This is a genomic window from Streptomyces sp. NPDC019890, assembly GCF_044903445.1.
In the GTDB taxonomy this organism is placed as follows: Bacteria; Actinomycetota; Actinomycetes; order Streptomycetales; family Streptomycetaceae; genus Streptomyces.
The window spans coordinates 188,032-245,702 of the sequence record NZ_JBJDQK010000002.1 but is presented as its reverse complement, the minus strand read 5'-3'; the positions used below and the strand labels follow the sequence as shown (position 1 = coordinate 245,702).

General features: G+C 69.1%; 44 protein-coding genes and 2 pseudogenes. 27 read left to right on the top strand and 19 right to left on the bottom strand.

The genetic code is table 11. From position 1 onward, the window contains the following. Positions 1-690: 690 nt before the first annotated feature. From ACI2LP_RS05545 to ACI2LP_RS05500, 10 genes and pseudogenes are all read left to right on the top strand, one after another. Positions 691-1,332 (top strand): IMP cyclohydrolase, encoded by a 642-nt coding sequence (locus ACI2LP_RS05545; protein ID WP_404723260.1) that lies wholly within the window; start codon positions 691-693, stop codon positions 1,330-1,332. Positions 1,333-1,566: 234 nt separating this feature from the next. After that, positions 1,567-2,022 (top strand): hypothetical protein, encoded by a 456-nt coding sequence (locus tag ACI2LP_RS05540; protein ID WP_404723259.1) that lies wholly within the window; start codon positions 1,567-1,569, stop codon positions 2,020-2,022. Between the two features lie 143 nt (positions 2,023-2,165). Then, positions 2,166-4,727, top strand: coding sequence for a tetratricopeptide repeat protein (locus ACI2LP_RS05535; protein ID WP_404723258.1), 2,562 nt, complete (start codon positions 2,166-2,168; stop codon positions 4,725-4,727). 1,161 nt (positions 4,728-5,888) lie between these two features. Then, positions 5,889-6,233, top strand: coding sequence for a hypothetical protein (locus ACI2LP_RS05530; RefSeq protein WP_404723257.1), 345 nt, complete (start codon positions 5,889-5,891; stop codon positions 6,231-6,233). Between the two features lie 920 nt (positions 6,234-7,153). Beyond that, positions 7,154-7,492, top strand: a complete 339-nt coding sequence (locus tag ACI2LP_RS05525) for a MerR family transcriptional regulator (protein WP_327323454.1) — start codon at positions 7,154-7,156, stop codon at positions 7,490-7,492. A gap of 257 nt (positions 7,493-7,749) precedes the next feature. Continuing rightward, positions 7,750-7,921 (top strand): annotated as a pseudogene (locus tag ACI2LP_RS05520) (cold shock domain-containing protein). 574 nt (positions 7,922-8,495) lie between these two features. Then, the gene (locus ACI2LP_RS05515) at positions 8,496-8,699 is read left to right on the top strand and encodes a cold-shock protein (protein WP_266516097.1); all 204 of its coding nucleotides are present in this window, start codon (positions 8,496-8,498) and stop codon (positions 8,697-8,699) included. A gap of 312 nt (positions 8,700-9,011) precedes the next feature. After that, positions 9,012-10,523 carry a DEAD/DEAH box helicase gene (locus ACI2LP_RS05510; protein ID WP_404723256.1) on the top strand — a complete coding sequence of 504 codons (1,512 nt, stop codon included), beginning with the start codon at positions 9,012-9,014 and terminating at the stop codon, positions 10,521-10,523. A 46-nt stretch (positions 10,524-10,569) separates the two neighbouring features. Further along, the gene (locus ACI2LP_RS05505; RefSeq protein WP_404723255.1) at positions 10,570-10,974 is read left to right on the top strand and encodes a CBS domain-containing protein; all 405 of its coding nucleotides are present in this window, start codon (positions 10,570-10,572) and stop codon (positions 10,972-10,974) included. Positions 10,975-11,028: 54 nt separating this feature from the next. After that, positions 11,029-11,340 carry an SCO5918 family protein gene (locus ACI2LP_RS05500; RefSeq protein ID WP_404723254.1) on the top strand — a complete coding sequence of 104 codons (312 nt, stop codon included), beginning with the start codon at positions 11,029-11,031 and terminating at the stop codon, positions 11,338-11,340. A 1,269-nt stretch (positions 11,341-12,609) separates the two neighbouring features. Here the strand turns inward: ACI2LP_RS05500 and ACI2LP_RS05495 are convergent. Beyond that, positions 12,610-13,425, bottom strand: a complete 816-nt coding sequence (locus tag ACI2LP_RS05495) for a DUF4394 domain-containing protein (protein ID WP_404723253.1) — start codon at positions 13,423-13,425, stop codon at positions 12,610-12,612. Here ACI2LP_RS05495 and ACI2LP_RS05490 point away from each other — a divergent pair. Further along, positions 13,424-13,891, top strand: coding sequence for a hypothetical protein (locus ACI2LP_RS05490; RefSeq protein WP_404723252.1), 468 nt, complete (start codon positions 13,424-13,426; stop codon positions 13,889-13,891). The genes ACI2LP_RS05495 and ACI2LP_RS05490 overlap by 2 nt on opposite strands. A 264-nt stretch (positions 13,892-14,155) precedes the next feature. Here ACI2LP_RS05490 and ACI2LP_RS05485 read toward each other — a convergent pair whose 3' ends face one another. Both ACI2LP_RS05485 and ACI2LP_RS05480 read right to left on the bottom strand, forming a co-directional pair. Continuing rightward, positions 14,156-15,694: a BTAD domain-containing putative transcriptional regulator gene (locus ACI2LP_RS05485; protein WP_404723251.1), complete on the bottom strand. Its 1,539-nt coding sequence runs from the start codon at positions 15,692-15,694 to the stop codon at positions 14,156-14,158. A gap of 1,158 nt (positions 15,695-16,852) precedes the next feature. After that, the gene (locus ACI2LP_RS05480) at positions 16,853-17,293 is read right to left on the bottom strand and encodes a hypothetical protein (protein WP_404723250.1); all 441 of its coding nucleotides are present in this window, start codon (positions 17,291-17,293) and stop codon (positions 16,853-16,855) included. A 569-nt stretch (positions 17,294-17,862) separates the two neighbouring features. On the opposite strand from ACI2LP_RS05480, the gene ACI2LP_RS05475 reads away from it, so the two are divergent. The 3 genes from ACI2LP_RS05475 (at position 17,863) to ACI2LP_RS05465 (ending at position 22,538) form a co-directional block, all read left to right on the top strand. Beyond that, positions 17,863-19,506 (top strand): restriction endonuclease fold toxin-2 domain-containing protein, encoded by a 1,644-nt coding sequence (locus ACI2LP_RS05475; RefSeq protein ID WP_404723249.1) that lies wholly within the window; start codon positions 17,863-17,865, stop codon positions 19,504-19,506. A gap of 15 nt (positions 19,507-19,521) precedes the next feature. Continuing rightward, positions 19,522-19,977 (top strand): hypothetical protein, encoded by a 456-nt coding sequence (locus ACI2LP_RS05470; RefSeq protein ID WP_404723248.1) that lies wholly within the window; start codon positions 19,522-19,524, stop codon positions 19,975-19,977. Positions 19,978-21,578: 1,601 nt separating this feature from the next. Continuing rightward, positions 21,579-22,538: a TAXI family TRAP transporter solute-binding subunit gene (locus ACI2LP_RS05465; RefSeq protein WP_404723247.1), complete on the top strand. Its 960-nt coding sequence runs from the start codon at positions 21,579-21,581 to the stop codon at positions 22,536-22,538. Positions 22,539-22,556: 18 nt separating this feature from the next. Here the strand turns inward: ACI2LP_RS05465 and ACI2LP_RS05460 are convergent, their stop codons facing one another. Further along, positions 22,557-23,987 carry an ATP-binding protein gene (locus ACI2LP_RS05460; protein ID WP_404723246.1) on the bottom strand — a complete coding sequence of 477 codons (1,431 nt, stop codon included), beginning with the start codon at positions 23,985-23,987 and terminating at the stop codon, positions 22,557-22,559. Between the two features lie 138 nt (positions 23,988-24,125). Further along, positions 24,126-24,776 (bottom strand): annotated as a pseudogene (locus ACI2LP_RS05455) (response regulator transcription factor); the annotation flags it as partial. A gap of 217 nt (positions 24,777-24,993) precedes the next feature. On the opposite strand from ACI2LP_RS05455, the gene ACI2LP_RS05450 reads away from it, so the two are divergent. The 6 genes from ACI2LP_RS05450 (at position 24,994) to ACI2LP_RS05425 (ending at position 32,419) form a co-directional block, all read left to right on the top strand. Next, on the top strand, positions 24,994-27,096 hold the full coding sequence (locus tag ACI2LP_RS05450) for a TRAP transporter permease (RefSeq protein ID WP_404723245.1): 2,103 nt from the start codon (positions 24,994-24,996) through the stop codon (positions 27,094-27,096). An 8-nt stretch (positions 27,097-27,104) separates the two neighbouring features. After that, complete coding sequence (locus ACI2LP_RS05445; protein ID WP_404723244.1) at positions 27,105-28,091, top strand: TAXI family TRAP transporter solute-binding subunit; 987 nt, start codon at positions 27,105-27,107, stop codon at positions 28,089-28,091. Between the two features lie 195 nt (positions 28,092-28,286). After that, the gene (locus ACI2LP_RS05440) at positions 28,287-28,724 is read left to right on the top strand and encodes an ATP-binding protein (protein WP_404723243.1); all 438 of its coding nucleotides are present in this window, start codon (positions 28,287-28,289) and stop codon (positions 28,722-28,724) included. A 61-nt stretch (positions 28,725-28,785) separates the two neighbouring features. Beyond that, the gene (locus ACI2LP_RS05435; protein WP_404723242.1) at positions 28,786-29,958 is read left to right on the top strand and encodes a DUF475 domain-containing protein; all 1,173 of its coding nucleotides are present in this window, start codon (positions 28,786-28,788) and stop codon (positions 29,956-29,958) included. Between the two features lie 260 nt (positions 29,959-30,218). Beyond that, on the top strand, positions 30,219-30,845 hold the full coding sequence (locus tag ACI2LP_RS05430; protein WP_404723241.1) for a DUF485 domain-containing protein: 627 nt from the start codon (positions 30,219-30,221) through the stop codon (positions 30,843-30,845). Then, positions 30,842-32,419, top strand: coding sequence for a cation acetate symporter (locus tag ACI2LP_RS05425; RefSeq protein ID WP_404723240.1), 1,578 nt, complete (start codon positions 30,842-30,844; stop codon positions 32,417-32,419). The genes ACI2LP_RS05430 and ACI2LP_RS05425 overlap by 4 nt, the downstream gene beginning before the upstream one ends. 231 nt (positions 32,420-32,650) lie before the next feature. On the opposite strand, the gene ACI2LP_RS05420 is transcribed toward ACI2LP_RS05425, so the two are convergent. Continuing rightward, on the bottom strand, positions 32,651-33,691 hold the full coding sequence (locus tag ACI2LP_RS05420; protein WP_404723239.1) for a DMT family transporter: 1,041 nt from the start codon (positions 33,689-33,691) through the stop codon (positions 32,651-32,653). Between the two features lie 118 nt (positions 33,692-33,809). Here ACI2LP_RS05420 and ACI2LP_RS05415 point away from each other — a divergent pair, with 118 nt between their 5' ends. Both ACI2LP_RS05415 and ACI2LP_RS05410 read left to right on the top strand, forming a co-directional pair. After that, positions 33,810-34,730: a LysR family transcriptional regulator gene (locus ACI2LP_RS05415; RefSeq protein ID WP_404723238.1), complete on the top strand. Its 921-nt coding sequence runs from the start codon at positions 33,810-33,812 to the stop codon at positions 34,728-34,730. Between the two features lie 522 nt (positions 34,731-35,252). After that, positions 35,253-36,239 (top strand): NAD-dependent epimerase/dehydratase family protein, encoded by a 987-nt coding sequence (locus ACI2LP_RS05410; protein WP_404723237.1) that lies wholly within the window; start codon positions 35,253-35,255, stop codon positions 36,237-36,239. Here the strand turns inward: ACI2LP_RS05410 and ACI2LP_RS05405 are convergent. Continuing rightward, on the bottom strand, positions 36,203-36,571 hold the full coding sequence (locus tag ACI2LP_RS05405; RefSeq protein ID WP_404723236.1) for a transposase: 369 nt from the start codon (positions 36,569-36,571) through the stop codon (positions 36,203-36,205). The genes ACI2LP_RS05410 and ACI2LP_RS05405 overlap by 37 nt on opposite strands. A 154-nt stretch (positions 36,572-36,725) precedes the next feature. Here ACI2LP_RS05405 and ACI2LP_RS05400 point away from each other — a divergent pair, with 154 nt between their 5' ends. Further along, entirely contained in the window at positions 36,726-40,268 is a 3,543-nt protein-coding gene (locus ACI2LP_RS05400; protein ID WP_404723235.1) for a SpoIIE family protein phosphatase, read from the top strand. Between the two features lie 412 nt (positions 40,269-40,680). On the opposite strand, the gene ACI2LP_RS05395 is transcribed toward ACI2LP_RS05400, so the two are convergent. The 6 genes from ACI2LP_RS05395 to ACI2LP_RS05370 are packed head-to-tail and all read right to left on the bottom strand — an operon-like array spanning position 40,681 to position 47,424. After that, positions 40,681-41,829, bottom strand: coding sequence for a VWA domain-containing protein (locus tag ACI2LP_RS05395; protein WP_404723234.1), 1,149 nt, complete (start codon positions 41,827-41,829; stop codon positions 40,681-40,683). Beyond that, entirely contained in the window at positions 41,822-42,730 is a 909-nt protein-coding gene (locus tag ACI2LP_RS05390; RefSeq protein ID WP_404723233.1) for an AAA family ATPase, read from the bottom strand. Before ACI2LP_RS05390 ends, ACI2LP_RS05395 begins: the two co-directional genes overlap by 8 nt. Next, a complete protein-coding gene (locus ACI2LP_RS05385; RefSeq protein ID WP_404723232.1) occupies positions 42,723-43,649 on the bottom strand; it encodes an XdhC family protein in 927 nt (308 codons plus the stop codon). The genes ACI2LP_RS05390 and ACI2LP_RS05385 overlap by 8 nt, the downstream gene beginning before the upstream one ends. Positions 43,650-43,659: 10 nt before the next feature. Then, a complete protein-coding gene (locus ACI2LP_RS05380; RefSeq protein WP_404723231.1) occupies positions 43,660-46,032 on the bottom strand; it encodes an aerobic carbon-monoxide dehydrogenase large subunit in 2,373 nt (790 codons plus the stop codon). After that, the gene (locus ACI2LP_RS05375; RefSeq protein ID WP_404723230.1) at positions 46,029-46,550 is read right to left on the bottom strand and encodes a (2Fe-2S)-binding protein; all 522 of its coding nucleotides are present in this window, start codon (positions 46,548-46,550) and stop codon (positions 46,029-46,031) included. The genes ACI2LP_RS05380 and ACI2LP_RS05375 overlap by 4 nt, the downstream gene beginning before the upstream one ends. A gap of 1 nt (position 46,551) precedes the next feature. Beyond that, complete coding sequence (locus ACI2LP_RS05370; protein ID WP_404723229.1) at positions 46,552-47,424, bottom strand: FAD binding domain-containing protein; 873 nt, start codon at positions 47,422-47,424, stop codon at positions 46,552-46,554. 115 nt (positions 47,425-47,539) lie between these two features. On the opposite strand from ACI2LP_RS05370, the gene ACI2LP_RS05365 reads away from it, so the two are divergent. Beyond that, positions 47,540-48,496 carry a LysR family transcriptional regulator gene (locus ACI2LP_RS05365; RefSeq protein WP_404723228.1) on the top strand — a complete coding sequence of 319 codons (957 nt, stop codon included), beginning with the start codon at positions 47,540-47,542 and terminating at the stop codon, positions 48,494-48,496. Positions 48,497-49,069: 573 nt separating this feature from the next. Here ACI2LP_RS05365 and ACI2LP_RS05360 read toward each other — a convergent pair. After that, positions 49,070-51,856, bottom strand: a complete 2,787-nt coding sequence (locus ACI2LP_RS05360; protein ID WP_404723227.1) for an AAA family ATPase — start codon at positions 51,854-51,856, stop codon at positions 49,070-49,072. A 170-nt stretch (positions 51,857-52,026) separates the two neighbouring features. Here ACI2LP_RS05360 and ACI2LP_RS05355 point away from each other — a divergent pair, with 170 nt between their 5' ends. From ACI2LP_RS05355 to ACI2LP_RS05345, 3 genes are all read left to right on the top strand, one after another. Further along, the gene (locus tag ACI2LP_RS05355; protein ID WP_404723226.1) at positions 52,027-52,695 is read left to right on the top strand and encodes a TetR family transcriptional regulator; all 669 of its coding nucleotides are present in this window, start codon (positions 52,027-52,029) and stop codon (positions 52,693-52,695) included. A 391-nt stretch (positions 52,696-53,086) separates the two neighbouring features. Continuing rightward, positions 53,087-54,037 carry a hypothetical protein gene (locus ACI2LP_RS05350; protein WP_404723225.1) on the top strand — a complete coding sequence of 317 codons (951 nt, stop codon included), beginning with the start codon at positions 53,087-53,089 and terminating at the stop codon, positions 54,035-54,037. Between the two features lie 90 nt (positions 54,038-54,127). After that, a complete protein-coding gene (locus ACI2LP_RS05345; RefSeq protein WP_404723224.1) occupies positions 54,128-54,667 on the top strand; it encodes a hypothetical protein in 540 nt (179 codons plus the stop codon). Positions 54,668-54,701: 34 nt separating this feature from the next. Here ACI2LP_RS05345 and ACI2LP_RS05340 read toward each other — a convergent pair whose 3' ends face one another. The 5 genes from ACI2LP_RS05340 to ACI2LP_RS05320 all read right to left on the bottom strand — a co-directional run bounded on the left by ACI2LP_RS05340 (position 54,702) and on the right by ACI2LP_RS05320 (position 57,663). Beyond that, on the bottom strand, positions 54,702-54,893 hold the full coding sequence (locus ACI2LP_RS05340; RefSeq protein WP_404723223.1) for a hypothetical protein: 192 nt from the start codon (positions 54,891-54,893) through the stop codon (positions 54,702-54,704). Between the two features lie 1,097 nt (positions 54,894-55,990). Next, a complete protein-coding gene (locus ACI2LP_RS05335; protein WP_404723222.1) occupies positions 55,991-56,563 on the bottom strand; it encodes a hypothetical protein in 573 nt (190 codons plus the stop codon). Next, entirely contained in the window at positions 56,560-57,087 is a 528-nt protein-coding gene (locus ACI2LP_RS05330) for a DUF6286 domain-containing protein (protein ID WP_404723221.1), read from the bottom strand. Before ACI2LP_RS05330 ends, ACI2LP_RS05335 begins: the two co-directional genes overlap by 4 nt. Then, positions 57,084-57,482, bottom strand: a complete 399-nt coding sequence (locus ACI2LP_RS05325; protein WP_404723220.1) for an Asp23/Gls24 family envelope stress response protein — start codon at positions 57,480-57,482, stop codon at positions 57,084-57,086. Before ACI2LP_RS05325 ends, ACI2LP_RS05330 begins: the two co-directional genes overlap by 4 nt. Next, positions 57,454-57,663: a hypothetical protein gene (locus tag ACI2LP_RS05320; protein WP_404723219.1), complete on the bottom strand. Its 210-nt coding sequence runs from the start codon at positions 57,661-57,663 to the stop codon at positions 57,454-57,456. Before ACI2LP_RS05320 ends, ACI2LP_RS05325 begins: the two co-directional genes overlap by 29 nt. Positions 57,664-57,671 lie beyond the last annotated feature (8 nt).

Below are 57,671 nucleotides of genomic sequence, written 5' to 3'. Positions count from 1 at the left end.
TTGCATGACGGCCGACTCTTCGACAAGGCATCGAAGTCTGGGGTGGGAGTGCGGGCCGCCCTTCCCGCCGAGCTGCTCGACGAGGTAACGCGTCACCGCCCGCGTGGAGCTGATCCACCACCACACACCAGTGATCGTGACCGCGGCTTCGCCTGCCTACAGGAGCGGCCGCAGAGGCTCCGCCCTCTGAGTGCCGGTGCGCCTCTGCGCGTTGGAAGGGGAATCCGCTGCGGTTGTGTTCGTGACCCTTTCCCGAGCTGGCCCGACGCGGTTCCGTGGTGGTCAAGCCCGTCCATCCTGGGCCGTTCGGGACGCGTTCGGGACACAAGGACAGGAACATCCTGACAAAACCCGAGGAGCATCGACACGGTGTACGCGCTCTGACCTGTGAAAACGCCAAGGATGAGCAAGGACCGGCAAGGGCCGCCAAGATCCCCAAAGGACTCATAATCCGTCGGCCGTGGGTTCGAGTCCCACCCGCCCCACCATCTAGGGCCCTGACCTGCGGAAACGTTACTTCTTGGGTCGGGGCCTGAAACTTTGCCTCAGCGGAGAAGATCCGCTGCTCAGGACTTCGGCGCGTGACATGTCCGCGGTGGGCGGGCCGTGTGTGACCTGCGATGAGGCGCCGCTCCAGTGCTGGCTGAACGATGCGCTGAGGGACAATCACTACCCAGGTCGCGGCGTGCTGTGGTGCAGAACCGGCGACGGCACCCTGCTCGTGCCTACTTCCTCACCGGGCGGAGTCCCGCTTCCCAGGCCCGCACCCTGCGCCGGACCGTCGGTGGCGACCTGATCGTCGCCGCTTCGGATGCGCGCGAGCACGACCATCTCCGGCACTACATCGCTGCCCGTCAGAGCGGGGACTGGATGGTCTTCGGCAACGGGGAACAGGTCGCCACTGTCGCCGACCGTCTCACTTCGGGGCAGGCTCCGATCCTGGCCCTGGACGAGCTGGACTACGAACCAGACCCGCCGATCTTCACTCCCCGCCTGACGGTGATCGCGGGCAACCACGAGGGCGGTCGGGCCTGGTTCGGCGCCGCCCGGCACAGCGCCGGAAACCGCACAACCACCAATCGGCTCACCCTGCACGTCAGCGACCTGGCTCCTGGTGAGGGAGTGCTCATGACGACCTATCACTCGAACGGGCAAGAGATCGCCACCGGCACCCCGTTCATGGAGGTCCGGACAACCGCCGGCAATCGCACCGACCTGCTGGACGAGCTGTGGTCGGTTCTGCCGCCCGAACTCCGTATTGCTGCGGCGGCCTTCGTGCCTGGAGGGCTCACGAGTGCCGACATCCGGCAAGCATCAGAGGCCCGCGCCTGACGTTTGTCCGGCGCCAAGTCCGATGGCTCGGCGCCTGAGCTTCAGCGAGATCCGCTTCAGGAAGCAGGCACGGGCCTCACGCCATGCGAGGACCGGGGGAATTAGGCGATCGTCCACCGCAGCCTCAGCATCTGTGAAGCATGTCTGCAGGGCCGGTTGTCTGGGCTGACGCCCAGCGCATCGGTACGCTCGGTGCTGAGTCTGTTGCGGTGCGGTGTGCTTCGAGGGGGAAACATGCTGGATCAGACGTTGGTTGCGTTGGCGTCAGCGGCCGGGGCTGCCGTGGCTTCTGCTGCTGGCACGGACGCGTGGCAGGGCTTTCGCCAACGTGTGGCCCGAGTCTTCGGCCGTCCGGAAGGGACTGAGGCCCGGGTGCTCTTGGAACGGCTCGACCGCGCCGCCGCCGAGTTGGAGAGTGCCGAGCCAGACGAGATTGAACAGGTCCGTGCAAGGGTGGTGGCCGCTTGGCAGACGCGTTTTCACGACATTCTGGAGGATGTCGGTGCGGCGGGTCGCGTCGAAGTGGTCCAGCATCTCAGTGAGTCTGTCCGGCATGCGCACCAGCTTGTGCCCGGCGTGTCGGTCGGTGACGGTGGGCTTGCCATAGAGGGGACAGTCGACATTCGTGCTGACCGGGGGTCTGCTGCTGCGGGTGTGATGGGGGACGTGACGATCGGAAACCCTCTGTAGCGGGGCCCGGGCCACAGCTGACGCCTCCCGGACTCGCCCCGGTACACCCGAATTTCACGAACCTTTCGATCAGTGCGCACCATCACAGCGTTGCCGCTCACAGCATCAACCGCTTCCACTACTACGCAGCACCCCCAGCACCGATGTCGTGGCCGCATCTGGCCGGCGTGGTTCCTCGACAAGCCGAGTGCTTCCAACACCGCGGCGCGGTGGAGGCACTGGAACGGGCGGTAGCTGGTGGCGGGACCGCCGTATTGTGCCAAGTCCTCTCCGGGACAGGCGGTGTCGGTAAAACCCAGCTAGCTGCGCACTATGCCCGCCGTATTTGGCAAGAAGGGGCGGTGGATCTGCTGGTATGGGTCACCGCGTCGAGCCGAGAGTCAATCGTTAGCTCCTACAGCCAGCTGGGGGCATGTGTGACAGCAGCGGACTCAAGCGATCCTGAGCAGGCTGCTTCCTCCTTTCTGGCATGGGCCGAGACGACCGATCGCCGATGGCTGATCGTGCTCGATGACCTGGCCGATCCCGGTGACCTCCGCGGCCTTTGGCCGCCCGCCAATCCTTGTGGCCAGGTGCTGATCACCACCCGTCGGCGTGACGCAGCCCTCGGCGGTCGAAGTCGCGTCCGTATCGATGTAGGTCTATTCACTCCCGCCGAGGCTGCGAGCTACTTGATCGCCCAACTGGCTGCGTTTGGTCGCCGGGACGACGCCGTGCAGATTGCCGGTCTCGCCGCCGACTTGGGTCACCTGCCGCTCGCCCTCGCCCAGGCAGCGGCCTACCTAGTGGATCTCGGTCTCGACTGTGCGGAATACCGTGCGCAGCTTGCTGATCGGACCCGGGCTCTCGCCGATTTGGTTCCGGACGACAGCGGTCTGCCCGACGACCATCGTGCGGCCCTGCAGGCCACGTGGTCGTTGTCTGTCGAACACGCGGATCGGCTACGCCCTTCAGGCCTGGCTCGCCCCATGCTGCACCTCGCGAGCGTGTTGGATGCCAACGGGATCCCCGTGGCTGTGCTGACCAGCCCTCCAGTTCTGCGCTACTTGACCGACCACCGATCCGTCGGTTCGAACGGACAGTCCGGACTCGTCGGCGCCGAGGAGGCGGCCAGGGCACTGCGGTGCCTGGACAGGCTCAGCCTGGCCGACCACATGACCGACAGCGCCCATCCGCGAGTCCGCGTCCATGGCCTCATTCAGCGCACCACTCGTGAGACTCTGCCATCTTCCGTGCAGGACAGCGTTGTTGTCGCCTGTGCTGACGCTCTCACCGCCTCTTGGCCCAAGGCCGAGGGCGATCCAGCTCTCGCGCAGACACTGCGAGCCAACGCTGAAGCCCTGATTTCTCACGCAGGTACTGTGCTGTGGAGTACCGGCTGCCACCCCGTGCTCATTCGCGCCGGCGAGAGCCTGGGCCTCACAGGCCTGGCGAGCGCGGCGCGGACGTACTTCCAAGATCTCTACGCCGCCGCCTGTCAACACCTGGACCAAGATCACGCGGACGCATTTACAATCCGGCACTACCTGATCACGTGGCAGGGAGAGACAGGGGACCTGACAAGCGCCAGGGCCGGCTTCGTCGGACTACTGGCCGATCGGCTGCGTACGCTCGGCCCAGACCACCCAGACACTCTGGCCACCCGCGGCGACATGGCCGCCTTGCAGGGGCGGGCGGGTGACCCCGTTGGGGCCGGTGAGGCCTCCAGCGCGGTGCTGAAGGACTCATTGCGGGTCCTTGGCCCTGAGCACAGCCAGACCATCACCGCCCGACTCAATGTGGCCCATTGGACTGGAGCAGCAGGCAATCCTGCCGATGCTGTGACAGCGTGCGAACAATTGCTTGCTGACACTTCCCGGCTGCTGGGACCTGACCACCTCAAGACTCGGGCCGTACGCCTCCATATGGCCATCTGGAGAGGTGAAGCAGGAGATCCGGCAGGCGCCGCTGCCGACTTCGAGCGCCTTCTGACTGATCAGCTGAGAGTGTTGGGGTCTGATCACCCCCAGACTCTGAGCACCCGCCACGATCTGGCACGTTGGCGTGGGAAAGCCGGGGATCCCGAGACGGCTGTGTCCGATTTCGAACTACTTCTGGTCGATCAGCTGCGTGTGCTGGGTCCCGACCACCCTGACACGCTCACGACTCGCCACGATCTGGCCTCCTGGCGCGGAGAGAGCGGCGACGCACGCAGCGCAGTCAGCGCCCTGGAACAGTTGTTGGTGGATCGGCTGCGTGTGTTGGGTCCGGACCACCCTGACACCCTGACCACCCGTGCGAATCTTGCCTACTGGCGGGGAAAAGACGGGGATCCGGCAGGTGCGGTCGTCGCGACATCAGAACTGCTGGATGACCGGCTCCGCGTCCTCGGTCCGGACCACCCTGACACGCTGACCACTCGTCATAATCTCGCACGGTGGCGAGCAGAGGCAGGGGATCCAGCAGGTGCAGTTGTCGCCGAGTCAGAACTGCTTGCTGATCGGCTGCGCGTGTTGGGGCCTGAACATCCACACACTTTCTCGGCCCGCCACCATCTCGCGCAGTGGACTGGTCGGGCTGGCGACCCTGCCGGCGCAGCTTCGGCTCTTGCGCAGTTGCTCGCCGATCAGTTGCGTGTGCTTGGCCCCAATCACCCCGACACCGTTGCTACAGGAGGCAGTCTTGCCTTTTGGAAGGCGGAATTGGAGCATGGGGATCCGTTGTAACCAGTACGGCGATAAGACAGTGAGCACCTGAAGGCGGCGACTGCGCCCGCGTAACCGGGTCAGCCGTCTGCCTCACAGCCGAAGACGAATAATCCGCAGTCCTCCCGCGGACGGGGCGAAGTTTTCATGCGTCGGTAAGGCACTCCGCTGCCCGCGTGCATGTGCGCCCGCCACTGCCTGTGGCGACCCGCGGATTGGCTACCCACCACGCGGCTGAAGGGACGCTGTTTGGACGCGGTGTGGACACAAGCATCTGCACAGACCTGCAAAGCATGCTTGAGAGGCACAAGCAATACGGACGCTGACCTGCGAAAACGCCACAGATCTGAGCAGAAATGCAAAGGCCGTCACGATCACCAAAGGACTCATAATCCGTCGGCCGTGGGTTCGAGTCCCACCCGCCCCACCACAGCAGTGCCCTGACCTGCAGAAACGTCCCTCTTGGGGCGTTGGGGCGCGAACTCGGGCCCCAACGGAGAGAATCCGCTGCTCACGGCTTTGGAGCGTAGTGCAGCTCCTGTTGCTCGCGGAGTAGTAGAGGACATCTCTGACCTGCGGTGATGTCGGCGATCAAGGTCGTTGCTGGCTGGAGGGACTGCCTCTGTCGGGCTGGAATTCAAGATCGAGGGGACGTACAGGGGACGCGGGGTGTCGGTGGTGGCCTCGCGACCGTCTCGTGTGCCCGTTCTGGGGGTGTTCCGGCGGGTGCTGCGTGGTCGTCTTGAGATGCCGTCGAGCAAGATCACCTTCGCGGGGCTGCTCGCCTCCGGCATTGGTACTCAAGCGGGAGCAGACGAGGGGGCTGGGCCTGAAGCAGCCCGAACGAAAATAGCCCGAACTGAAAACGGTCCGGCTGGCCGTTGCTGACGCGCAGTTCCACCCGCCCGTCACGAAATCGCCGCTCCTACGTCAGCCGCCTGGCCGCTCTCCATGGGCTGGACACCCACGCCCTCTGGATCGCAGTCACCCGTTCGGAACCGCCTGGTCCGCCCGCCGGGTTCCCATCCCCGAACGACTCGCCGCGCTGACCGGCCGCGGCGTTCACGCCCTAGCCGGAGCCTTGCCGGAACTGCGCGAACCCGTCACCGGGCTGGGCGATGTTTCCGCCACGCGCCGCAGGCCGGCTGCCACCTCTGCGATGCCCGTCACCGCGGTGGCCGGGTGGTCCCGCTCCTGCCGGACCACACTTACGTCTGTCTGCGGCACAACACCTGGATCGGCCCGCCCGACCTCGACCAGCCGGCCGTCGATCTCGCTCAGCTTCCGGAGGTCGTCGACGCCCAGCGCCGGCACCTGCGCATCATGCAGCGTTACGGCTGGGAAGCGACCTACGGCGCGGTGCTGAGCGCCCTCATGATCTGCGCGCACATCTGGGCCGACGGACGTCTGCCGGGCGAGACGTTCCACTCCTGGTACACCTGGGACAGCCGGACGCACACCCTCATCCCCTTCGATCACGGCCCGGTCCTGTCTGCCCGGTGCTTTGTGCCGGCTGCGGCGCGTTAACCGCACGAAGCCCCGGCTGTAGAGCGTGCCTGGCGGATCATCCACGCAGTCAGGCGGGGAAACTGTGGTGCTCGCGGAGTCGAGGCCGGGGTAACGGCGCTGCTCGGAGCGGGTGCCCCCGGCTGGAGTGGGCAGCCGCGTGCCTCTTCTGTGGTCGAGGTCGACTATCTATCTGACCAGCGCACAGAAATCTATGACGGCCGGAGTAGACATTGGGGGATGGCGTGGTTAGGGTTTCTCTCGTAGCCGAGATCAAGCAAGGCCCGGCAGAAACGAACTGCCGGGCAGCAGTGCACGCAGTTCGCAGGACGGTGCGGTGGTGGAGTTCCGAAGCCAGGGTTGTTGCAGGACGGCGACGGGACTGGCGACCGGACCGGGCGCCCGCAGTGATCAGGGGCCGCCGTGAGCAGTACCGCAGTGGCAATACCCGTAAGTGCAGTTCGAAGTACTCAGCAGTGAAGTCAGTGAGCAGCACCTCGGTGAAGGCGTCGGCTGCGGACGCGCGCACCGGGAAGTTCGGCAGTGGGGTTCTAAGCCAGAGCAGATGCAGGACGGGCGACGGGGCTGGCTGCCGAAGAGTGGCGCTGTTCGAGGCCACGAGCAGTTCGCAGTACCAGCAGCAGTACGCAGTTCCGCAGTTCCAGTTTGGTAAGTAGCTCATTCAGAGGGAAGAACGGAGGAGTTGAGCGCCATCAGGATCGCCCGGGCGAATCTTGAGCCCGGGTACCGCAGGACATCGATAGTGAGGTGGTCTCCGGTCAGGCAACCGCGATCCCCGCGCCCCCGACAGCATCTCGGTCGGGTCTGCGGAAACAGAAGGCCGGCGCAGTACCAGGGCCGGCAGATGGTGTAGCAGTTCCTTCGGGGCCCTGGTGCCATATGGCACCAGGGCCCCTCCACGCGTTCCACAGAGAGGTGCAATGACAGCAGACGACTCGTTCAGCCGTCTCGATGACGACGACTACCCCGCCTACACCATGGGCCGGGCCGCCGAGATGCTCGGCACCACCCAGGGCTTCCTCCGCGCCCTCGGCGAAGCCCGCCTGATCACCCCGCTCCGCTCCGCGGGCGGACACCGCCGCTACTCCCGCTACCAGCTGCGCATCGCGGCCCGCGCGCGTGAGCTCGTCGACCAGGGCACCCCCATCGAGGCTGCCTGCCGCATCGTCATCCTCGAAGACCAGCTCGAAGAAGCCCAGCGCATCAATGCCGAATACCGCCGTGCCGCCGAGTCGGTGAATTCACCACCCGCGGTCTGAGGTGGCGCGCGCCCGCCCGGTACCGGCGGGTCCCGCACACGCGGGGTGTGGGCGCATGGGTCGCTTCCTGTGGTGACAGGGTGTGCGGGGTTTAGCGTCTGGTCAGCTGTCATGGTTCGGAAGTTCCCCTTCGCCCACGTTTGGCGTGGGCATTCTGCTGTGCTGTGCCGCCGGAAACAGGGGCGATCACCTCCGCCTTCCGCATGTCGTGGGAGGCGTTCATCGACTGGAAGGCATGAGACACGGCTACGGGAACTGTGGAATGGTTCAACGCCGAGAGGGCTTCGCCTTCATCGCCCAGGGCGGCGGCGCGGACTCCGCGATCAACTCGTCGTGCTTCCGTGAGCTCCAGGAAGGCCAGGCCGTGACGTTTTTGATGTCACTTAAGGCCCGAAAGGCCCCCAGGCCGACAACATCAACCCAGCCTGACATCCTTCCCGCCCGCGTTCGGACAGCAGGGCCTGCCCCGGGGCAGGCCCTGCTGTCCGACGGGTTCACCCGAACAGCTGGCGCCGGCCTTCAGGCGACGGTGGCGGGATCTGGGGGGCGCACGGGATCAGGGCCGCGCAGCAACAGCTGCGCGGCCCTGATCTTGTCGGGACCGGCGTACGGGCCGATGAGGCCGGCGCAGGGCTGAACGGTACGGATCGTGCCACCGAAATAGTCGTGTCCTCCGAGCCGTGAAGGGCGACCGCTCTTGAAACGCTGTGCTCCGGGTGGATCAATATCTATGACCGCGAGGCTAGGGTTTAACGCGCCACGCGGGGAGTGTTTTTACCGCAACTAACAGATTGGAATTATTTACCGTACGCGGGCCACTACCGCATGCTACTGTCGATCTCAGTTGCAGTTGTGGTTCCCAAAACTTCAAGCGCCTTCGCCGGTATTTCAGCCACTGGAAGCGTTTGCGTATTGCCGGTCATTTTCCGGACGGGGCATCATCGCGACGACCCGGTATCCGCGCATCGCGGGTCCCGGCGTACTGCCCCAAAGGAGATATGACATGGCGTCAGGCACCGTGAAGTGGTTCAACGCAGCCAAGGGTTTCGGCTTCATCGAGCAGGACGGTGGCGGCCCTGACGTGTTCGCCCACTTCTCGAACATCGCCGCCCAGGGTTTCCGTGAGCTGCTCGAAGGCCAGAAGGTCACCTTCGACATCGCGCCGGGCCAGAAGGGCCCGACGGCCGAGAACATCGTTCTCGCCTGACGCTGACGCGCACTTTGTAGCTGGGGCCCGCATCCTTCGGGGTGCGGGCCCCAGCTGCGGGCATTTCCCGCAGTGGTGCCACCTGTGGGACAACACCGCCCCTTCCTCAGGGATGCGCGCCTCTACGGAGCTGCACCCGTCGACGTCCGGGATTTCACGTCCACATGACGTCACCCATTTCATTGCCTGCACCCCGCACCAGATTCACTGCAAACCAGATTCGCATTCTATTCGGCCCGTTCTTGTGATTCCCCGCGCTGCTCTTCCGCTGCGGGAATTCCTTGATACGTGCCGTATCAAGGAAGGTTCTCAATGAACCCCACACGTACGAACCACCGCTCCTCCCGCCCCCGCCACACCGACGGCCCCGCTTTCGGCTCCGGCGCCCGTTTGGGGCGGGGCGGCCGCTTCGGCTCGCCCGCCCCGAGCCGTTCAGGGGGTCCGAGCCGCTCTGGCGGCCACGGCCGGCGGCCCGCAGCGGTCCAGGGCGAGTTCGCCCTGCCGGAGACGATCACTCCCGCGCTGCCCGCGGTCGAGGCGTTTGCGGACCTCGACATGCCCGAGCAGTTGCTGGCCGCGCTCACCGCGCAGGGCGTGAGCGTCCCGTTCCCGATCCAGGGCGCGACGCTGCCCAACACCCTCGCGGGCCGCGACGCCCTGGGACGCGGGCGCACCGGTTCCGGCAAGACCCTCGCCTTCGGCCTGGCCCTGCTGGCCCGTACCGCCGGACAGCGCGCCGAGCCCCGCCAGCCGCTGGCCCTGATCCTTGTTCCCACCCGCGAGCTGGCGCAGCAGGTGACCGACGCACTCACCCCCTACGCCCGCTCGGTCAAGCTGCGCCTGGCCACCGTCGTCGGCGGAATGTCGATCGGCAGGCAGGCCAATGCGCTGCGCGTTGGCGCCGAGGTCGTCGTCGCGACGCCGGGCCGCCTCAAGGACCTCATCGACCGCGGTGACTGCCGACTGAACCAGGTCGCGATCACCGTCCTGGACGAGGCCGATCAGATGGCCGACATGGGCTTCATGCCCCAGGTCACCTCGCTCTTGGACCAGGTCCGCCCCGAGGGCCAGCGGATGCTGTTCTCCGCCACCCTCGACCGCAACGTCGACCGGCTGGTCCGCCGCTACCTCACCGATCCGGTCGTCCACTCCGTCGACCCGTCCGCAGGCGCGGTCACCACGATGGAGCATCACGTGCTGCACGTCCACGGCGCCGACAAGCACCGGACGACGACGGAGATCGCGGCGCGCGAGGGCCGGGTGATCATGTTCCTGGACACCAAGCACGCCGTCGACCGGCTGACGCAGGACCTGCTGAACAGCGGTGTCCGGGCCGCCGCCCTGCACGGCGGGAAGTCGCAGCCGCTGCGCACCCGGACCCTGGCCCAGTTCAAGACCGGGCACGTCACCGTGCTCGTCGCGACGAACGTCGCGGCGCGCGGCATCCACGTCGACAACCTCGACCTCGTCGTCAACGTCGACCCGCCGACCGACCACAAGGACTACCTCCACCGCGGCGGCCGTACCGCGCGGGCCGGCGAGTCCGGCAGCGTCGTCACCCTGGTCACCCCCAACCAGCGCCGCGACATGACCCGCCTCATGACGGCCGTCGGCATCGTGCCCCAGACCACCCAGGTCCGCTCCGGCGAAGAGGCACTCAGCCAGATCACCGGCGCCCAGACCCCCTCCGGCATCCCCGTGACGATCACCGCGCCGGTGGCCGAACGGCGTAAGCGCAGCGCGGCCTCACGCGGCCGACGCAGCCCCGCTTCGGCTGCCCGGCGCGTGACCGTGCGACAGTCCTCCTTCGATGCGGCGGCCTAGAACCTTCGTGATCAGGAAACTGACCCATCTCTGCAGGAGGCACGTTTTGACGCTGGTTCAGATGCAGCCCCGCTCGGCGAATGCCACCCCCCTACACAGGACGGCGGCCGACGCCATGGACACAGGCGCACCGCAGGTCTGCGACGACATGACCATCGAGGTCGCCCTGTCCGTCATGGACAGCGCCCGCACCGGGCACCTGCTCGTCTGCGACAACGACGGCCTGTGCACCCAACTGGTCACCCAGGCCCAGCTCGCCGCAGTCCGCGACAGCTCCGCGTACACGGACCGGGTCCAGCTGCGCGACATCCTCGGCGACCGTCGGCCGTTCACCTCGCCCGTGACCACGATGGCCGCGGCCGAGCACGCGATGCGCTGCCGCCGCCTCGATGCCCCGCCTGTCGTCGACGAACAAGGCAGTGCTCTGAGCGTCCTCGCCCTTGCCGGCTGAACCGCCTCACCGCGGCAGAACCATCCCCCTTCGTTCTTCTCCTTGTGAGGCATCATGCGCTGTGTCATCGCCCGCTTCCCGTTCGACCTCACCAAGAGCGGCGTCCTGGAATCGATGAAGGGCATCAAGCCCGAGCAGGTCTTCGGCGAGTCCGTGATCATCGGCCGCCGCACCTACCCCGTCAAGCAGGTCGGCCAGGTCGTCACACGCCAGGACCGCCGCGATTTCAGCGCCGGCGAAGTCCTCCGGGCCATGACCCAGCTCGGCTTCACCTGCCGCGGCCTTCCCCAGGCCGCCGCGCCCACGCGCGTCCTCAACCCGTTCCAACAGGCTTCCGCGATGCTCGGCGCCCCCGCGGTCGTCTGACCGACGGGCAGGCGCGAGCCGCCACAAAAACAGCGGTGAGGGCCCGATCGGCATGCGCCGGTCGGGCCCTCAACATCGGCATCGTGCTCTTCGGGGCCGATCTGGCCTTCATCGCCGTGCGATGGTCCCGGTGCTCCGGTCGCCACCCCATCCGATAGCCCTGGCGGAAACTCATCGTGGCCGGCACCAGGGAGGCCTGGCCGCCCGCGACATGTTGCCCAAACCCCGAGCAACAGCATCGAGTTCCTCGCGCGCCTGCTCGACGTCAGCGCCCGCTGCGCGCAGGTTCGATCCGCTTCGGCGAGCTGGGGCGACGTAAGCCCGGTGCCTCACGGCAGCTCCCAGGGAGCTGCCAGGGGACATAGAGGGGACACAAGGACCCGCACAGATCTGCAAGCATCGAGCAAGACCATCGGCGCACACCTCATCTGACCGGCAAGAACGCCAGGAATCAGACTAGAAATGCGAAGGCCGTCACGATCACCAAAGGACTCATAATCCGTCGGCCGTGGGTTCGAGTCCCACCCGCCCCACCACAGTAGTGCCCTGACCTGCGGAAACGTTCTTCCCGGAGCGTTGGTACGCGAAGTAGGGCTCAACGGAGAGAATCCGCTGCTCATGCCGTTGAGTCCTTGTGCAGCCTGCGCGGCCCGAAGAGTGGCCGACTTCTCTGACCTGCGGCGATGTAAGCGATCAAGGCTGTGGCTGGCTTACCCGGCGGCCGCTGACGGTCTTGAATGCAAGATCGAGGGGACGCACAGGGGACGCGGGGTGTCGGCAGCGGTTCCGCGATCTCGTCCCGTGGTACCCAGTGCGTTGTCGGGGTTGGCTGCCCTCTCCGGTGTTTCGGCGGGGCGCCACCGGTCGTGTTGGGGTTGCCAGACCGGGCAAGACCCCCTTCGCAGGGCTGCTCGCCTCGGCGTTGGTGCGCGACGGTTCGGTCGGCGACGGTCCTGGGCAACGGTTCGAACCGGAAACGGTCCGGCGGGGATACAAGCAGCGATGGGGGCTCAGTTCGCGAGGGGGCGGGAACGGGCCGGCGCCCGTGTAACGCAACTCTTATGCCCACGTGGGCTGGGCGAGCCCGTCGGCCGCTTTCTTGCGTATAGATGTGGGAGGGGCGCAGTGCGCGCTGGAATCGTCTGACTGGCTCCCGAAGCGTCGGGTTGTTCGCTGGGACCGGTGGTGCCCCAAGGGTGGTGAACCCGCCCCGGGGGGTGTGGGTTGGGGAGCGGGTTTACCATTACCGGTCGGTGGACCGGAAGTGTGTCAGTTCGTGTCGAGTGCGATGGCTATGTCGGTTATGGGCAGTGGGAACTGCCCCACGCTGGCCGTGGCCCCGGTGAACAGGTTGACGCTGTAGAGCGTTGCCGAGCCACTCGCCGAAGTGAGAGTGGCGAAAGCCGACACCGAGGTCGTCTTGCCGCTGGTCAGGTCGCTGAAGATGTCAAAGCCCGCATTGCGGCCCGCGTCCACGCCGAGCGCGCCGGTCGGGGCCAGCGTGCCGCTGTTGGCCGGTGACTGGATGACGGCTTGGTCCGTGGCCGTGTTGATGTCGAACAGCGTGGTCGCGGTGTCCGCGTTCAAGTCGTTATTCGTGTAGGCAGCGGCGGTGACGCCCCTGGTCGGCCCGGTCGCCGGCGGAGTAGTCAGTGTGGTGTCCTCGGTCGTGGTGCCGTCGGCGAGGTTGTGACGCAGGTTCTGGCCGTTGTCGCTGATCACCCGCAGCCGGTCGGCCGCAGGGTTGAAGTCGACCCCGAAGTTCGTGCCGTACAGCGGAACACTGAGCTGGGAGACCTTGGTGACAACCACGTACGTGGTCACTGGCGGGGTCTTGATCGTGTAGATGCCGCCTTGGTTGCCGACGCCGTACATGAGGGCGTTCTGCACGCGGAAGTCGATCCCGATCAAGGCGGTGTCGTCACTGAGCCCGGTGACGGCCCTGACCCAGTCGAGCACCTGGGGTCTGTCGGTGGTGAACGTGGCCATTAACGTGCCGTCACTCGAGATCCCGAACGCCCGCAGGCTGTCGGCCTGGGCCTGGGCCCAGCTGTTGCTCGGGGCTCCCACAACGAGTGCCGCCATGGCGGATGCGACCGCGACCGCCGCAGCCATTCTCTTTTTGATCCCTGCTTTCATCGGTTCTTCCCTCCCGGTCAGCGTGTGGCGTGATAAAGGCATTGCGGCATGGTCCGCTTGGCTGAACCATCAGCCGGCGACCACAAGCTATTTGGCAGGACTGGACATCCACTGGACGGTGATTGAAATATTCACATCGGCGTCTTGCGGGCATTCGACGGAGGCGGAAGATTGGGAACACACCACCCGAATCGACCCGGGTAACGCGAGGACAATCAAACGTACGGTGACGTCGCTTGCGGTTTGCGCGGCGGTGTCGCCGCAGCCCCACCACCCCGCCCGAAGCCACGAGCCGGTCGAGTTGACCGTCCCGGAGATCCGCCACCTGCTCGCAGCCGCCCTCAACCGACCGGCCTGCCTGGTCACCGGCAGCGTGCTCCCGCTGATGAATGCCGAGCAGGCGGCGCGATAGCCGCCGTTGTCGCACTCCACGTCCACCGTCAGGGCGTTGGCAGCGGCCGAGGCCGGCGAGGCGACCGCGCCGGAGAGCGCGAGCAGCAACGGGCGGCGACCAGGGCCGGGGAACGCAGTCTTCGCAGTCTTCGTCGCATGTCGGCCTCTCCCTTGGGTGACCGGGTCAGCGACCAGTCCGGCCGCGTCGACTGGACACCTGCTGGAACACCGCCTCCACCGCCGCGCGCCGGACGCCGCCCGCGTCCAGGAGATCCAGTCGCCGCTACCGGTCGGCCAGCTCCGTCACCAGGTCCGCCAGTCGCAGCGACGGGCGGGCGACGGCGAGCTCGGCTGCGACCCGGAGCGCCAGCGGAAGCCGTTCACACTGTTCGGCCAGGGCGGCGGCCGGCCCCGGCTCGGTTTCGACCCGCGCGCCGATGAGCGACCGCAGCAGGGCGACCGCGTCGGGCAGCGGGAGCGGGCCCAGGCCGATGCGGCGGGCGCCGTGCAGGGCTACCAGGCCGGCCAGGTTGTCCCGGCTGGTGACCACGACGGTGCAGGACGGCGAGCCGGGAAGCAGCGGGCGGACCTGCTCCTCGGACAGGGCGTTGTCCAGGACCACCAGCATCCGCCGGTCGGCGATCTCGGTCCGGTAGCGGCAAGCGCGGTCGTCGACGTCGAGCGGGATCACGTCACCCAGAACCCCGAGGACGCTGAGGAACCGGGTGAGGGCGTCACCGGGCGGTATGGGGTGGTCCGGATCGTAGCCGCGCAGGTTGATGTAGAGCTGGCCGTCGGGAAACCGGTGCCGCGTCCGGTGCGCCCAGTGGACGGCCAGCGCGGTCTTCCCCACCCCGGCCGTGCCGGAGACCACCGAGACGGCCACCGCCGTCAGGCTTCCCTCCGCTCCGGCCAGCAGCCGGTCGAGGGCCGACAGCTCCGTGTCCCGGCCGGAGAAGTCGGGCACATCCGCGGGCAACTGCGCGGGGAGCGCGCCGGCGACGCTCACCGGAACCGGGCCGGTGGTCGCGTTCTGGTCGGGGACATGCCCGTGGCCGGGAGTAGCAGGCCTGGTGCGGCGGCGCAGCACGGAGACATAGGCCTCGGACAGCTCGGGGCCGGGGTCGACGCCGAGTTCATCGCCCAGCAGGCGGCGGCTTCGCCGGTAGACGGCGACCGCTTGGTCGCGTCGCCCGACGGCCTCGTACGCCCGGATGAGCCGGGCCTGGGCGCCCTCGTCCAGTGGCTGTGCGGCCGCGGCCTCCTCCAGGACGGGGAGCACGCTGGGACTCTTTCCCGCCGCGATCATGGCTTCGCCGTACTGGGCCACTACGCCACGACGCTCCCCGGCCAGCGCGACGACCATCAGGTTGGCGGCGAGGAACGGCAGGTCGGCGAGGGGCGGCTGCTGCCACAGCCCGAGGGCGTCGGCCAGCAGCGCCGCGGCCCGCTCCTGGCCGCCATCCCGCCGTGCGGTCTCCGCCGCGGCGACCAGGGCCCGGAAGCGCAGCAGATCGATGACGTCGTACGGAACGCGCAGCGCGTAGCCGTCGCCGAGCCGGGGCAGCACCGCGCTGGGGGCGCGCGGCGGCCGCCCCGGCTCCAACAGCCGGCGCAAGTGCTTGATGTGCGTCTGGATGACGTTCGACGCGCTCGCCGGGGGCCGCTCGCCCCACAAGGCGTCCGCGAGCCCGGAGAACGGCAGCTGCTGTCCACGGGACACGGCCAGCAGGGCGAGAATTGCACGGCGCTGCGGCGAGCCGAGGTCGAGGCGTGTGCCGTCCCGCCAGACACAGACCGGCCCGAGTACCTGAATGCGCATGAGCCCCCCGCCTCGCTGTTCCACGCCTCCCTCACCCTTCCCTCATCAGCGGCATATCCGGAAGGCCCATTCCGGCCCAGTGCCGCACAGCCGCCATTGCAGCCGCCAGCCGTTCAATGCCTGTCCAATCGCCGTCCAGTGGGGGTTGCGAGCGTGATGGTGCGCATCGGCATCACAATGCGCACGAGAGACGCAGGTCATGTCCCGATCCCTGCGCAGCCAGCTGGCCGCGCTGCTGGTGAGCGTGTTCGCCCTCATCGGCCTGGCCATAGTCCCGGCGAGAGCCGACGCCTCCGCCACGTCCACCTACCTCAGCGCGATCAACTTCAACGGCTACGGCCGCACCTTCACTGTCTCGGGGCACGCCGAAGCCACGTCGGTCCAGGACGGCGGCAGCCCGTCAGGCTGGTCCTGCAGGGCGGGCGGCGTGAACCGCCCTCTGCCGATCACCGACGCCTGCCGCTACCAGTTCTCAGAGCTGGTCTCCGCGGCTCCCTCGTATCCGAGGACGCGGCGAACGCAGGCCCCCTCAAGCGGTCATGCTGGGCGGACATCAGCGTCCGTCTGGCCCGCGGCGGCATGTGCAGGTCGCGGAGCTACAGCGGGGCGAACAACTCCGGCGGCAAACGTCGACGGCTGGCTCTGCGAGGCCGGCACCAACGACGTCAGGCTCAGTCTGAACGAGGCCTGCAAGTGCTCGGATTCCGCCGATTCGCGAAAAGAGCACGCGGATGGGGCCCCTAAGGATTGATGCGGCCCTTCTCGGGATGCATCCGCCACGGAGTGGCCGCATCCCAGACCGCAGCCCTTCAGGTCAAGGCAGGCGGACCCGACCGACCTGCCGGTCGTGGTCGCTGAGCCCATTGGCGGAATGCGATTTGAGGTGGACGACGTCGTAGCTGTCGCCCTTGGGACGAGGCTGATTGGATCAAGGGGGCCTGCATCTCTGGCGGCATCAGCCTCGCCTCGTCATGCACGCCTGCGGGGCGCCGTTCGGCCTCTGCCAAGGTGCTGCGGCTCGCCGTCCCCGGGTCGGCAGTCTTTGGCGTGGTACCAGCGTGCGTGGACACGTGTGCTGGAGGTGCAGTCGTTCGTCTTGTGCTCGGTGCCTGCGCCGGCCGGGGGGCACACACGGCGAGCGGCGACGTCAATGCGGGCTCACGGACAGGCAACAGCGAGCGCAAATAGCGGCGGTAGCTCTCGACGATGAGTTCGCTGGTCGCTAGCGCATCCAGGGTGTGGCTCATCCGCAACGCTGAGACGGAAGTCGTAGGGGAACAGGACCACGTTCGCGTTCGGGTTGCGGTGATCGGGATGCCCTGTGTCCATCACCACCCCGGGCAAGGCCTGAAGGGCCGCCCTCTGGCGCTCATAGCCCGGGACAACGGTCCACCCGGGCAGTAACCGCTTCGATCGGATCAGCCCGACCGGTCGCAAAGGCTCGTCCACCGCCAGCCGGCCCGGTCGCAACAGCAGACCGGCAATGTCGCCGAACCCCGCATCCCACACTGTCTCGGCGGACTTCTTGCCCACCGCCGGCCGCTCCAGCACGCTGCCACCAATACCGGGCAGCACGTACACCAGATGCTTGCGCCCCATCCCCGCCCCCGCTCTCCTCTCGGCCCGAAGCCCGAGCCGAAACCTTCCCCCGCTGCCCCACCCCTGGGCAAGGCCACAGACAGGCTCCGCACGACAAGCCCACGACGCGCCGCCAATCACCGAACGGGCAGACACACAAAGGGAGTTCCGGAAATATCACGCATTCGAACACCGCGACAGCGTTCCGTGCTCAATTAGCCCGAATAGGTGGCGAGCGTCTGCCGTGGCCCCGGCCGGTGGGACCCCTCGGCCCCGGCTTCGAGCACGATCACCGGGCGGACGGGCTCTGGCGCTGGAGATTGCGGAACAGGCCCGACCAACCCTGCCCCGATAGCCGCAATCGGGCGCGGGCATCTCCAGGACGTTTTGTCGGATCGCGGCTGCTGGGCCAAGTGCTGAGGGCGTCGTCCCAGTCGGCGAGCCAGCCCCTATGGCTTGCTTGACCTCGCTGCGGCAGGTCTGCGGGCTGCCGGAGTGTCGGGGTGGCCACTGTCTCAAGCCCTCACTGACAACGCCTTCCCGCCTGCGATACGTTGATCGTTCACGTCTGCAACGGGGAGGGCGGGACGGTGAGCGGACTGGCGCCCGACGTCAAGTTCATCGCGGAAGGAATGATCCGCGGTTCGATGGGGTTGCTCGACTCGATGCGGGGGGCCCGTGACACAGCCATTGCCCTGGGCTATGAGCTGGCGCGGCAGCACGGGATGGCCGGAGACGACGATGCAGGCCGTGCGTTCGCCAAGGTATACGTGTCGGCGGCGTCGACGACGCTGGACCAGATGGGGTTCAGTTCCTACATTCTCGGAGAAACCAGCCGCGGACTGATGCGCAACGCTCGTGAGTTCATGGCCGAGGAGAGTCGACGGATTGCCGCGTTCTTGGGGAAGCAGGCCGACCTCACAGCAGGCATGGGTGATCCGGGCGCCGACTGTACGGAGAACTACCTCGGCCTCGGCCAGGAACTTCCCGAAGTGGTGGGCGAGACAGCCTGGTACGACCAGTACGCGCCGGCGGGAAGGAGCGATCGGTTCCGCGGCTCACCGGAGAAGATCCGCGATGTCGCCGGTTCCTGGCGGCACGCCGGCTCACTCATGCAGCGTTTCCTGGAAGATGCCCAGACCTATGCCCTGACCGCGAGCAAGGCGCACTCCGGCGAGGCGGCCGATGCCTTCCAGACGTACGTCAAGTACTCCGTCGGTATGACCTGTCCGCCGGCCAAAGCACAGGACGACGAGCCGCTGGTCACCAATCTCGTTGCCGCCTGTACACAGCTTGCGAAGGCATGCGATCGGTACGCGGAGCATGTCGATGCGGCCAAGGAGAAGATCCGGCAGCACCAGAGCGACCCGTTCGAAGTGGACATGCCGTGGGATCAGCCCATGTTCGGCGCCAACGGATACGACGGCGGACTGCACGACGCAGTCCTCGGGGATCCCTGGATCAGGGACCTCGGTTCGGTGGCACACGCTCTCGACACGTCGGCCGCCCGGGTCAGGCTTCCCGAGCCTGATGCACCCGGGAGCCCGGGCCTGCCCGGCGTGCCATTCCTGCCACCGCTCATACGCGTGCCCGTCCCGGTACCACTCACGCTCGCCTCGTACACCGGGCAGGCACCGGCTCTGCTGCCCATGGTCAACCCCGTCGACCCGGCCCTTCCCTTCGCCGATCCCATTCCGCCGGTACCAGGTACCACACGCCTTCTCGCAGCAGCCGAGCATCAGCAGTTCCGCACCTGGATGAACTCCCTGCGACCCGGCGGATTTGCGGGCGGTGGCGGGACGACCGACCCGGACAACGCATACCAGCTGCGTATCGCGGGCTATCCCGAGCGGGAAGTACCACTGGCAGGGAAGAAGCGGGGTCTGATGGTGGACGGCATACGGCCTGCCGATGGATACCTCGTCGAGGCAAAGCACGTGCGCGATCCGGACTGCAAGAAGAAGAGCTTCCGCTCCCTCGACCGCGTCGAAGAGACACTGACCAAGCCAGTCAAATTGAACAACAAGGGAGAGATCGCGTGGGACCCCGTCGTCGACGCCATGTATGCAGGTGACGAGAAGGAACTCGTCCGATACAAACAGGCCATGGCCAATCCTGCGAACCGCGAAATCCGCGGCCTCGAGATTGTCACGAACGGCCAGGACAATGCCGCCTACTGGCAGTCCATGATGGCCATGACGGGTACCCCCGGCTCGACTCGATACGAACCCTGACACCGAGGAAGACCTGTGTCTGCTGACCGGAACATCCGAACCAACTTCGCCTTCTACCCGCCCGAGGACGACGGCGGTGCCTGGCAGGCCACCCTCGAATCCCTGGAGCGGGCCCTGCGGCAGACGTTCCCTGACGCCACCGTGGAGTACCGGAACTCTGGCATCCACGGCATGACCGTTCTCGACTTCGAGATCGAGCTGGCCCCCGATGTCTGGATCGACGGCACGGCCGCAATGCCCAAACCCGCCTATGCCTACATCACCCTCACCGACGTGACCGCGGGCGAAGCCGCAGTCTTCGCCACATGGCTGCGTGACTCGTTCGCTCCCGCACCGCAACTCGTGCGCTTCGCGAGCAGCCTCGCCATGGCGAACGGGGCGGAAACCCCATGGCCCCTACCGGCCGAAGGTGACACTGCAGAGATCGAGGACGTGCTGCGCGAGCACCTCGATTCCTTCGACGCACCATAGGTTGCGGGCAGAACGATCGCCCCGCCTGAGCTATGAGGGGGTGGCTTTCCTCACGCAGTACATGAGTTGTCAGAAGCCGAGTCGATGCTCGCTCCGACAATTTCTCTCGCACTGATCAATGGGGGTTCCGATGACGATCAGAGTTCGTCCAGACCTCGGTCCGCTTCAACGCCATGTGGTGCGCAACGATTCTCTCGTCGGTATGGCTCTCCGTTGCGCAGAGATTTGTTGGCCACGTCCCGACCTGGCCTGACTGATCAACCGTGCCTGGGCACGCGCCCCGTGGGGACGCCCAGGGGACGGTGAGGGGACGTAAAGATCTGCACGGATCGAGGAGCACCAACAAGGGGTGCCATTGCACACCCGCATTTACCTGCAAGAACTCCACAGACTGAGCAAGACGAACAAGGACCGTCACGATCACCAAAGGACTCATAATCCGTCGGCCGTGGGTTCGAGTCCCACCCGCCCCACAGCGCAGGTCTCTGACCTGCAGAAACGTTTCATCACGCGTGCGGATTCAGGACTTTGGCTCAACGGACTGAATCCGCTGCTCGCGAGTTCAACGCCGTTACCATCGGCGTTAGTTCGAACTGCTCTGACCTGTACAGACGTGTTTGCCCACCGCCGGGGCGAGCCGCTGCAGGTGGCCTGTGCGAGCGGCTGGACGCTGAATTCGGGACGCTGGCAGGACGCAGGTAATCGGAAGTGGCTCCCTGGGGATCGTCGCCTACCCCGCTCCGGTGCGGCGCGGTGGGGCGACGGGCGACCGAAATTCCGACAACGTCTGGATCGCTGGGCCGCCGCAGCGGCCCGTGCTGAGTGTCAGGGAAACGGCCCGTGGGAATCACTTCCGTTCGCGCGGAGACGGCTGGGTTCCGGCCGATCCGGCCCGTGGACGACGATGGGCCGACCGTCGGTGGACTGTTGAATGCCATCGCGTGGAAGTACCGCACCTTCCTCGCCGCTGCGCGACCTGCCTCACGAACTCGGGTCGTTCCAGACCACTCACCACCGCACGACCCCAGCAGAGCAGCCAGCCGCCGGGCCGGGGTCTCGGGCTTCCCTCTGTGCTGTCACAGGATGCCAGCACAGCAGCGGCCCTCTGTCTCAGCGGCCTCGACCACGAATCGCTGCACTCCGACGCCGAGCTCGACCAGGCCGTCGCCGAGACCTACGCCGCTGTGGACGAACCGGGCGCTCTCATGACCGTCTACATCGAATGCCTGCTGGGCACCACGGCAACCGCCACGTCCGCCACGTCCGCCACGTCCGCCACGTCCGCCGCGCGGCGGTCGTGGGCGCGGCGTATGGCAGACGAGCTCAGACGCACTGCTGAATCACCCCCTCAGCGGCAGCACGAGGAACCCCTGACGTACCCCTTCTCACCCGCTCCGTTCCCTGGCCCGGAGCTTTCGCCGCGGCCAGTCAGCCGGCGCAAAAGCGCATCAGCGCAGTAGTAAGTCATGACGCTGATTCGCCCTCCGCCGAGGATGAAGCCACCCGTTCCATGCCCGTTAGGCTGATTGCTGGGCCCGTCGGAGGTCTGTGGTCCGTCCCCGTCGGTCAGAGCCCGGTTCGCCGTGTCCAAGGAGGCCCCCATGCCGGTGGCACGCCTGCTCGTCGCCTCCATTGCCCTGATGGTGATGCTGCTCGCTGGGTGCACCGGAAGCGATGAGCCGCCGCGGCCGTCCGGTGAGATCAGCGTGGCCACAGGCAACCGGGGCGGCGTCTATGCGGAGTACGGGGCCGGATACGCCGATCTCATCGAGCGTCGGCTGCCCGACGTGTCCGCCCACGTCCTGCACACCGGGGGCAGTGTCGACAACCTGCGCCGGCTGGGCACGGGCGAGGCGCAGGTGGCCCTCACGCTCGCCGACAGCGCCGCGGACGCCATCGCCGGGCGGGCGCCGTTCAAGGGGCGGGTACCCGTGGTGGCGCTCGCCGCGCTCTACGACAACTACGTGCAACTCGTGGTCCCCGCGGACAGCCCCGTACGCAGTCTGCGGGAGCTGCGCGGGCGGCGGGTCTCCGTGGGCGCCGTGGGCTCGGGCACCGCGCTGCAGGCCGAACGCATCCTGAAGGTCGCGGGGCTTTCTCCGGGCAAAGATGTGAGCGCGCAGCGCCTCGATGTGCGGGAGTCCACGGGCGCCCTGGCCGCCGGGCGGATCGACGCCTTCTTCTGGAGCGGCGGCCTGCCCACCGCGGCGATCACCGAGCTCCGCCGGACGATGCCCATCCGCCTCGTCGGCCTCGGCGATGTGGTCGACGATCTCACCCGGTCCTATGGCGAGCTCTACACGGAGACCACCGTGCCTGCTGTCGTCTACGGGCCGCAGAGCGCGGTGACCACGGTGAGCGTGCCGAACTTTCTGGTGGTGCGGCGGGACATGCCGGACGCGGAGGCTTACTGGCTGACCCGGCTGCTGTTCGAGGGGCAGTCCCAGCTCATCCGCGCTCACCCGGAGGCCCGCCGGCTGGACCGTCGTACGGCGATCGCCACTGACCCGCTGGACCTGCACCCCGGCGCGGCGCGCTGGTTCCGCGAGTCGCACCCCTGACACCGGCCGACGTTCCGGTCAGCGTGCCGCGCCCGGGGGTGTGGGAGCACTGGGCAACCGTAGGGTGGCCGCGAGTCCGTGCGGTTTTGCCGCCGCCAGGCGAAGTTCGCCGCCGCCCGCCTCCACCACCATGCGGGTGAGGGCGAGGCCGAGTCCCGTGCCCCGGACGTTCTGGTGGCGTGTGCTGCGCCAGAACCTCCCGCCTGCCCGTGCCAGTTCCTCGGCGGTCAGACCGGAGCCACCGTCGCGCACGGTCACCTCCACCACGCCGTCGTCCTGCCCATGCTGTGCACCGGCACCGTCGCCGCCCGGGGGACGGGTGACCGAGACGTCCACCGGGGTGCCGTCGCCGAACTTGAGCGCGTTGTCGAGCAGGGTGTCCAGAGCGTGGTCGAGGCAGTCGGGCAGGGACAGTGCGCGTACGCCGTCAGGAACCCGCAGCGTGAGCCGGACGCCCTCGGCCTCGTAGGCCGTCCGCCAGGCGTCGACCCGGTGGACGACCACGGCCGAGACGTCGACGGGCCGGCGTTCCGCCTCGGACGCCTCGGCCCTGGCCATGCGCAGCAGCCCGTCGAGTATCTCGCCGAACCGGTCGGCCTCCTCCACGGCGAAGTGGAGTTCGTGCAGGCCACGTGGGTCGTTCACGAACTCCTCGAGGTTCTCCACCCGCAGCCGGAGTGCGGTCAGCGGATTGCGTAGCTGGTGGGAGGCCTGCGCCACGAACGCGCGCTGCTGCTCCTGCGAGGCGTGCATGCTGTCCGCCATCACGTTGAAGCTGTTGGCGAGGCGGCGCAGCTCCGGGGCGCCCGCGCGTTCCGAGACCCTGGTCTTCAGCCGCCCGAGGGCGACCTCGTGCGTGGCGCGGTCCAGTTCGTGGACCGGGCGCAGCACCCAGCGGACGACCGGGGCCGCGACCGCGATGACCACGGCGGCAAGTGCGGCGAGGCTGCCCAGGCCGACGAGGGTCACGTGGTCGGTGACCTCGGAGCGGGCCCGGTCGGTGGGCGAGACGATGAGTACGGCGCCGAGCACCCGGCCGTCGCGCTTGACCGGCTCGGCCAGGACGAACGGGCGATCGTCCCACGGCCAGACCACGCTGGGCTGCTGCGCGGGCCGGTCGGCAAGAGCTCTCAGCAGCGCCGACCGCACCTGCGGCTCCTTCAGGTCGAGGGGGCGGGGGGCGACGACGATCTCGCTGTCCGCGTCGACGACGGCCACCCGCGAGTCGTACAGGTCCGTGTAACGGTCGGCGGCGGCGGCGAGGCGGCCCGTCCGTCCCGACTCGAGGGCGGTGGCCGCCATGTCGGCGAACCAGGCGCCGTCCTCGACCCGGCCGATGAACGAGGTCTGGACCGTACGCTCCGCGGTGGCCCGCACCAAGGGCAGGCTGAGCGCCACGATGAGGCCCGCGACCAGGGCGAAGACGATGACAAGGAGTCGGCGGCGCATCGGTGATCAGCGCGCTCAGGCGTCGGCCGCCGTGGGCAGCGAGGCAGGGATCGGGCCGTCCGAGTTCGGGGCGGGGGCGGTGTCCGGGGCCAGGGGCGCAGCCGGAACCGTGTCCGGGGCCACCCCGTCGGCGGTCGCGAGGCGGTAGCCGAAGCCGCGCACTGTCCGCACCACACATCCCGCCCGCCCCAACTTGCCGCGCAGGGTGGCCACATGCACGTCGAGCGTGCGCGACATTCCGTCGTACGTCGTCTGCCACACCTCGACGACGATGCGGTCCCGGGGCACGGCGGCACCGTCGGCGCGCACCAGCACGGCCAGCACTTCGAATTCCTTGCGGGTAAGGGGAACCGGCTGCCCGTCCAGGGTGACCGCGCGCCGCCCGAGGTCGATCTCAAGGCCGCCGACGGTGACGAGCCGGTGCTCATGGGCGCGCTGGCTCATGCTGCGCCGGAGCACCGCCTCGATACGGGCGAGCAGCTCCGCGGTACCGAAGGGCTTCACCACATAGTCATCGGCGCCGCTGCGCAGCCCCCGTACCCGGTCGGGTTCGCCTCCCCGCGCGGTCACCGCGATCACCGGGACCCCACCCCGGGCACGCAGCTCCCGGCACACCTCGATGCCGTCCCGGTCCGGCAGGCCCAGGTCCAGCAGGACCAGATCGACGGCGGGCGCGGCCAGCGCGTCGGCGGCGTTGGCCGCGCGCCGCACCTCGTACCCGTTGCGCCGCAGCGCGCCCGCCAGGGCGTCGGCGACCCGGTTGTCGTCCTCGACAAGGAGTATCCGCAACCCAGCCTCCCGGTTTCTCATGCGCGGACCCCGAGCCCTGCCAGGACGCGAAGGCCAGGGGCAGCGCGGGTCTCGGCCGTCGGGACGAGCGTAGAAGTGATCCCCGTCACCCAACCCTAAACCTAAGTTAAGACCGCAGGCGTTCCCTGTTGCCTGCTTGTAACGGCTGCCACGGTCAGGGGTAAAGCGAAGCACCTAGCCCCAGGAGATGGCCGAGATGAGCATGGCAACGGCGCCGTCCGAGCCGCGGCAGCGAACCGCTGAGGAACTCGTGGCCGAGTTCGACCAGGAACGGCCGGCCCGGAAACTCTCCCCGCGGGTGGCCGGGCCGGTGTTCCTGGCGTGCGCGGCCCTGTCGGTCTTCGTGCTCTACGCGATCTTCTTCCCGCTGGTCAAGGGCAGCCAGTACTACCTGACGATCTTCCTCGCCGCCACGCTGCCGCTGGTCTTCCTGACCTACCGCGGAACGGTGCGGGTACCGGCGGTGCTGCTTTCCTGGCGGCACGGCGCCTCCGCCCACAAGAAGACCGGCAAACCCGCACGGCGCGACGACCCCGGCTGGTTCGACTGGCTGCTTGCCGCGGCCGCGCTCGCCGTGTGCGTCTACCCGCTGCTGGAGTTCGACCCTTTCATCGAGCGACGGCAACTGCCCACCTCCCTCGACGTGCTGGCCGGGCTCGTCCTCATCGTGCTCGTCCTGGAGGCGTGCCGCCGCACCACCGGCTGGGTCCTGCCCGCCTTCTGTGGGGCCTTCCTGCTCTACGCCTACTACGGCGGGCTGCTGCCGTACAACTGGTCACTGGCGCACGGCGGGTTCGACATCGACGCGATCGCGGCCCACTTCTTCATGGGCACCGACGGGGTGTACGGCGTCCCGCTGAACGTGGCCGGCACGTACATCGTGCTGTTCACCATCTTCGGTGCGGTCCTCGACATCTCCGGTGCCGGCAAGTTCTTCATCGACCTGTCCTTCGCGGCCTTCCGCGGCTCCCGCAGCGCCCCCGGTCGCACGGTGACCGCCGCCGGCTTCCTGCTCGGCACTGTCTCCGGGTCCGGCACCGCGACCGCGGTCAGCCTCGGATCGGTCGCCTGGCCCGTGCTGCGCCGGGCCGGCTACGGCAAGGAACAGGGCGGCGGCGTGCTCGCGGCGGCAGGCATCGGCGCGATCCTCTCCCCGCCCACCCTGGGCGCGGCAGCGTTCATCATCGCCGAGTACCTGCGGGAGAGTTACCTCACCGTCCTGCTGTACGCCCTGGTGCCCACCCTCCTGTACTACCTGGGCATCCTCCTCGCGGTTGAGATCGACGCCCGAAAGCACCAGACGCAGCCTGTGGTCGGGGAGCAGGGCATGTCGGCGCTGAGGCTGCTCGGCCGGTTCGGCTACCACTTCCTTCCCCTCTTCATGATTGTCGGCTTCATGGCTGCGGGACTGCCCCCCTTCAAGGCGGTTGTCTACGCGACGGCCCTGCAGTTCCTGCTCTCGTTCCTCGACCCCGAGCACCGGATGACGCCGCCGCGGCTGTACGCGGCCCTCGCCGAGGGCTGTCGGTCGGTGCTGCCGGTGGTCGCCACCTGCGCCGCGGCGGGCATCATCGTGGCCGTCGTCACCCAGACGGGGCTCGGCCTGAGCCTGGCCTCGGTGATCGTCGACGCGGCAGGACTCTTCGGCGACGACAAGACCGTGGTACTGGTCCTCACGGTCCTCTTCGCGGCGGTCGCGGTGTCCATCCTGGGGCTCGCCGTCCCGGTCACCGCTTCCTTCATCATCGCCGCGGTGATTATCGGGCCGGCCCTGCTCTCGCTGGGGGTCGCCACCCACGAGGCGTACATGTTCATCTTCTACTACGCCGTTCTGTCCGAGGTGAGCCCTCCGACGGCGCTAGCGGCGGCGGCCGCCGCCGCCATCACCGGGGGCAACCCGATGCGCACCATGGTGGCGACCTGGAAGTACTCACTGCCCGCGTTCCTGGTGCCGTTCGCCTTCGTCCTGACCGACAACGGCTCCCAACTGCTCGGCACGGGAAGCCTGGTGGGCATCGCATGGACCACCTTGGTCTCGGCCCTGGCGGTCGCCGCGCTGGCCGCGGCCACCGGAGGGTGGCTGCTCGGTCCGGCCGGGCGTGTGGAGCGCGCGCTGTGCGCTGTCGCCGCGCTCTGCCTCCTCTACCTCGAACCCGTCGCGATCACCGCAGGTGTCGTGGCGCTCGTACTCGCCCTCGGCATCCATCTCGTACGCCGCAGGCAGCAGACCCCCGCGGTTCCCACCACCGGTGAGAACCGACCGGCGGAAACCATCATGGAAGGACACCTCCCCTCATGAAGCACCGGATGCGTGCCACACGCCTCGCCGTCGCCGCCCTGGTCACCGCTTTGGCCGCCACCGCCTGCGGCGGCGGGAAGCAGAGCGAAAACACGGGCGCGAGCGGCGGAAAGAACGGCCGGCTCACGATCGCGACCGGCGCCACCACCGGCGTCTACTACCAGATCGGTGGTGGCCTCGCGGAGCTGATCTCCAGCAACATCGACGGCTACCGGGCCACCGCCACCTCCACCGGAGCGTCGGTGCAGAACATCCAGGGCCTCGGGGCCGGCACCTACGACATCGCGTTCTCCCTGATGGACACCGCCGGTGACGCCGTCGAGGGCAAGGAGGGGTTCGACGCGCCCCAGGAGGTCGAGGCCCTGACCCGGCTCTACTCGAACTACACCCAAGTCCTGGTCCGGGCCGACTCGGGCATCAAGTCCCTCAAGGACATGAAAGGAAAGAGAGTGTCCACCGGGGCGCCCGCTTCCGGCACGGAAGTGATCGCCAACCGTCTGCTCGAGGCCGCCGGGCTGGACCCGGCCAAGGACGTGACGGCTGAGCGCCTCGCTCTGCCCGAGTCCGTGGACGCCATGAAGGACAGCACGATCGACGCGCTGTTCTGGTCCGGCGGACTGCCCAGCGGCGGCATCACCGACCTCACGACCAGCCTCAAGAAGGACGTCCGCCTCCTCGACGTCACCCCGCAGTTGCCCGCTTTGAACCAGGAGTACGGCGACGTCTACCAGAAGGGCTCCATCCCGGCGTCCGTATACAACCAGTCCAAGGACGTGCCGACGATCGTGGTAGCGAACGTGCTGCTCGTGAAGAAGGGCTTCGACCCGGATCTGGCCGCGGACATCGTCAACCTGATCTACGAGAAGAAGAGCGAACTGGAGAAGGTGAACGCGGCCGCGACCGAGATCGAACTCGCCCAGGCGCAGGCCGTCTCGCCCGTCCCGCTGAACGCCGGCGCGGAGAACGCCCTGAAGGCGCTGGCCCAGAAGTCCTGAGCCTGCCTCGCGTGCAGGGGTCGGTCCACATCCGTGGACGCCACGGGACCGGCCCCCAACCGCCGGGCACTCCGGCGCCGCCGAGGGGGATCAGAGCCTCCCCGTACGGCCGGAGGACCGACCGGTCCTCCCTCCACGAGGCACGGCGGCCTTCTCCCGCCCCTGTATGAGCGGGCCGCCCACCAAGGAATGATCATGACGCACATCCCCGGACAGTCACTGTTCCACAGCTTCCGCGTCTCCCCGGAGGACCCGGCGACCGTGCCCAAGGCCCGTCGGTTGCTCCTGGCGGTGGTCCGCGACTGGAATCTCCCGCTGGCGGACGAGACGCAGGACGACCTAGGGCTGCTCTCGAGCGAGGTGATCGCCAACGCGGTGAGTCACACCACCGGACCGTGCTCGGTGACGGTGCGCTGGACGGGGGTCCGGCTGCGGGTGGAGGTGACCGACACGGTGGCCGGGCTGCCCACACCGCGTCGTCACGAGCTGTACGCCGAGAGCGGCCGGGGGCTGGTGCTGGTCGCGTCGTTGGCGGCGAGCTGGGGCAGCACACGCACCGCCACAGGCAAGGTCGTCTGGTTCGAGGTGGCGCCCGCGCCGCCGACCGCAGACCTTGACCGGTTGGCGTCGTAACGCCGGCGATCGCCGGGTTCTGCACGTATCACGGAACAGTTTCCTCAAAGCCGGGATGAAGATGATCTTGAGGACATTCGGCTGGTCGTTCGCCGTCACGGCGGCCGGGCTTGCCTTCGCGGCATGGCAGTGGGGCTGGGAGGCCTTCGGGATCGTACTGATCCTGTCGGTCCTGGAAATCTCGCTGTCCTTCGACAACGCGGTCGTCAACGCCGGAATTCTGAAGAAGATGAACGCCTTCTGGCAGAAGATCTTCCTCACCGTCGGCATTCTGATCGCGGTGTTCGGCATGCGGCTGGTCTTCCCGGTCGTGATCGTCGCCATCAGTGCCAAAGTCGGGCCCATCGAGGCGGTGCAGCTCGCCCTCGACGAGCCGGACCGCTACGAGGACCTGGTCACCGACGCACACCCGGCGATCGCCGCCTTCGGGGGCATGTTCCTGCTGATGATCTTCCTCGACTTCATCTTCGAGGACCGGGACATCAAGTGGTTGGCCTGGCTGGAGCGGCCGCTGGCCAAACTCGGCAAGATCGACATGCTCTCGGTCTGCGTCGCGCTCATCGTCCTGATGGTCTCCGCGATGACCTTCGCCACCCATGCGCACGTCAGCACGGGGCACGCGGACAAGTCGGCCACGGTGCTGCTCTCCGGTGTCGCGGGTCTGATCACCTACCTCGTGGTCGGCGGTCTCTCCGGGTACTTCGAGGACAAGCTCGAAGAAGAAGAGGAGGAGCACGAGCACGAGGAGGAGAAGGCCAGGGCCGAAGGCAGACCGGTCTCGGCGGTCGCCCTCGCCGGCAAGGCCGCGTTCTTCCTCTTCCTCTACCTGGAGGTCCTCGACGCCTCTTTCTCCCTCGACGGCGTGATCGGCGCCTTCGCCATCACCAACCAACTCTTCTGGATGGCGCTCGGCCTCGGCCTCGGCGCGATGTACGTCCGCTCCCTCACGGTCTACCTGGTCCGCCAGGGCACCCTCGACGACTACGTCTACCTGGAGCACGGCGCCCACTACGCCATCGGCGCCCTCGCCGCGATCCTGCTGATCACCATCCAGCACCAGATCAGCGAGATCATCACCGGCCTGATCGGCGTCGTCCTGATCGCGGCATCCTTCCTCTCGTCCGTCCGCCGCAACAACGCACTCCCGGCGAAGGAGGACATGCCAGGAGGGGTCACAACATCCACCCGGCGACCCCATGTCGGCTTCTCGGCGACGGTGAATCGCGACCCCTGACGGCGGATCAAATCTGACCCTCTGTGACGGTACATCCCATACGCAAGGCAACGTACGCAAGTAGGTCTGATCGTTGCGGTTCGGCCCCTTCCTGCCGCATTCGCCCGGCACGGCTATGCCTCACGGACGCGCTGCCGGGGGAACCCGGCTACGTTCTCCTGCCCTACGTGACCTGCGCTGATCGCGCTCCGGGGCATTTCCGCACAGCTGGATCCGTGCGGCCGTTCCCTCCGTCTGTCCTCCCGTCCGAAGGAGACTCGGTGCACTCCCACGGCCCGTCCCCCGAACACGACTCGACCGTCGCCGCCCTCTACCTCAGCGGACTCCGCCACGGCTCGTCGTACACCCCCGCGGAGCTGAGGCAGGCCATCGCCCAGAGCTACGCGGGCCTTCATCCGTCCGAATCGCTCTGGCCCCGGTACGGGGCGACCCAGCGTGCGGCCGACGCGGGCGATCAGGACTCGAAGGAGCGAAGACTCTGGGCCCTGCGCATGGCGGCCGTTCTGGCACAGGACGAGCAGCAGACGGGGAGGACGCCCTCGCCGTGGGCGGTCGGCCCTGCGTCCTCACCCGCTGCTGCCGCCTTCCCCAGCCGCCGGCCGGATCCAGCGGTGCGGCAGTTGCGCGCGGCACGGCGGCTGCCGGTGCGCGTCACCGTCACGGTGCTCGGCGTCCACCTGGCCATCGCGGTCCTGGCCAGGCAGGCCGGAGATCTGCTGGCCCTGCCGATCGCCGGCCCCTTCAACGTCGGCTTCGGCCTCCTGCTGGTGCAGCTTGCCGTCACGGCCGGGGCCGCTGTGTGGTACGGGCCGTACGCCCAGGCCACGATCGATCCGCTGACCGAGCACGTTCCGTCCTGCCTCGCGCACCCGGAGAGCGACCGTTGATCACCCAGGCTTCCTACAGCGACACCTTCCCGGTCTTCACGATCTTCGCTGCCTTCGGCGCAAGCACACTGTTCCTCTGCCTCGCTGCCGTTGGCCGTGACACCCTGAGCAACTTCTACCTCGGCCATCGACGGCTGTCATGGGTCGGCAACGGGCTGGCCATCTTCGGCATTTACATGTCCGCCGCCGGGATGCTGAGCAACCCGGGTCTGGTCTCGCTGAGAGGCTACGACGGCATCCTGTACGTGCTGGCCTCCTCAGCCGCCTGGATCGTGCTCCTGGTCGTGATCACCGATGCCTACCACGGTTCGGCGCGATTCACCGTCGGCGACTCTCTCGCCCGCCGTCTGAGCCCGCGGCCCACGCACATGGCCGCCGGCGTGGTTGCCCTGCTCATCTCGCTGGTGTACCTGATTGCGCAGCTCGTCGGCGCCGGGACGCTCGCAGCGCCCATCCTCGGCCTAGACGGGGCGGCCGCACAGAGGGCCCTCGTCGCCTGTCTGGGGACGTTGATGATTCTCTCCGCAGTCGGCGGCGGCATGCGGGCGGCAACCGCGGTGCAGTGCGTCAAAGCCGTGCTGCTCCTGGCGGGCGGTGCCGTCCTGGCGCTCGCGGTGCTCTCGCGCTTCGGCTGGAACCCGGCAGCCCTGTTGAGTGCCGCAGCGGACCACAGCGCACTCGGCGACGACTTCCTGCGGCCCGGCGCGCACGCAGACGAAGGCGCCAGTGCACTGGATGCGCTGGGCCTGGAGCTCACCAGGGTGCTCGGATCCGCCGGTCTGCCCCATGTGCTGATGCGGATCGGCACCGTGGCCACAGCACGCGAAGCAAGGCGATCGATACAGTTCAGCAGCCTTCTGATGATCTGCTTCTCCATGGCGGCCGTGGTGATCGGGCTCGGCGCGGCCGGCCTGCTCGGCACACAGGCCATCGCCTCGGACAGTCCCTCCGGCAAGACCGCCGTACTCCTACTGGCCGACTCCATCGGCGGCTCGCTTACGCTCACCGCCGTGTCCTGCCTGGCTTTCATCACGATCATGGCGGTCGTGACCGGCCTCATCCTCACCGCGGCGGCCTCACTGGCCCACGACATCTACGGGGCGACGATCAGGCAGGGCAAGGCTTCGGAGCAGGAGGAACTCGCCGTGGCCCGAGGGGCGGTCCTGCTGATCGGCGCCGGCGCCATCACCCTGTCCATGTTCGCCCAGGACCTCAACCTGTCCTTCCTGGTGGAACTCGCTTTCGCCATCGCGGCCTCCGCGATCCTGCCCACCATCCTCTACAACCTGTGGTGGCGGGGCTTCACTACCCGAGGGGCAACCTGGAGCCTGTACGGAGGCCTGCTGACCGTGCTGCTCCTCATGACGCTGTCCCCCGCTGTGTCCGGCCATCCGGCCGCCTTGCTGCCCGACGCCGACTTCGCGATCTTCCCCATGCGCAACCCCGGCTTGGTGTGCATTCCCCTGGGTTTCCTCCTCGGATGGCTGGGATCGGTCCTCGACACGCGGAGGCGTTCCGCCAAAGCAGCGGGCCGGCACAGCGAGGACCGGGCGGCGCCTGCCTCGACCGACTGATCGGATCACTCGCGCCCCGGCGAGGCTGTGGCGGAGAGCGTCGCCAACTCACCCGGAATCCTTGAGGCGCTCGCCTCCCTCGATCCGACCGCGGTGCTCTAGCCACACGCCGGAGCCGCCCGGGCGCTCGCACGTCGACTTCATCGTCTTCATGGGTGAGGTTGGTGAAGGCCGCCTTCTCGGTCAGCGCGCGGTGCGCCGACCACAGCCGGGGCTCGGGCGCGCCCAAGGTCACCGGGTCTTCTCCGGAAGGGGGCGCGCGGCCGCGGCCGGGCGGTCTTCCGGGGTGGGCTCGGCGTCGACCGAGCGGAGGTCCGGGGCGAGCCCGGGGGTGGCCGACTCCTCGACGGCCGGTTCTTCGGCAGCAGCCACAGCTTCCGCAGCCGCCCCCTGCCTCCGGGTCATCCTCACACCCACCAGCACCACGGCCATTCCCAGCACCACTCGGACGCTCAGGTCCTCGCCCAGGACGACCGCCCCCAGCAGCACGGACACCACCGGCAGCAGATAGCCGACCACGGCGGCGTTGGTCGCGCCCTCGTCGTTGATGATCCGGTAGGTGAGGTGGAAGGTGATCGCGGTGCAGAAGACGCTGAGGACGACCGCCGCGACCAGGACCGTTGGGCCGGGGTCGATCGACTCCAGGCCGCCGATCGGCACCGCGAGCGCGGTCAGTCCGCTCGCGGCGACGAGCTGGGCGGCGGAGAGCGAGATCGTGGGTGTGCCCCGGCGGACCAGGGTGCGGCCCATGTACGTGAACGCGACGGCGTAGCTGGCGGCGGCGCCCAGGATCGCGAGGGCGCCCCAGCCGGTGGCCCCGGTCGTCTGCCAGGGGGCGAAGATGACGATCGTGCCGGTGAAGCCGAGCAGAAGACCCGCCAGCCGTACGGGCCGCAGCCCGCGCTCCGAGCCGAGGGCGAGACCAAGGGCGATCGACCAGAGCGGGGTCGTGGCGTTCAGGACGCCCGCGAGCCCGGAGTCGACGGTCTGCTGGCCCATGCTGAACAGGGCGAATGGCAGGGCGTTGCAGAAGAAGGCCGCGACGACAATGTGCCGCCAGGCGGCGACGCCCCTCGGCAGCCGGTGCCCCGTCGTAGAGCAGGCGGCGACGAGGACGAGCGCACCGAGGACACAGCGTGCGAGCGTGACCTGGAGCGGGGAGAGCCCGCGCAGCGCCAGCTCGGTCCAGAGGAAGGTCGAGCCCCACAGCAGGGCGAGCACGGCCACCCGCAATCCACCCCACAGACCCCGCGTACCGCTGTTGTCTGTCATGGCGTCTCCCCATTCTCGTTTTCTCGTTCGGTGGTTTTCTCGTCCCTGTCCTGAAGGTGCCTCAGCCACGTTTTGAGGACAAGCAAATGGTTCTACTCATACTGTTAAGCTGAGCTACATGCTTGATGTGAGGCGACTGCAGGTCCTGCGCGCGGTGGTCACCAGCGGCACGGTCACCGCCGCCGCGGCCCACTTGGGCTACACCCCGTCCGCCGTCAGCCAACAGGTGGCGGCGCTGGAGAAACAGGCAGGTACGGCGCTGCTCGAGCGGGTCGGCCGCGGGGTGCGCCCCACGGCGGCCGGGCTGCTGCTCACCGAGCACGCGGCGCTGATCGGCTCGGCGGTCGCCCAGGCGGAGACCGCGCTCGCCGACCTCCGCGCCGGACGCACCGGCCGGCTGTCGGTCCGCTACTTCGCCACGGCCGGCTCCACGCTGGTGGCGCCCGCCCTGGCCAGACTCCGCGCCGAGCACCCCGGCGTCGGAGTCGACCTCGAACTCACCGACCCGGAGGACCCGCTCCAGGAGGTGGCGCGGGGCCGGGCCGACCTGGCCGTGGTGGTCCAGGCGCAGGAGCGCACAGGCCACGGCTTCCGGCTCGTCCACCTCCTCGACGATCCGTACGCGGCCGTACTGCCCCTCGGCCATCCGCTCGCCGGCAAGGAGGTGATCGACCTGCACGAGTTGTCCGGTGAGCAGTGGGTCGGCAGCGAGCCCCCCGGCCCCTGCCTCGAACCCGTCATCGACTCCTGCGCGGCGGCCGGCTTCAGCCCCGACTTCGTCATCCAGAGCGAGGACTGCGCCACCGCGCAGGGCTTCGTCGCGGCCGGTCTCGGCGTCGGTCTGATGCCGCGGCTCGGGCTGCGCAACCAGCACCGCCGTGTCGTCGTGCGCCCGGTCCGCAACCCCGAGCCGGTCCGGGTGATCTCGGCCGCCGCCCGGGAGACCGCCCTCGAACAGCCGGCCCTGCGCGGCCTGTTGGACGCGCTGCGGGACGCGGCCGCCACCGCCGACCCGCCCGATGAGCCCTGGTCCGAATGACCGCGGCCTGTGGGGTGCGGGTCGGCGGCGGGGGCGTACGTCCTGGGCGACGGGACGAACGCGGAGACATGGAACACGCTTCGCGCGGAGACGCCTTAGCTCGATCCACCGGCCTGACGTCTGGTTGATGTGGGGTGGAACGTTGGGGTGCCTTGTGACCTGCGATGATGGGTTTACTTAAGGTTTCCTCAGGCGCGATGAGCGAGGCATCTCGTGGGTGAGACCATTTCACGCTGCTTCGGCAGTCTCTACACGCTTTGACGAGGCGAACGCAGGCAGGGGATGGGGCTGCGGAGGCCGCCGGCGGGTGATCGCTACGAGGCAGTGCTGCGCGATGTGCTCTGCAGGGACGACGCCGATCCGGCGGGGCGTCTACGTCAGCGGCCGCAACGTCGGCGGCGTCGGGCTTGGCATGCCGGATGTGCTGTGCGTGGGGGGCCGCCGGCTAGTTGACGGCTACTCCGGGTCCGCTGTCGGCGAACCCGCACTGGGTACTCGTGTTCGTGGTGCTTGGGTGTCGGGATGGAGATCTTGGTTCTGGGCGGAACAGCGTGGGTGGGCCGGGAGCTGTCGCGACAGGCGATTGAGCGCGGTCATCGGGTGACGTGCCTGGCTCGCGGCGGAAGCGGAGAAGTCTCGGGCGGAGCGACGCTGGTGGCCGCCGACCGGCGCGATCCTTCGGCGTATGCACCCCTGCTCGAGCGCGAATGGGATGCGGTCATCGAGGTGTCATGGCAGCCAGGGTTCGTTCGTGAGGCGCTTGACGCACTGGGCGGCCGGGCCAGGCACTGGGCTTATGTCTCCTCCGTCAGCGCCTATGCCTCCCATGCCACGCTGGCCGCGGACGAGTCCGCGACCCTGCTTGCTCCGACCGACCGGAGCGAGGTCGACCGCGCGTTGTACGGCGAGGCGAAGGTCGCTTGCGAACGGGCGTCGACGGCCGTTGTGGGCGACCGCCTTCTCATCGCACGCGCCGGCCTGATCGGCGGCCCGGGGGATCACAGCGGACGCTCCGGCTACTGGGTGGCCCGTGCCGCACGCGACCCGCAAGGGCCGATGCTGGTTCCCGACGCACCGGCCATGCCGACACAGGCGATCGACGCGCGGGACCTCACCGCCTGGCTGCTCGACGCCGCGGAGACGGGGACCATCGGCACATACGACGCTGTCGGTCCGGTCGTTCCGTTCGGAGAGTGGATCGAGCTGTCCCGCGCCGTCGGCAGGCACACCGGTCCGGTGATCACCGCCGACTCGGCATGGCTGCTCACCAACGGTGTGGCCGAGTACATGGGGGCCGAGTCACTGCCGATGTGGCTGGTCGAACCGGGCTGGGAAGGGTTTTCCGCCCGGGACGGGTCTGCGGCGCGCGCCGTAGGGCTGCGTCATCGGCCCCGGGCGGAGCTGCTGGCCGACACGCTGCTCTGGGAACGCGAGCAGGGTCTGAACCGGGCAAGACGTGCCGGCCTCGGCGCTCAGCGCGAGCGCGAGTTGCTCGACGCTCTCGGCTGACGGCTGGTCTCCTGCTGTACGCGCCGCGCCCCGATGATGTCGCGGCCTGACGCCTGGTTGCCGTCGGCGTATCCGCCGTCGGCCCACTCCAGGGTGATCCTGCGGTGGTGTTCACGCAGCAGCGGCATAGCGGCATCCCGGTCCTGGACGCTCGCGGCGGTGACCAGCACCACCAGCAGCAAGCCCAGGCAGTCCACGACCTGCCCTTTGCGGCCCGCCACCTTCTTCCCGCCGTCCCGGCCGACAGTGTCGGCGGCCGCCCACAGGGACTGCGAGTCGACGATCGCCGCCGTCGGCGTGCGGCTGCAGGCGTAAACTGCTGGGCAAATCACCTTTTTAGCTATTTTAACCTTGCAATTCTGGCAGGAGCGTAGCCAGAACCGTCGGATCCGGCGTCCGAACTGCCCGGAGGTCCGCAGCGAGTGGCCGTCGGCAGCCTTGGGAGGGCGCGGGCGGATCACTAGGCGCCAGGAGGAAGATTTCTCGATGACCCGGCCCGATGACCCGCGTACCGCGGCGGCCCGGATGTTCGCCGAGGCCGGCGCGTTCGGCGAGCTTCTGGCCGGGATCGAGTGGGCGGCGACGCCGCTCGGGCCCCCCGAGTCCTGGCCGGGGCCCCTGGTGGACACCCTGCGCCTCATGCTCACCTCTGAGCACGGGATGGCTCTGTACTGGGGCGCCGAATTCGCCACGCTGTACAACCTGGGCTCCTCACCCATTGTCGGCGCCAAACACCCCTGGGCGCTCGGCAGGCCCTATAAGGATGTGTTCCCCGAGGTCTGGGTCCACCCCGTGAGTTCCCACTTCCACTATGTGACCGACACCCGCAAGCCCCTGCTGATCCCCGATGAGCCGCTCATCATGGAGCGCCACGGCTTTCCGGAACAGTGCTACTTCGACTCCGCCTTCCAGCCCGTGCTGCTGGACGACGGCACCGCCGGCGGCGTGCTGCAGATCATCACCGAGACCACAGGCCGGGTACTGGGCGAGCGCCGGCTGCGCCTGCTGAGCGAGACCGGCGCCCGCACCGCCGGGCTGCCCACCCCGGGCGAGGTCGCCCGCGTCGTCGCGGAGGTGCTGGGCTCTTATCCCGAGGAGATCCCGTTCCTGGGCCTGTACCTGGCCTCCGAGCCCGGGATGCTGCGACCGGCGGCCTCCGCCGGGCTCCGGCCGGCGCCCGAGGCCGTCTCGCTGAGTGCGGCCGACGGGTCGGAGGTCGCGGCCCGGCTGGCGCAGGTGGTCGCCGACGGTGCCCCAGCCACGCTGCCAGCCGCCGCGCTGACCGGCGGCAACACGGCCGGGCAGCACGCCGCGGCCCCCCGGCTCCCAGTCGAGCAGGCGCTGGCCCTGCCGCTGGACTGCGCGGGCCAGGTGGAGGGCGTCCTGGTGGTGGGCGTCAACCCCTGCTTCCCGCCGGCCGGGGCCTACCGGGACTTTTTGGAGGTGCTCGCCGCCGCCGTGGCCGGGGCGCTGACGGCCGCGCTCGCCCACGACGAGCAGCGCCGGCGGGCGGAGGCGCTGGCCGAGCTGGACCGGGCCAAGACCACCTTCTTCGCCAACGTCAGCCACGAGTTCCGCACCCCGCTCACCCTGCTCCTGGGCCCGCTCCAGCAGGCCCTGGCCGACGAGGACCGGCCCGAGCGGCGCGAGCAGCTGGAGCTGGCCGAGCGCGGCGCCCTGCGCCTGCTGAAGCAGGTCAACACCCTCCTGGACGTCGCCAGGGCCGAGGCCGGGCAGATGCGCCCGGCCCTCGAGCCGGTCGACCTCGCCGGTGCCACGGCCGAGCTGGCCGGGGTGTTCCGCTCCGCCTTCGAGGCGGCCGGGCTGACGCTGGAGGTGGACTGCCCGCCGCTGCCCAAGCCGGTGTCCCTGGACCGGGAGATGTGGGAGAAGATCATCCTCAACCTGCTCAGCAACGCCCTGAAGTTCACCTTCACCGGCGGCGCCCGGGTGCAGGTGGCCGCGGCCGGCGACCGGGCCCGGCTGACCGTGACCGACACCGGCACCGGCATCCCCGCGGACGAGCTGCCGCGCCTGTTCGAGCGCTTCCACCGGGTCCGCGGCGCCCGCTCCCGCTCCCACGAGGGCAGCGGCCTCGGCCTGGTGCTGGTGAAGGACCTGGTGGAAGCGCACGGCGGCACCGTCGGCGTGGACAGCCGGCTCGGCCAGGGCACCACCGTCACCATGAACCTCCCCTTCGCCGCCGCCCACCGGCCCCGCCCGGACCCGCCCGCTGCCGGTGCCGGATCCCTGGAGGAAACCCCCAGGGAAGGCGGAGGCGGCCGGCCCGGCCGCGCCGCGGCCTACGTGGACGAGGCGCTGGGCTGGCTGGCGGCCGACCCCGTCCGCGCCGCGGCCACCCCCGCGGCACGCACCCCGCACGCCCCCGCGACCCACGATGCCCCCCACGGCCCCGGCCCGCACGAAACCGACCGCCCCCACCGGGCCCGCCTGCTGGTCGTCGACGACAACGCCGACATGCGCGCCTACCTCACCCAGCTCCTGCAGCCCGATTACGACGTGCTGCTCGCCGCCGACGGCCGGGCCGCCCTGGAGATGGCCCTGGCGCAGCCGGTGGAGCTGGTGCTCAGCGACGTGATGATGCCCCGCATGGACGGCTTCGAGCTGGTCCGGGCGCTGCGCGCCGACCCGCGCACCGCCCGCCTGCCCATCGTCTTGCTCACCGCCCGCGCCGGCGAGGAGGAATCCGTACAGGGCCGGCACGCCGGCGCCGACGACTACCTGGCCAAACCCTTCTCCGCGCGCCAGCTGCTGGCGCGCGTCCGTACCGGGTTGGAACTGTCCCGGCTGCGCGAACAGGTCCTGACCGAGACCCGCAACCAGCTGGCCGTGCTGGCCTCCCTGGCCGACGCGGGCCTGCGGCTGTCCGCCACCCTCGACCCGGACCAGATACTGCAGACTGCCGGCCAGATCCTGCTGCCCGACTTCGCCGACCAGATCAGCATCCACCTCACTGCCGCGGCACCCGCCCCGGCGCAGTCGCCCCCGGCATACATCGCCGGCACCCCCCTTCTTGCCCGCGAGGCCCTGGCCACCGCCGCCACCCACGCGATCAACGGCACCGCCCCAGCCCCAGCCGGCCCGCACCCGGCGCCCGCCGCCGTGCTGGCCCTGCCGCTGCACGCCCACGACCAGACACTGGGGGCCCTGGTACTGGTCCGGCACACCGACTACTCCGCGGTCGAACACAAGTATCTGGAGAACCTCGCCCACCGCCTGGCCCTGGCCTACGACAACGCCACCCAGTACCACAACGAGCGCCGCCTCGCCCTGACCCTGCAGCGCGCCCTGCTGCCCCACCGCCTGCCCCAGGTGCCCGGGGTGCGCCTGGCCACCCACTACCGGGCCAGCAACCGCGGCGCCGAGGTCGGCGGCGACTGGTACGACGTGCTCGCACTGCCCGACGGTGCCGTGGGGCTGGCCATCGGCGACGTCATGGGCCACGACGTGGAAGCCGCCATCGTGATGGGCCAACTCCGCTCCGCCCTGCACAGCCTCGCGATGGAGGGCGCAAGCCCGGCCCGGGTGCTGGCCAGGCTGGATGCTTACCTGCAGTCGCTCGCCATCGAACGCTTCGCCACCTGCCTGTACGCGGTCTACAACCCACACCGCAACCGCCTGCGCTACGCCGCCAGCGGGCACCTGCCGCCCCTGCTGGTAACCGCCGACACCGCCTACCTGGAGCTGCCCCCGGCGCTGCCGCTGGGACTGGGCAGCACCCCAGTCGACCGCGAGGTGGCGTTCCCGCCCGGCACCAGCCTGCTGCTATACACCGACGGCCTGGTGGAAAACCGGGCGCTGTCCCTGGACGACTGCCTGGCGGCCCTGCGCCAGACCTGCGGCGCGCTGCCCGCCGCCGCCCGCACCGACCCCCAGCAGATCACCGAAAGGGCCCTGGACCTGCTGAACACCCCCGACCGGGTTGACGACGACACCGCCCTGCTCGCCGCCACCGCCGAACCATCGTGTCGAACCGGCGACCCGCAGGCTGGCGGAAGTGCCATATAACCGACCGCTACTGCTCGTAGTCATTGCTAAGGAAGCTGCGGATTTGCCAATCCACTGCTAACGGACTGTCTTCATTGCTAATGGAGTCGCGGATCCTAGAGGAAGGGAAATCCGCTGCGCCGAGGTTCGAGTCCCTTTTTCGAGCTGGCGAGACCGCTCTCGTCCCTTTCGATCCTGTCCAAGCGGGACGCATTCGGAACGCACCGAGGGCGGTCTGCGCACCGCCGGTTCCGTAGGTCGACGAGTCTCTGCTGACGGGGCAGCCGGCCGCTACCGCCGACGCATGAGCGTCAGCGATGGCTGAGGGATAACGTCCGGCGTCCAGGTTGATGCGGGCATCAACTCCGCCGCCCGGTGCCGGCGGTGCAGAGCGGAGCCCACTGCCCTTCGGCAACCTCGAGGACGGGCAGGGTCATCGGCGGTGGCGCGGGGCGGACAGTGCGGCGGTGAAGTCGTCCAGGGCCGCGAGGTTGTGGGCGCTGACGACGGCGTCGCAGTAGGGCAGTGCTGCAGCCATGCCGGCCACGAGCGGACGGTAGCGCGGGCTTGCCGTGCGCGGGTTGACCCATACGACGCGGTAGGCGACCCGGGACAGCCGCGCCATGTGGGTGGCGAGGTCGGCGGGCGCGCCGGTGTCCCAGCCGTCGGAGATGATGGCAACCACGGCGCCGTGCGCCATGCCGCGTCGGCCGAACCGCTCGTTGAACTCCGCCAGGCACTGAGCTATCCGGGTGCCCCCGGACCAGTCCGGGGCCGCCCGTCCGGCACGTGCCAGGGCGTCGTCCGGCCCGGCCCGCCTCAGGGCGGGCGTGAGGCGTGTGAGCCGGGTGGCGAAGGTGAAGACCTCGGCGCGGGCGGCGCGGGCGGCACAGTAGAGCAGTTGCAGCATCGCCCGGGCATAGGGCTCCATCGATCCGGAGATGTCGCAGAGCACGATGAGGTCGCGGGGGCGGGCGCGGGGCTCGAAGCGGTGTAGCCGCAGCGGGTATCCGCCGGTGCGCCGGCTGACGGAGAGGGTGCGGCGTACGTCGATGCGCGCACCGTGGTGCGCGGTGCGGCGCCGGCGGGACGGCCGGGTCGGGGTGCGAAGCACAAGGGTGCGCATCACCTCGGAGAGCCGCGCCAGTTCCTCGGCGGACAGGTCCGCGAAGTCGCGGTTGGCGAGACGGTCGAGCGGACTGGCGGCGAGGGGTACGGGAGCCTCCCGCGGCTGTGCGTCGGCCTCCCGGCCGCGTCCGTCCGCGGTGGCCTTCCGGGCGCCGGGGACGCGGCCGGGAACGGTGTCCGGGAGCGATCGGGCCGGGTCGCCGGGCTGCCCGCGCTGTGCTCCGCGGTCGGCCGGGCCGCCGAAGACCTCGTGGAAGACCGCGTCGAACGGCTCGATCTGCTCGCGGTCGGACACCAGGGTGGCGAGCGCGCAGTGCCGCAGCTCGCGCGTCGTCGACGGTGCCAGCAAGGTGAGCGCCCGGGCGAAGCTCCGGGTACGGTCGGGGCTCACCGCGATCCCTGCGTCGTGCAGGGCGGCGGTGAACGAGGCTGCGAGCTCCGGCAGGTCAGGCATCGGGGCCTGCCTCCGCGTCGACCAGCTCCGCCAGTCCGGCCCGGCGCACGGCCTCCAGGTCCTCGGCGTACTTGAGTACCGCCCCCAGGGTGCGGTCGGCAGCGTCGGCGTCGAGAACGGAGAGCCCCAGCGCGTGCAGCGCGCCCGCCCAGTCGATCGCCTCGGCGATGCCGGGTGGCTTGGTGAGCTCCTGCCGAGCACGCAGGCGCGCCACCCCGCGCGCCACGTGCGCGGCCAGCCACTCGGACGACTCCGGCACCCGTCTGCGGATGATCGCGGCGACTCGTGCGGCGTCCGGGTAGTCGATCCAGTGGTAGAGGCAGCGGCGTTTGAGCGCGTCGTGCAGATCTCGGGTGCGGTTGGACGTCAGTACGGCCACCGGCGGCACCGCAGCCGTCCGGGTGCCCAGTTCGGGGATGGTGACCGCGGCATCGGCGAGCAGTTCCAGCAGGAACGCCTCGAATTCGTCGTCGGCGCGGTCGACTTCGTCGATGAGCAGCACCGCCGGCCGCGGTCCGGGGTGGCAGATCGCAGCGAGCAGTGGCCGTGGCAGCAGGTAGTCCTCGGCGAACAGGTCGGCGTCCCGCAGGGGCTCCCCGCGGGACTCGGCCAGCCGGATGGCCAGTAGTTGCCGTGGATAGTTCCACTCGTAGAGGGCCTCGGCCGAGGACAGCCCCTCGTAGCACTGCAGCCGGATCAGCGGGGTGTCGAGCACGGCGGCGAGCGCGCGGGCCGCCTCGGTCTTGCCGACGCCGGGCTCGCCCTCCAGCAGGATCGGCTGCCGCATGCGCACGGCCAGCAGCAGCGCCGTGGCCAGGGCGTCGTCGGCCAGGTAGCCGACGGCGTCCAGACGCGAGCGCAGGGCGGGGACGTCGGGTACGAGGGGGTCGAGGTCAGGCATGCGCGTAGCGGGAGGGGTCGTCGGCGAAGGCGTGCTGGCACCCCGGCCCGCAGAAGTACACCCTGCTGCCGGCCCGGTCCAGTGAGGGGGTGGCGGGCGTGATCGCCACGGTCATGCCGCACACGGGATCCACGTCCTCGGCCACGGCCTGCGGCGCGGCGAAGTCGGCTCCGGGGCGCACGGCTCGGGCCGCCTGCGGCCGCAGTGCCATGATCTCGGCGTACACCGACAGCGCGATCTCTCCCGGGGTCCGCGCGCCGATGTCCAGGCCGGCCGGGGTGTGGACGTGCGCGCGTTGTTCCTCGGTGAGACTCAGCCCGGCGAGCACCGCCGCGCCGCGCTTCGGACTGGCCACCAGCCCGATGTACGGGATCCCGGCGCGTGCAGCCTCGATCAGCACGGTCTCCTCGTCGCGGCCGTGCGTGGCGATGACGATGACGCCCAGATCGGGCGGCAGCGGCTCCCCGGGCGAGGCTGGTCGGGCGTCGAGGCCGAGCGCACGACCGACGTCGAGCAGAGCGCGGGCGATGGGGGCGTGTCCGTAGACGTACGCCAGCGCCGGGGGGAGGTTGGCCTCCAGGAAGATGTCGAGCGTCCCGCCCGACAGGCAGGGATTGGCCACCGTGACCAGGCCTTCGTCCGGGTCCTGCGCGCCTTCGGCCCCGGTGTCCGCGGCGGGCGTGATCCTCAGCAGCAGCGATTCGCCGGTCTGCAGCACCCGCAGGCCCTGCAGTTGCACCGTCGTCTCGGCGCATGTGCCGCCCACGAAGCCCTCGACGGTGCCGTCGGGCAGCACCAGCGCGCTGTCCCCGGGCTTGGCGCTCGTGGGCCGTTCCGCGTGGACGACGGTGGCCAGGACGAACGGGGTCCGGCCGTGCCGGAGCACGTCCGCGCGGGCCAGCAGTTCGGTGTTCGTCATCGCGGTGGCCTCAGGTGATCGCCAGGTCGGTGCGCAGCGGCCGGCCCTGGGCGGCCCGCCACACCGCGGCGGGCGTCAGCGGCATGTCGACATGGCGTACGCCGAGCGGCTTCAGCGCGTCGACCACGGCGTTGACCACCGCGGGGGGCGAGCCCACTGTGGCGGACTCGCCGACGCCCTTGGCTCCGATGGGGTGGTGCGGCGAGGGGGTGACGGTCTCGCCGAGCTCCCAGGACGGGCACTCGACCGAGGTGGGGAGGAGATAGTCCATGAACGACCCGCCGAGGCAGTTGCCGTCCTCGTCGAAGGCGATCACCTGCATCAGCGCCATGCCGACGCCGTCGGCGAGTCCGCCGTGCACCTGACCCTCGACGATCATGGGGTTGATCCGGTTGCCGCAGTCGTCCACGGCGATGAATCGGCGGACCTTCACCCGGCCGGTGGCCGCGTCCACGTCGACCACGCAGATGTATGCGCCGAAGGGGAAGGTGAGGTTCGGCGGGTTGTAGACGCAGGTCGCGTCCAACTGGCCCTCGACACCCTCGGGCAGCTCCAGATTGGAGTGCGCCGCGAGGGCGATCTCGGCCATGGTCTTTCCTTTTTCGGGGTCTCCTGTGACGAACCAGCGGCCCTTCTCCCATTCCAGGTCGTCCGGGTTCACTTCGAGCATCGCCGAGGCGACGATCTTCGCCCGCTCGCGCACCTTGCGGGAGACCATCGCCGCCGCCGCTCCGGACACCGGTGTCGAGCGGGAGCCATAGGTGCCGAGCCCGAACGGGGTCTGGTCGGTGTCGCCGTGCACCACCTCGACGTCCTCGGGCGGGATGCCCAGCTCCTCGGCGACGATCTGCGCGAAGGTCGTCTCGTGGCCCTGCCCCTGGGACTGCACGGAGATCCGCAGCACCGCCTTGCCGGTCGGATGAACGCGCAGCTCGGCACCGTCGGCCATGCCCAGCCCGAGGATGTCCATGTGCTTGCGCGGGCCGGCACCGACGGCCTCGGTGAAGAAGCTGACCCCGATGCCCATCAGCTCGCCGCGCTCGCGCTTCTCGGCCTGCTCCCTACGCAGGTCCTCGTAGTGCGCCATGTCCATCGCCAGCCGCAGGGCCCGCGGGTAGTCGCCGGAGTCGTACTCCCACCCCGTCTGCGTCTTGTACGGGAACTGCCCTGGTCGCAGCAGGCTGCGCATCCGCAGCTCGGCCGGGTCCTCGCCGAGCTCGGCCGCGAGCAGGTCGACCATCCGCTCTACCAGATACACGGCCTCGGTGACGCGGAACGAGCAGGCGTAGGCGACACCGCCGGGCGCCTTGTTGGTGTAGACGCCCGTCACGGTGCAGTCCGCGGCGGCCAGGTCGTACGAGCCGGTGAAGACGCCGAAGAAGCCGGCGGGGAAGTTGGACGGTTGCGCGGTTGCGTTGAAGGCGCCGTGGTCGGCGATCACATGGACCCGCAGGGCCTGGATCTTCCCGTCCTTCGTCGCCGCGATCTCCCCGTGCATGTGGTAGTCGCGGGCGAAGGAGGTACTCATCAGGTTCTCCGAGCGGTCCTCCACCCACTTGACCGGCTTGCCGGTGACGATCGAGCCGACGACCGCGCACACGTAACCGGGGTAGATGCCGACCTTGTTGCCGAAGCCGCCCCCGATGTCCGGGGAGATGATCCGGATCTTGTGCTCCGGGATGCCGGACACCATGGCGTAGAGCGTGCGGTGTGCGTGCGGGGCCTGGGTGGTGGACCACACCGTCAGCTTCCCGGTGATGGCGTCCATGTCCGCCACGGTGCCGCAGGTCTCCAACGGCGCCGGGTGCACCCGCGGGTACAGCATGTCCTGCTCCACCACGACGTCGGCGGCTGAGAAGACCTCGTCGGTGCGCTCCTTGTCGCCCGCCGACCAGTCGAAGATGCGGTTGTCGGTCTGCTGTTCCTTGTCGTCACGGATCACCGGTGCGTCCGGGTCGAGCGCCCGGCGGGCGTCCACGACCGGCGGCAGCGGTTCGTATTCCACGTCGATCAGTTCAAGGGCGTCCCGGGCGGCGTAATGGTCCTCGGCGACGACGAAGGCGACCTCCTGGCCCTGGAAGCGCACCTTGTCGGTGGCCAGCACCGCCTGAGTGTCGTACGAGAGCGTGGGCATCCAGGCCAGCCCGAGACCGGCCAGGGTCTCCCCGGTGATCACGGCCCTGACCCTCGGGTGCGCCTCGGCGGCGCTGGTGTCGACGGACACGATCCGGGCGTGCGCCAGCGGGCTGCGCAGGACGGCGCCGTGCAGCATCCCGGGCAGCCGGACGTCGTCGACGTAGGTCCCATGGCCGCGGACGAACCTCGCGTCCTCCTTGCGGGGCATCCGTCCGAAGCCGACCGGCCGTTCCCCGGTGGTCGTCATGTCCGCACCTCCTCGCGGCCGGGCGCCGGCTCGGTGCCCGCGTCGGCGGTCCGCGCCCCGCCGCCGTGCTCGGCGGCCCAGCGGATGGAGCGCACGATGTTCTCGTAACCGGTGCAGCGGCACACTTGTCCGGAGATGGCCTTGCGGATGTCCTCCTCGGACGGATCCGCGTTGTGGTCGAGCAGCCAGCGGGCGGTCATCATCATCCCCGGCGTGCAGAAGCCGCACTGCAGCCCGTGGCAGGCGACGAATCCCTGCTGCACCGGGTCGAGTTCGGCCCCGTGCGCCAAGCCCTCGACGGTCCGCACCTCGTGGCCGTCGGCCATCACCGCGAGCACGGTGCAGGACTTCACCGGTGTCCCGTCCAACCAGACGGCGCACACTCCGCAGTTGGAGGTGTCGCAGCCCCAGTGGGTGCCGGTGAGCCCGAGTTCGTCGCGCAGGAAGTGCACGAGCAGCAGTCTGGGCTCCACGTCCCTCGTGTGCTGCTCGCCGTTGACGGTCACGGTGATCCGCATGTCACGCCTCCTGCCCCTGGGCGCGTGCGGCGGCGGTGCGCAGCGCCCGCGTGGTGAGCTCCCCGGCCAGATGCCGCTTGTAGTCGACCGGGCCGCGCTGGTCGGCTGTCGGCCTGCACTCCTGCGAGGCGATCCGGCCCGCCTCGGCGAAGCCCTCGTCGTCCGGCCGTCCGCCGCGCAGGAAGTCCTCGGCCCGTTCGGCCACGAACCGTGGGGCACCCACTGCGGTCAGCCCGATCCCGGCCTCAGTGATGACCCCGTCGGAGATCTCCAGCACCGCTCCTGCGGCGACGACCGCCCAGTCGCCGACCCGGCGCTCAACCTTGCGGTAGGCGCTGGCGTGCGAACGGATGGGCACCCGGATTTCCACCAGCAGCTCCGCTTCGTCCAGCGCGGTCTCGTACGGCCCGAGGAAGAACTCCCTGATCCCGATCGTGCGCCTGCCGCCGGGGCCTTGGGCGACAAGGGTCGCCCGCAGTGCCGAGAACGCCGCGGGCAGGTCCTCCGACGGATCGGCCTGGCACAGCGAGCCGCCCACGGTGCCGCGGTTGCGGACGAGCGGATCGGCGATGACCCGTTCCGCGTCCCGCAGGATGGGGAAGTGCTCGCCGACGACAGGCGAGGCGAGCAGCTCGGCGTGGCGGACCATCGCTCCGACGGACAGTTCGTGCCCGTCCACCCGGATCAACGCCAGCTCGCCGAGGCCGTTGATATCGATCAGGGCTTCGGGCTGGGCCAGCCGCAGCTTCATCATCGGCAGCAGGCTGTGTCCGCCCGCCACCACCCGGGCCTCGGGGCCGTACCGTGTGAGCAGCTCGATCGCCTGCTCGACGCTGGTGGCCGTCTCGTACTGGAATGCAGCTGGAACCTGCATCGGGCCCTCCTGGAACGCTGTCCCCGTTGTGCAGTGATGCTGCGCTCTTCCTCACCGGCCATGCAATGGGTCGATAAGCATTCACTTATCCCTCTAAACGCGGGAAAATCGGATAGTGACCGTCACCCAGCTCAGCACCTTCGTGCTGGTTGCCCGGCTCGGTTCGGTGGGCGCCGCCGCGCGGACTCTGGACGTGAGCGAGTCTGCGGTGTCGCAGGCGCTCACCGCGCTGCGCACCCACTTCGGCGATCCGCTCATCCGGCGCACCGACGGCGGTGGGATGCGTCTGACGCCCGCGGGGGCGCGGCTGCTGCCGGTCGCGTCGCGGATGGTCGCACTGAGCGCGGATGCCGAGGCGGCAGTGCGGGCGGCGCGGGGTGCGCCCGACGAGCTGCGGGTCGTCGCCACGAGCACGCTGGCCGAGTTCGTGCTCCCGTCGCTCGTGGAGGCCTTCGACGGCCGCTCGGGGCGCAGGACCGAGACCTCGTTCGGGGTGGCCGCCGGCAACGAGATACGCGTGCTGGTGGAGAACCGGCTGGCCGACGTCGCGCTCGGACCGTATCTTGGCGCCGTCCGCAGGGGCGAACTGGTCAGCGAGCCGCTGTTCCGCACCCAGCTGGTCGTGGTGACCGGCGCCAGGTCGCCGCGGCCGCCCGGCCCGCCGCCGCTGTGGTCGTGGCTGGTCGATTCCTCCGGAACCGATCCAGACGCGGACTCCGGGCGGCTGCTGCGTCGGCTCGGTGTGGCGGAGGGGCACGTGTGGGTGTTCCCCAACCAGGCCGCGACCTGGGCGGCCGCCGCGGGGGGCGCGGGGGTGGCACCAGCGTTGGCCCATCTGGTGTCGCCCCGCATCCGGCGTGACGAGCTGCGCATACTGGAGACCCCAGCCACGCCGTCGGACGCCACGTGGCACGCCACCGTCCTGCAGCCCGAGCACCGTTCCCCGGCCACCGACGCGTTCCTGCACTTCCTGCACACCCCCGCAGCGACCCGCATCATGCGCGCGCCCGGCGCGGGCGTCCCGCCCTCCCAGTTCCGGCCGCCGGTGTACGTCACGCTCTGGGGCGGGTGAGAGAGCAGGCTTTCCACCCGTAGCGGCCGGGCCCGGCTTGTGTTTTCGAGGGCAGGTCCGGCGCGCTGACCACGGCGGAACGCGAGGAGCTCTAGCGGCTGCGCAGGCAGAACGCCGAGCAGGCCCGGACGATTGAGGTGCTGCGAAAGCCGCGGTCTTCTTTCCGAAGGAGAGCGGTCGATGAGCGAGGTGTACGTGTTCATCGAGGCGGAGAAGACCACCCATGGTGTCGCTTCAGGGAGTGGCGCGGCCGGTGCAGGCCAACGCCGTGACCCCGCTGAAGTTGCGCGGCGGAGACTATCTGGCCCTGGCGGCCGAGGGCGTCACGCAGCTCGCCGGGGGTCAGGAGCTGGCCGCAGCCGCACCTGACGTACCGGCACCTGGTAGTGGGCCGCGGCGGCGAAGCGGGCACGGGCGAAGGCGCGGTAGGCGCGCATGTCCGCCACTTCGACGCCGCCAAGATCGAGAGCGACCTAACGGAGTGTGCAGCCGCTGCGGGCACCGTCCCCCGCCGGCTCGAGGCCCCGCGCAGTAGGCGAGCCCCACCGAGATCAATCTCAGCAGGGACCCCCTTCAACGCGCGCCGCCGGCCGCGCACCGGCGGATCAGGTCGGCACGCGAGGTGATACCCAGGCGCTCGAAGATGCGACGCAGGTGATAGTCGACGGTGCGTGGGCTCAGGTACAGCCGGGCCGCCACCTCCTTGTTGGTCGCGCCTTTGGCGACCAGCCGGACGATCTGGCACTGACGGGAGGTCAGGGTCCCGGACCGGACTTCAAGAGTGGGGGCCTCGCTCTCCGCGGGATCCCAGCCGTCCCCGGTGGCGCGCAGCTCGGCTCGGGTCCGGTCGAGCCACAGCTGCGCTCCGTGCCTGCGAAAGATGTCTGCCGCCTCCCGGAGTTGGGTGCGGGCGTCCGCGCGTCGGCGCTCGCGGTTGAGGTACTCGCCGTAGAGCAGGCCCGTACGGGCCAGTTCCAGTTCGCGCTCGCCGGTCGGGTGCAGACGCAGAGCGCGCCGGAAGTGTTCCTCGGTGTCGCCGGTTTCCAGCAGCGCGCGGCACCGGGCCGCCAGCGCGGTCGGCCACCCCCCGCCGATCGCCTCCGCCCACGGGGCGAAAGTCGCCGCGGCGCGCTCCGCCCGCGGCCGGTCCCCGGCTCGGACAGCGGCCTCCACGTAGCTGGGCACGGCCTCGATCGCGACACCGGGATGTCCAAGCCTCGTCCGGGCGAGCCGGCGCAGCTTGGCAGCCGCCTCCGCCCAGTTTCCGGAGGCGAGATCCAGGTGGGCCAGGCCCCACAGGCCAAGGGCGGAGGCGAGGCCCAGGCCGTGCGCCTGCGCTTCGCCGACGACGCGGTCCGCGTACTGCCCGCAGGCCACGGAGTCCCCGGCGATCCCGGCTGCGAGCATCAGTATCCCCATGAGATTGCGGGCGCAGTTGAGCTGGCCCGTTTCGCGGGCGAGCCGCAGTGCCTCGGTGGCGGTGAGCGTCGCGGTGTCCGGTCCGCTCAGCCAGCATTCCGGGTACGAGAGGTACTGCATGGCGTGCGCCATCGTGGGTGTGTCACCTGCCGTGCGTGCCAGCGTCACCGCTCGGGTGGCCAGCGCACGCGCGCGGGCATCGTCGGCGATGAACAGCGCACCGTACGAAGCCCAGGCGAGCAGGAGGGGATCGTCCACCTGTGCCGCCGTGACGAGTCGCACTCGCAACCGGGGCACCGCGGCCGCGACCCGTCCTTGCAGCGAATCGGCGACCGCGAGCAGAACATCGGCGGCGAGTCTGTTCTCCGGCTGTTCCTCCCGCGCTGAGCTGTCGAGCACCGCCAGCGCGCGTCGGCCGGCCTGCACGGGTAAGGCCGCGTTTCCCTCGTACAGGCCCGCCTCCCCTGCCTGCACCAGTGCCTTGATGGCCAGCGATGGGTTGTCAACGGCCAGTATGTCGGCCGCGGTCAGGAGTCTGGCGTAGGCATCCGGCGCTGCGGCGTGATGCAGAGAGATCACGCCCTTCAGGTAAGCGATGTGCCCCTGTAAGGACGGCTGGTCCGTACCGATCAGGGTCTCCGCTCGTTCCAGCAGCCGGGCGGCGCGCCGCGGTCGTCCGGCCCGCCTGATGCAGTCGGCCGCAGTGACCAGTCGGCTTCCCCGGCGGCCGTCCTCGCGGGTCAGCTGGGCTGAACGTTCCATGAGCGCCCCTGCGTGCGCCTGGCTGCCGTGCCGCCGGGCGCAGGCGGCCTGGCGTTCCAGCTCGTCGGCCAGTTCGGCGTTGGCCTGCGACAACAGAGCGGCCTCGTGCCAGCAACGACGATCGTCGTCCGTGCCGGCGAACGCTCGCGCCAGCATGTCGTGCGCCCAGTGCCGCTCGGCGAGATCCGCTCCCTGGCAGATCGCCCGGCCAAGGTCGTCGTGCCGGAAGGAGATGGCGGTCTTCGAGACGGTGAGCAGGCCCGCGGTCTCGGCGGATTTCAGGGCCGACGGGTCGATCCTCGCCCGCTGGGCCACCCGGAAGAGTGTCAGGGGGTCCAGGCCCGGCTCCGCGGCCAGCAGCAACAGCAACCTCCGGCAGTCGCCGGGAAGCCGTCGGAACTCGGCGAGCCGGTGGCGTGCCAGGCGAGGCAGCAGGGGCAGGGGATCGGGCAGCAGCGACAGCTGGCTCAGCTCCGCGGGTGTGAGCGTCCGCAGCAACTCCAGCAGGATGAGGGGGTTGCCGCCGGCCGCGTGGAGGAGCACCTCGCGAACCGGAAGCGCCACTGGAGAAGGCCGGATCCGTGCGATGAGCCGCAGGCAGTCCTGGTCGCTCAGGCTCGCCAGACGGAGTACTGGCACCCCCGACACGGCGGCGCACCCGTCGCTCTCCGTCCCGGCCAGGATCAGGACCCGCTCGGTGCTGATCCTGCGGGCTACGAAGCCGAGGGTGTACCGGGACTCGGCGTCGACCCACTGCAGATCGTCGACGCCGACCAGCACCGGGCTGCGGCCACTCGCCCTCGCCAGGAGCGCCAGCACGGCGAGAGCGATGAGTGATCGCTCCCGGAGCGGCGGGACGTGCCCGAGCAGCAGCCGCTCCAGGACCTCACCGGACTGCGGCGGCAGTTGACGGATGTCGGGGGCCAGCTGCCTGACCAGCCGCTGCACCGCTCCGTACACCAGGTTCTGCTCCGCCGGTACCCCGTCGGCCCGGACAGCGCGGAAGCCATGGGCCAGGTGGGACGCGTACCGGAGCAGTGCGGTCTTGCCGATCCCGTGGTCACCGGTCAGGAGCAGGGCGCCGCCGCAAGCTCCGCGGCAGGCGTCCACTGCCGCCGCAAGCTGCCTGCGCTCAGCCTGTCTGCCGATGATGTGGGGTTGCTCGGTGCCGTACGTCATGACGCACGCCTCCCGGCTCGAAGCCTCAGGTCGAGAATAATGACTATTCTCGCCTGTGAGCGCAACAGTTGGCGCCGCCCGAACTCAACTGTGGGGCACAACAGTTGGCGCCGCCCGAAGACGCAGTGCTTCTAGCCCCTGGATCCTCCCTACCCGGCTAGGCTTGGGCCGTGGCAGAGCCTGATTCCCTCTCAAGGCAGTCTGGTGACCTGATCCGTGACCGGCTGATCGAGGCGGCCGTTCAGGAATTCGGTGAGCGGGGTTACGACCGCGCGCGGGTGCAGGACATCGCCCGTCGTGCCGGGCTCTCCACAGGAGCCATCTACGGCAACTTCCGGAACAAGGCCGACCTTCTCGCCGAGGCGGTCGATCGCGGTCTGGCAGCCGCCGCGCGCAAGATGGGTGAGGCACTCGACCGCGGGGCTGCCTCCACCGACCTGCTCGAGATGATCACTACCGACCTCTCCGACCCGCGCCGGCGAACGTGGGCACCCCTTGTCAGCGAGGCGCTCGCCGCTGCGCGGCGGGACGACGAGGTCGCCCGCAGGGTCCACGCCGCCTTGCGCAAGGCGGAGACCAAGTTGACGGACCTGGTCGAACTCGCCCAACGGGACGGCTCACTTACGGACGAGGTCGACGGCGCGGCCTGTGCCCGCTTGGTGCTGTGTGTGTCCCTCGGGGTTGACGTACTCACGGCCTTGAACTACGAGGGCCCGGACCGCAAGGCGTGGACCGCATTGATGCACAGGCTGTTCGCCGGGCTGGCCTCGGCGACTGTCCACACCGTGACCGCGGCCCGGCACTCGGCCGGGGGCCTTTCGCGGCGGAGCAGCGGCTGAATCACCGGTGCACCGCCACCGCGAATCGGTGAAGTCGCCGGTCTTGCACAGGCCCCGAGGGGCGAGCACCCCGATTAAACGCTGGTCAGCAACTCGTCGGTAATTTCGCCGTTTTTACTGCGGCGGGCTCGGTTGACAGTGGATAGGCCGCACGTCACTCTACGGTCAGCCAAGCGAGGCCATTATCGGTGAGGGGGACCCCCTCGATATGGCCAGTCCGCTCTTGAGGCATTGACCGTCACGCGTTCCTGTTCATGGATAAGCATCGCCTGCGTTCGCGATGCCGGTGAGTTCTGCCTGCGTGCTCGCCATCGCGAGGCGAGGTGAACTGCGCTCAATTTCCATGCGCACCGGCCGAGTCCGGAGAATTTCTTTCCCGCAAGGAGGAAACATGCTTCAGCGAAAACTCGCTTTGACCGCCGTCGTCGTCGCCACGGCACTGGCCGCAGGCGCCACCCCGGCCGTCTCCGCCGCCTCTCCTGCCTCTGATACGGGGCGGCAGCAGACCGGACCGCAGGTCACGACCGTACGGTACGGACCGTTCACCATCCCGGCCGCGTCCGGGCACGACCACGGGGAGAGCGGCAACCGACTCCTGCTGAACGTTCAGAAGCCGTGCGACGACTGCTTCATCACAGGATTCAAGCCCAATCTGGTCTACGCGGACGGGTCGAACGCCAACGTCAACACCGGCCCCATGCTGCACCACATGGTGATGGGAAACCACTGGAAGAACGATGTCGTGTGCAACGGCCCGCAGCGAATATTCGCCTCCGGCAACGAACGGGTGGAGAGCATCCTGCCCTCCGGATACGGCATCAAGGTCGGCAAGGGCGAGCGGTGGAACATGCTCTACGACCTGATGAACCACGCCCCGCAGAAGAAGACGGTCTACATCTCCGTCACGTACACCCATGAATCCGCCACTGGTTCGCAGCTCAAGCCGGTGACACCGATCTGGATGGACGCGGGCGGATGCCTCGGCAGCGTGTACGACGCCCCCGAAGGAGTCAGCGAAAAGACCCGGCGGTGGCGATCCACGATCTCCGGGACGCTGGTGCACATGCGTGGCCATCTCCACCATGGCGGTCACTCCGTGCGGACCGAGAACCTCGCCACCGGCAAGCTCCTGTGCAACATCGTGGCTGAGGAAGGCGGCAGCCCCGAGTTCATCGACCTTCACGGAAACACCGAGATCTCGGACATGCCGCCCTGCAGCGGTGACCCTGTCGGCACGATCCATCGAGGGGATGTCCTGCAAATCACCAGCAGGTACGAAATCGACGGGCACTCGCACGACGACGTCATGGGGATCATGGCCGGCTGGGTGGTCCGGAACTGATCCGCCTCGAGCAGGCGGTGGCGCGCGCGGGCGCCCGCCCCGCCGCCCCCACAGCCCTGCCGCCCACCGCCCCACCAGGGAGGTGATCACATGAATCCGGGTCGGTCCCGCAGACCCCTGCACGGCTGGACGCTCATCGTCGCCGACGTGCTCATCTGCCTGGCATGGGCGGGCAGCGTGTGGGCGGCGCTACATGTGGAGGCCGGCCCAGCGGTGCGCACGGTCGCGCTGTTCGTGCATCTGGGGGCGCTGGTCATCGGACTGGGCTCGGTGCTGACCATCGACTACTACGGCACGCTGTGGCTGCTGGGGAGGCGGAGCCTGCATCAGGCACTGGAGTTCGCCCGCCCGTTGCACGTGCCCGTGTGGGCGGGGCTGGCCGGCTTGGTACTGAGCGGGATCACCCTCGATCCGGACCCACACGCTGCCCTCACCCGGGTCAAGCTGGCACTCGTCCTTCTGATCGCGCTCAACGGAGTGCACGCGCAAGCTCTGCACCGCACCTTGGCCGACCAGGGAGGTGCGTGGCCCCCGCGGCGGTTGCTCATACGTGGAGTGATCTCGGCTGTCCTCTCGCAACTCGGGTGGTGGGGGGCCATGACGATCGGATTCCTCAACAGCCAGTCATGACCGGCCCCGCCGCAGCCGCTCCAGCTCGTGGGGGTCACGCAGCGATGCCGCACGCGAGGGACGTCGAGGCGAGCAGCGGAACGCCCGAGGCAGAGGCCACCATGGCGATCGGATCCCTGGCCCGCAGGTGCGTCAGCACGGCGACGAACATCAACGCGCACAGCCCCGCGCCGGGCCGCGATACCCAGCGCGGCCGGACCGCCAGCCCCCCGAGCAGCCAAGCCACCCGCGGCCTCCAACACGCAGAAGCAGACCCGTAACACTGTGCGATCAGGCACTCAGCGGTCCGGCCGGAACCTACGAGGCTTCGTCCCGGATCCGGGGACTGAGCCTCAGGTCGTGGGAAGCGATCCCGTGCGCGGAGTTCCGAATCAAGAGACAGAGGCCGACCTCGATGATGCGGAGGAGGCCGCAATCTCGTGGTGTGCGCGCCGTCGTTCGAGGAGTTCGCCTACAGGTTCTGGATTGACCGTCTCTGGCACGCGGTCAACGGCGGCGATCTGTCATGGCTCGAACCGCAGTTGCAGGACTACTTGCATCATTCAGCGCCGCCGGGGCCTGCTGCATGACCATGCATCCAGCGAGATCGTCTACGGATGCCAGAGCGCGCATGGGTTCGCGAGATCGATGAGGTAGGCAGCTGACAAGCGACTCTCTCGTCGGTACGGCTCTCCGCTGCGCAGAGAGTTGTAGTCCACGTCCCGAAGTGGCGTGACTGGTCAACGGTGCCTGGGCACATGCCTCCTGGGGACGCCCAGGGGACGGTGAGGGGGCGCAAGGATCTGCATGGATCGAGGAGCACCGACACGAGGTGCTGACGCACCCCCACTTTGACCTGCCAGAACTCCACAGACTGAGCAAGACGAACAAGGACCGTCACGATCACCAAAGGACTCATAATCCGTCGGCCGTGGGTTCGAGTCCCACCCGCACCACCGCGCGCTACGCGTGGAGAAACGATCTGGCCTGCGGATTTGTCGTGTTGCTCGCTTGGGTCTGGTGCCCTCGCGGTGGCTTGTGACGGCCCAGGGGACAAGTCAGGGGACGAGGTCTGCCCGAGACCTGTTTGGCTTTTGAGTGGCTCCCGGAAGCGGCTGGAAGGGCGGGCCGTCGGTGTAGCCGCTGCGGGCGCCGTCCCCACAGCTGGCCACCTCCCGAGCAGGATCCCAATTCACTGCAGCCACCAGCATGTCCACGAGGAACTCCGCATCGTCGCTGGTGGCTGTCCGCAACGAAAACTCAATATCGTCCATACGGGCAGATCCTCCATGACCAGCCACCAGGCAGCACAATCCCACCCGGCGAACCTTCCCGGTCACAGCACTAGCGTGCGCGGGTGCCGGTGTGGGTGGTGAAGCGGTATTCGACGGTGACGGGGAGGGTGTCTAGGTCGAGTGCTTGACGGAGCCGGGGCAGCCCTTGGGTGGTGAGGTGATGGTTGATGGTGGTCAGATCACCGCCCTGTTCGGTGCTGATCACCATTGCGAGGGCGGGGCTTTGGCGGGTCCCGGCGAGCGTGGCGCGGGCGCTGTGGACTCCGGGGTACGTGGTGATTTCACCCAGGAAGGGGGCTGTGGCAGTTTTCGCGGCCAGTTCGGTGCGGCCCTGCTCGGGGTTCTGCTCGAGATGCCAGGTGTGGGTTTTTGGTCGTCGGCTCAGCTGCGCAACCAACCAGCACATGATGAGCAGCCCGACAGCGACTGCAGCGGCGGCGGTGACCCACAGCGCCCAGGTGGGCGGGTCAGCGGTGGTGGGAATGAGTGTGGCGCCCGAATCCAGGAAGGTGAGTTGGCCGAAGTGACCCGCCAGGGCGAAGGAGCCCGAGCCGAGCAGGAGGACGCCGAAGGCGGCGAGCAGGGTGCGGTTGAGGCGGGCTGGGCGGTTGAGGCTGGTCATGGCGCGTTCCTGGTGGCATGGAGCTGGATCTTCATGGCCGGACGGGTGAGCGGGGTGACCTGGTCCAGGCGCCGATCCAGGGCGGCGCAGACCGCATCGGTGAGCCCCGCGGTGTTGGTCCGGTCAGTGCGGATGCGGGCGACGATCGTGCGTCGGCCCAGTTTCAGCTTCGCCTTGCTGACCCCGTCCACACTCCCGGCGGCGCTCTGCAGGGCGTTGCGCAGGCTGCGCCTTGTAACGCCGGCGTCCACATCGCCGGTCAGCGGCAGTACGGTCGGCTTCCCCGGCAGGAGTGCCGCGAGCAGCAAGAGCAGGCCGAGGAGGACGACTGCGGCACCTGCGCCCAGGGCGGCGGTGTCGTTCCACTGGATGCTGTGCAGGGCGTCGGTCACGGAGCGGTAGCTGATGAGCGGAGTCTGGCCGATGATCAGCTGGATAGCGACGATGGCGATCAGGACGCAGGCGGCGAGCAGGACCAGCGCCGTGAGCGTGGCCGGGATGGTGCGGCGGGGTCGGCGTTTCATTGGACTCTCTTGGTGTAGGAGTCCTGAGCGCGCAGTGAAGTGACGGTGATGTCGACGCGTGACACGGTCAGGCCGGTGAATTCCGCGAGGCGGCGCCGCAAGTGTGTGCGGGCGTCCAGAGTGGCATGGGCGACGGATTGCGGATAGGCGACCGACAGCCGAACGTCGAGAGCGGCTGCACCGTCGCTGACTCTTGCGGTGACACGGGCGGAGCGGTCGGCGTGTTCGCCGGTGACGGCGACGCCGAGCATCCGGTCGGCCGTTCCGCCTATGTGCTCGACTTCGGTCAACGCCCGTGCGGCGATGCGTTCCACGGTGCGGTCGGAGATCGTTGTACTGCCTCGCTGCGCCGCGCCGGTCTCGGCCTCACCTGACATGGTGATCGTGGTGTCCATGGAAGTCGTCCCTGTCATGGCCGGTGAGCCGGGCGAGGTCGAGTCTGCCGTCGAGGTAGCGCCCCACCAGCAACCCGACCGTCCCGAGGACGAGGACGATGAGGAAGGCGTCGAAGCCGCCGAACGCGGCGGCGAGGCCGAGTACGAGACCTGTCAGCAGCCCAATCTGAGTGGACGTCATGTCAATGC

Excerpts from the sequence above, each read along its gene's own strand:
- ACI2LP_RS05480 (WP_404723250.1), bottom strand. The coding sequence starts at position 17,293 with ATGGGGCGCAAGCATCTGGTGTACGTGCTGCCCGGTATTGGTGGCAGC.
- ACI2LP_RS05445 (WP_404723244.1), top strand. The coding sequence starts at position 27,105 with ATGCGTGCCACACGCCTCGCCGTCGCCGCCCTGGTCACCGCTTTGGCC.
- ACI2LP_RS05390 (WP_404723233.1), bottom strand. The coding sequence starts at position 42,730 with ATGCCTGACCTCGACCCCCTCGTACCCGACGTCCCCGCCCTGCGCTCG.
- ACI2LP_RS05435 (WP_404723242.1), top strand. The coding sequence starts at position 28,786 with ATGATCTTGAGGACATTCGGCTGGTCGTTCGCCGTCACGGCGGCCGGG.
- ACI2LP_RS05325 (WP_404723220.1), bottom strand. The coding sequence starts at position 57,482 with ATGGACACCACGATCACCATGTCAGGTGAGGCCGAGACCGGCGCGGCG.
- ACI2LP_RS05540 (WP_404723259.1), top strand. The coding sequence starts at position 1,567 with ATGCTGGATCAGACGTTGGTTGCGTTGGCGTCAGCGGCCGGGGCTGCC.
- ACI2LP_RS05465 (WP_404723247.1), top strand. The coding sequence starts at position 21,579 with ATGCCGGTGGCACGCCTGCTCGTCGCCTCCATTGCCCTGATGGTGATG.
- ACI2LP_RS05525 (WP_327323454.1), top strand. The coding sequence starts at position 7,154 with ATGACAGCAGACGACTCGTTCAGCCGTCTCGATGACGACGACTACCCC.
- ACI2LP_RS05335 (WP_404723222.1), bottom strand. The coding sequence starts at position 56,563 with ATGACCAGCCTCAACCGCCCAGCCCGCCTCAACCGCACCCTGCTCGCC.
- ACI2LP_RS05330 (WP_404723221.1), bottom strand. The coding sequence starts at position 57,087 with ATGAAACGCCGACCCCGCCGCACCATCCCGGCCACGCTCACGGCGCTG.
- ACI2LP_RS05440 (WP_404723243.1), top strand. The coding sequence starts at position 28,287 with ATGACGCACATCCCCGGACAGTCACTGTTCCACAGCTTCCGCGTCTCC.
- ACI2LP_RS05510 (WP_404723256.1), top strand. The coding sequence starts at position 9,012 with ATGAACCCCACACGTACGAACCACCGCTCCTCCCGCCCCCGCCACACC.
- ACI2LP_RS05460 (WP_404723246.1), bottom strand. The coding sequence starts at position 23,987 with ATGCGCCGCCGACTCCTTGTCATCGTCTTCGCCCTGGTCGCGGGCCTC.
- ACI2LP_RS05380 (WP_404723231.1), bottom strand. The coding sequence starts at position 46,032 with ATGACGACCACCGGGGAACGGCCGGTCGGCTTCGGACGGATGCCCCGC.
- ACI2LP_RS05385 (WP_404723232.1), bottom strand. The coding sequence starts at position 43,649 with ATGACGAACACCGAACTGCTGGCCCGCGCGGACGTGCTCCGGCACGGC.
- ACI2LP_RS05345 (WP_404723224.1), top strand. The coding sequence starts at position 54,128 with ATGAATCCGGGTCGGTCCCGCAGACCCCTGCACGGCTGGACGCTCATC.
- ACI2LP_RS05350 (WP_404723225.1), top strand. The coding sequence starts at position 53,087 with ATGCTTCAGCGAAAACTCGCTTTGACCGCCGTCGTCGTCGCCACGGCA.
- ACI2LP_RS05420 (WP_404723239.1), bottom strand. The coding sequence starts at position 33,691 with ATGACAGACAACAGCGGTACGCGGGGTCTGTGGGGTGGATTGCGGGTG.
- ACI2LP_RS05360 (WP_404723227.1), bottom strand. The coding sequence starts at position 51,856 with ATGACGTACGGCACCGAGCAACCCCACATCATCGGCAGACAGGCTGAG.
- ACI2LP_RS05515 (WP_266516097.1), top strand. The coding sequence starts at position 8,496 with ATGGCGTCAGGCACCGTGAAGTGGTTCAACGCAGCCAAGGGTTTCGGC.
- ACI2LP_RS05500 (WP_404723254.1), top strand. The coding sequence starts at position 11,029 with ATGCGCTGTGTCATCGCCCGCTTCCCGTTCGACCTCACCAAGAGCGGC.
- ACI2LP_RS05495 (WP_404723253.1), bottom strand. The coding sequence starts at position 13,425 with ATGGCGGCACTCGTTGTGGGAGCCCCGAGCAACAGCTGGGCCCAGGCC.
- ACI2LP_RS05450 (WP_404723245.1), top strand. The coding sequence starts at position 24,994 with ATGAGCATGGCAACGGCGCCGTCCGAGCCGCGGCAGCGAACCGCTGAG.
- ACI2LP_RS05400 (WP_404723235.1), top strand. The coding sequence starts at position 36,726 with ATGACCCGGCCCGATGACCCGCGTACCGCGGCGGCCCGGATGTTCGCC.
- ACI2LP_RS05320 (WP_404723219.1), bottom strand. The coding sequence starts at position 57,663 with ATGACGTCCACTCAGATTGGGCTGCTGACAGGTCTCGTACTCGGCCTC.
- ACI2LP_RS05485 (WP_404723251.1), bottom strand. The coding sequence starts at position 15,694 with ATGCGCATTCAGGTACTCGGGCCGGTCTGTGTCTGGCGGGACGGCACA.
- ACI2LP_RS05535 (WP_404723258.1), top strand. The coding sequence starts at position 2,166 with ATGTCGTGGCCGCATCTGGCCGGCGTGGTTCCTCGACAAGCCGAGTGC.
- ACI2LP_RS05490 (WP_404723252.1), top strand. The coding sequence starts at position 13,424 with ATGGCGGATGCGACCGCGACCGCCGCAGCCATTCTCTTTTTGATCCCT.
- ACI2LP_RS05410 (WP_404723237.1), top strand. The coding sequence starts at position 35,253 with ATGGAGATCTTGGTTCTGGGCGGAACAGCGTGGGTGGGCCGGGAGCTG.
- ACI2LP_RS05415 (WP_404723238.1), top strand. The coding sequence starts at position 33,810 with ATGCTTGATGTGAGGCGACTGCAGGTCCTGCGCGCGGTGGTCACCAGC.
- ACI2LP_RS05375 (WP_404723230.1), bottom strand. The coding sequence starts at position 46,550 with ATGCGGATCACCGTGACCGTCAACGGCGAGCAGCACACGAGGGACGTG.
- ACI2LP_RS05370 (WP_404723229.1), bottom strand. The coding sequence starts at position 47,424 with ATGCAGGTTCCAGCTGCATTCCAGTACGAGACGGCCACCAGCGTCGAG.
- ACI2LP_RS05395 (WP_404723234.1), bottom strand. The coding sequence starts at position 41,829 with ATGCCTGACCTGCCGGAGCTCGCAGCCTCGTTCACCGCCGCCCTGCAC.